Origin of the sequence: Micromonospora sp. U21 (assembly GCF_018070045.1) — a bacterium.
Lineage (GTDB): Bacteria > Actinomycetota > Actinomycetes > Mycobacteriales > Micromonosporaceae > Micromonospora.
This window is the reverse complement of the sequence record NZ_JAGPYK010000009.1, coordinates 171,474-229,144: the sequence shown is the minus strand read 5'-3', so window position 1 is coordinate 229,144 and position 57,671 is coordinate 171,474. Positions and strand designations below refer to the sequence as shown.

The following is a 57,671-nucleotide window of genomic DNA, read 5'->3' as shown; positions in this document are numbered from 1 at the left end:
GGTGATCCACTTGGCGGCGGTCTTCGGGCCGACGCCCGGAACGCCGGGCAGGTTGTCGCTGGTCTCGCCGACCAGCGCGGCCAGGTCGCGGTAGCGCTCCGGACCGACGCCGTACTTCGCCTCGATCGCCGCCGGGTCCATCCGGGCCAGGTCGGAGACGCCCTTGCGCGGGTAGAGCACCGTGACCTGGTCGCCGACCAGCTGGAAGGCGTCCCGGTCGCCGGTGCTGATCAGCACCGTCATGCCCTGGTCGCGGGCCTGGCAGGCGAGCGTGGCGATGACGTCGTCGGCCTCGTAGCCCTCCATCTCCACCACCGGGACCTGGAGCGCGGCCAGGACCTCCTTGACCAGGCTGACCTGGCCCTTGAAGTCGGTCGGGGTCTCGCTGCGGCCGGCCTTGTACTCCGCGTACTTGTCGGTGCGGAAGGAGCGGCGGGAGACGTCGAAGGCGACGACGATGTGGGTGGGCTGCTCGTCACGCAGCACGTTGATCAGCATCGAGGTGAAGCCGTAGACCGCGTTGGTGGGCTGGCCCGTCGTGGTGGAGAAGTTTTCCACCGGCAGGGCGAAGAACGCCCGGTATGCCAGGGAGTGTCCGTCGACGAGGAGCAGGCGCGGCGTCGTAGCTGTCACGGCAGCGACTCTAGTCCGTCGCACCGACATCCCCGGGTGGCGGCACCGCGCGTCCGACGGCGGAACGGGCATCGCGCCCGAAAGCCGGCGGCCGGGCACCCCCGCGTGGGGATGCCGGGCCGCCGCTCGGATGGCTCAGGCCACGCCGAGGTACGCCTCCTTGACCGACGGATCGTGCAGCAGGTCCTGACCGGACCCCTCCTTCACGATCTGACCGGTCTCCAGCACGTACCCGCGGTGCGCCCGCGAGAGCGCCTGCTGGGCGTTCTGCTCCACCAGCAGGATCGTGGTGCCCTGCTGGTTGATCTCCGTGATGATGTCGAAGATCTGCCGGATCACCAACGGCGCCAGACCCATCGACGGCTCGTCGAGCAACAGCAGCTTCGGCCGGCTCATCAGCGCCCGGCCGACCGCGAGCATCTGCTGCTCGCCACCGGAGAGCGTGCCGCCGGCCTGCTTGCGCCGCTCGGCCAGCCGCGGGAAGAGGGTCAGCACCCGGTCCAGGTCGGCGGCGATGCCGGCGGAGTCCCGCCGGGTGTACGCCCCCATGTCCAGGTTCTCCATCACCGTCATACCCGGGAAGATCTGCCGCCCCTCCGGCGACTGACACAGCCCCCGGACCACCCTCAGGTCGGCCCGGAGCTTGCTGATGTCCTCACCGTTGAACGTGATCTTTCCGCTGGCGAGCGACCGGGTCCCGGAGATGGCCCGCATGGTGGTGGTCTTACCGGCGCCGTTCGCGCCGATCAGGGCCACCACCTCACCCTCGTTCACGGTGAGGCTGATGCCGTGCAGCGCCTCGATCCGGCCGTACGCGACGGCGACATTCTCGAGCTCAAGCAGCGTCATCGGCGGGCTCCCCCAGGTACGCGGCGATCACCTTCGGATCGCGGCTGACCTCCGCGGGCGCACCCTCGGCGATCTTGCGGCCGAACTCCAGCACCACGATCCGGTCGGTGACCCCCATGACCAGCCGCATGTCGTGCTCGATGAGCAGGACGGTCAGGCCCATGTCACGGATCTTGCGAATCAGGGTGAGGAGCTCCTCCTTCTCCGCCGGGTTGAAGCCGGCGGCCGGCTCGTCCAGGCAGATCAGCTTCGGCTCGGTGGCCAGCGCCCGGGCGATCTCCAAGCGGCGCTGGTAGCCGTACGGCAGGTTGCGCGCCTCGTCGTTGGCCCGGTCGGCGATCCCGACGAAGCGCAGCAACTCGAGCGCCTTGGCCTCGGCGGCCCGCTCCTCCAGGACGTACCGGGACAGCCCGAACGCCTTGGCGCAGGACCGTCGGATCTCCTGCCACGTGCGGGCGAGCCCGGCCGGTGCCGTGACCTGCGGCAACTCGTGCGGCTTGGCCTTCAACCGGGGAATCCGGAACAGCGCACCCGGCACGCTCGTCTTGTGCCGGGAGTCCGTGCCGACCATGACGTTCTCCATCGCCGTCATCTCCGGGAAGAGACGGATGTTCTGGAACGTCCGGGAGATGCCGAGCTGGCTGATCTGGTGCGGCTTGCGACCGGTCACCTTCTGCCCGCGGAACCGGACCGCCCCGGAGGTCGGCTTGTACACCCCGGTCATCACGTTGAAGCTGGTGGTCTTACCGGCGCCGTTCGGGCCGATCAGACCGAGGATCTCGCCCTCGTAGATCTGGAAATTGATCTTGTCGAGGGCGACCACACCGCCGAAGCGGAGCGTGACGTCGTCGACCTCGAGCAGCACCGAGCGCGGGCCCGGCTGGGTCGGGATCTTCGGCGTCGCCGTGCTGGTGGTCTGGTCAGACATGAGCGGGCGCCTCCTCTGCCTCAGCCGCGCGGTCCTTCAACTCGCGGGCACGCCGCCGGCTGGGGATCAGGCCCTGCGGACGCAGGATCATCACCAGCACCATGGCCAGACCGAACACCAGCCACCGGTAGTCGGCGAAATCGCGGAACCGCTCCGGCAGGTACGCGAGCAGCACCGCGCCGAGCGAGACGCCGATCATGTTGCCGGAGCCGCCGACCACGACCATCGCCACGAAGAGGATGGAGAGGTTCGCGTTGAACTGGGTCGGGTCGATGAACGCGTTCCGGCTGCCGAACAGGAAGCCCGACAGGCCGCCGAGCGCCGCACCGATGGCGAACGCCCAGAGCTTGAACTTGAACGGGTACACACCCATCACCGCGGCGGCGTCCTCGTCCTCGCGGACCGCCAGCCACGCCCGGCCGACCCGGCTGCGCTCCAGCCTGCGGACCAGGAACACCATGATCAGCACGAAGGTGATCGCCAACCAGTACCAGGGCTTCGCGTCGATCAGGCCGAAGTACTTGTTGTCCGCTGCCGGCGCACCCTCCGGACCGGGAATGGCCGAGATGCCCACCGGGCCGTTGGTCAGCCCGGTGGCGTTGCGGGCCACGATCCGGATGATCTCGCCGAAGCCCAGCGTCACGATGGCCAGGTAGTCACCGCGCAGCCGCAGCGTCGGCCAGCCCAGCAGCACCCCGGAGATCATCGTCAGCACGATCGCGATGAACAGGCAGATCGCCCACGTCACCGCCCACGTCGGCGGCAGGTTGAACTCCTGCTGGATCCACTTCACCACCGGCGAATTCACCGAACCGAACAGCGCCACGCTGTACGCCCCGATGGCGAAGAAGCCGATGTAGCCCAGGTCGAGCAGGCCGGCGAGGCCGACCACCACGTTCAGGCCGATCGCGACCAGCACGTAGATAGCGCAGACGAAGAGCACACCCGCCCAGTTGTTACCGCCCTCGATCGAGTCGGTACGCAACCAGGTCAGGCCCGGAATGCCGAGCAGCGGAAGGTAGTAGAGGATCGCCACGAAGGCGGCCAGCCCGAGGGCCTGCTGCCACTTCGTCAGCGCCCGCCAGCGGTCGCCGACCGTGGTCAGCATGCTCACCCGGCGGCGATCAGCGGAGCGAATCTTGTCGATCATGCGCGGGCCCTCCCGAGCGACTCGCCCAACAGACCGGTCGGCCGGAACATCAGCACCACGATCAGCACCACGAAGGCGATGACGTCCTCCCAGTTGGATGCGAAGAGCGTGGCGCCGTACACCTCGACGATGCCGAGGAAGAGGCCACCCAGCAGCGCGCCGCGCAGGTTACCGATGCCGCCCAGGACCGCGGCGGTGAACGCCTTGAGGCCGAGCACGAAGCCGATGCTGTTCTGGGTGAAGCCGAACCGCATGCTCCACAACAGCGCGGCGGCGCCGGCCATGATGCCACCGAGCACGAAGATCAGCATGATCACGCGCTCCTGGTTGACGCCCATCAGCGCGGCGGTCTCCGGGTTCTGGGCCACCGCCCGCACACCCCGGCCATACCGGGTGCGGTTGATGAACCAGTCCAGCAACGCCATCATCGCCACAGCCGCGACGAAGACGATCAGCTGGATGTTCGTGATCGCCGTGTTGCCGATGGTGAACAGGGTCTCCTGCTGGATGATCGTCGGCATACCGACGATCTGCCGGGGCCGGCCGAACGCCTCCGGCAACACGCCACCGAGCAGCTTGGGCAGCACCTGACCGAAGAGCTCGACGAAGACCAGCGACAGACCGATCGCGGTGATCAGGAAGATCAGCGGCGGCGCGTTCTTACGCCGCAACGGCCGGTACGCGATTCGCTCGAGAGCCAGAGCCGTACCGCCCGAGGCGGCCGCCGCGACGAGCAGACCGAGCACCAGGAACAGGATCGCCTGGCCGACAGGCGGGTTATTTTCCACCCCGAGCTGGTTCCAGAGGATCAGCACCGCGAAGGTACCGACCATGAAAACCTCGGAGTGCGCAAAGTTGATAAGGCGAAGGACGCCGTAGACGAGGGTGTAGCCAAGGGCGATCAGGGCGTAGATGGCGCCCTTGGACAGGCCGTCGACCGTGTGCTGGCCGAGATGGCCGATCAGTTCATCGAAATGCACCGGGGGTCTCCTTGAATCGAGTACGGCCGGGGTGAAACACCCCGGCCGCACTCCATTGCGTGGGGCGTCAGCTGAGCTTGAGCTCCTGCAGCGCTTCGATAGCCGTGCCCTTGATCTGGTAGGCCCAGATGACGACCTTCGTCGGGTCGACGTCACCCTTGGCATCGAACTTGATGTACTTCGACACACCCTGCTTGTCGTACGCCTTCACGTACGCCAGGATGTCGGCCCGGCTCTTCTTGCCGTCCTTGAAGGCGTCCAGGTAGATCTTCGCGCCGTCGAAGCCCTCGGCGCCGTAGGAGCCCGGCGGGATGCCGTACTCCTTCTGGTAGTCGGCGGAGAAGGTGCCGCCCGCCTTGTCAGCCGGGAGGCAGGGGCAGGTGATGATCGCGCCCTCGGCACCGCCGGAGGCACCCGACGGGAAGGCCGTGTCGTAGAGACCGTCCGGACCGACGAACTTGGCCTGGACACCGGCGGCACGCATCTGCTTCACCAGCGGAGCGGCCTCACGAGTGTAACCGCCGTAGAAGACGAAGTCCGCCTGCGCAGACTTGATCTTGGAGATGGTGGCGTCGAACTGCGCCTGCCGCTCCTGGATCTTGTCCTTGTTGACCACCAGCGGGCCGAGCTGCTTGCCCAGCTCCTCGGTGATACCCGCGCCGTACGCGCTGGCGTCATCGACCATGAAGACCTTCTTGGCGTTCTGGGTCTTCAGGTAGCTCGCCACCGCGCCGGCCTGCGTGCCGTCGTTGCCGACCACCCGGTAGAAGGACGTGTTGCCCTTCTGGGTCAGGTCGGTGCGGGTCGCCGACGGGCTGACCATCGCCAGGCCGGCGGCCTGGTAGATCGGCATCGTGGCGTCCGACTCACCGGAGAAGTGACCACCGATGACACCGAGGAACGAGTTGTCACCCGCGATCTGGTTCGCGAACGGGGTCGCCACCGCAGGGTCACCCTGGGTGTCGAACTCCTGCATGGTGACCTTGCAGTTCGGGTTCGCCTCGTTGAACTGCTTCACGGCGAGCTTCGCGCCGTTCAGCGACGGGATCACCAGACCCGCGTTGTCACCCGTGAACGCGCCGAAGATCGCGATCTTGCCACCGCAGTCACCGGACGCGGTCCCATCATCGCCGCCACCGGAATCCTGGCAACCAGCCGCGACCACCAGGGTCGCGGCGAGCGCAACGGTACCCAGCGCCCGTACATAGCTTCGCCTCACGGCTTCCTGACCTCCTCCAGATGCGGACGCGACTGACCCGAAGCGACGGCGACAGCAGCAAACCCGCAATTCCACCCACCCCGCAGGGACTCCCCCTGCGTTACGGCTCGTGATGGCGGAGCGTACCGACACCGCACACTCTCCCGGAAGGCCTGAAGGGGGGGTCTGCGAAACCGTTACGAAGACGTGGGCAATCCTGTCGATGTCCGTAACAGGTGAATCCGTCGGTCGGTCCTTAATCGCGCGCCCGGTCGGAGCCCGCCCGTGCCGGTCCGGACGAGCACGCCCCGGATGAAAGACCACCTGACCTGCGGAAACGACTCGACACACCCCACCAGGGGCCGGAGCGGGGGGGCAACCACCGGCAGTCAGGAGGCGGGGGCGTCCGACCACCAGAGACCGGCCCGCGCGCCGTCGTCCGCCGCCAACCACCACCGGTCACCCACTGCCACCAACGCCACGTCCCGATCGGCCCCCGCCGGCACATCGAGCGGCATGGCGGCCTCCCGCCACGACCCACCCCGATCCGCCGAGACCCACACCGAGTGCCGCACGCCGTCGGCGACGGCGGCGACCAGCCGGTCCCCGGCGACGACCAGCGACGTCACCGCCGGCACGCCGGACCCGGCCCGTCGACCGAACGCCCCGCCGGCCGCCCAGCCCGTCGCCTCCTGCCGCCACGCGCCGAACGTCGACCCGCGCAGCCCGACCGCCACCGGCACCCCGCCGACCAGCGCGACGCGCTGCAGCTCCTCGTACTCCGGACCGCCCGGCAGCACGGTGCGCCGCCATGACCGCCCGTCCGGCGACGACCACACCGCCGGATCCCGGTCGATCCGGCCGGCCGGCAGCAGGCCACCCACCGCCAGCCAGCCCGGCGGCGCCGCCACCGCGTCGAACGCCCAGGTCACCCCGACCGCGTCGCTGGCCAGCTCCGGTGCGCCCTCCACCAGCGCGAACTCCGCCGCCGCCGGCGACGACACCCAGGAGGCCGCGCCCGCCGAGCGGTTGCCGACGATCAGCCAGCCCGGCGTGCCGGCCGCCAACCGGGACACGTTCACCGCCGTCGGGCCGCCGTACGTCTCGAACGACGCCTGCACCTCGACCACCGCGCCGTCCGGCAACTGCCGCCACGTGCTGATCCGTGGATAGCCGTGCGCCCCCCCGGTCTTGGCGCCGATCACCGCGGCCTTGCCGTCGCGGCAGGCCACCGACGAGAGCACGTTCTGCCGGCCGTAGAAGGAATCCGCGCGCACCGGCACGATCGTCCAGGTCGTACCGTCCACGCTGGTCCAGGCCGCCGGACGGGTGCCGCCACTGGCGTCGGCGACACCACCGACCAGGAACCAGCGGCCCGCGCAGGCCGCCGCGTCGCGGAGCAGCAGGCGGCCCGCGTCACCCGGCGGCGCCGGCAGCGTCAGCGGCTGCCACCCCGGCCGGAGCGCCGGCGCGGCCGCGGACGTCGACCCGGCGCCGGTCGAGGTGCCGCCGGTCGGCCCGGCGGGACCATCGCAGCCGGAGACCAGCAGCGCGAAGAGGCCGAACACCGCGATCACCCGTCGGACGGTCACGGCTCGATGCTATTCCCCGGAGGCGCCGCGCGGCGGCCCCCGATCCCGGGCGTGCCCGGAACCGAGGCGTCCACCGCCGCCGAGAAGCGGAGCAGATCAGACGCTCGGCTGCGTCACTTCGCCGCCGGCGGTCTCGGCGAGGATCCGCTCGGCGACCTCCTTCATGGTCATCCGGTGATCCATCGCCGTGCGCTGGATCCACTTGAACGCCTGGGGCTCGGTCATCCCGTACGTGGTCATCAGCGCGCCCTTGGCGCGCTCCACCGTCTTACGGATTTCCAGGCGGTCGGTCAGGCCGGCGACCTCCGCCTCCAGCGCGGCGACCTCCGAGTAGCGCGACAGCGCGATCTCCACCGCCGGGACCAGGTCGCTCTTCTGGAAGGGCTTCACCAGGTACGCCATCGCGCCGGCCGCCCGGGCCCGTTCCACCAGGTCACGCTGGCTGAACGCGGTCAAGATGATCACCGGAGCGATCCGGGCGCCGGCGATGCGCTCGGCGGCGGCCAGCCCATCCATGATCGGCATCTTGATGTCGAGGATGACCAGGTCGGGCTTCAACTCCTCGGCGAGGCGGACGGCGGTCTCACCGTCGCCGGCCTCACCGACCACCTCGTAGCCCTCTTCGACCAGCATCTCGGCCAGGTCCAGCCGGATCAGCGCCTCGTCCTCGGCGATCAGCACCCGCCTGCGCTCGGCATCCGTCGGCGTCTCGGCCACCAGCCCTACCCCCACCATCGTTCCTGCACGGCTACACCCATGCTCCCGCAGAAGCGTAGTCGGGTACAGTAAGCGGCACTCGCCGGGATGGTGGAACGGCATACACGGAAGTCTCAAACACTTCTGCCCGAAAGGGCTTGCGGGTTCGAATCCCGCTCCCGGCACTTTGTCATACACCTGTTCGACCATGTGGGCGTGCATCCACCGCAGATGCGGGCACGAGCCCGCGCCCTCCGCGCTCGCGGACACAACATCCGCTCGGTAGCCAGCACGCTTTCGTTGCCATACACCACCGTCTGGCACTGGTGCGTCGATCGGCCCGAGCCAGCGAGGTTCGGCACAGCCCTACGGTGCTTCCGTTGCTCGCCAGATGTCGACAATCCGACCGACTCCGCCGCCTACGCCTACCTCCTCGGCCTCTATCTCGGCGATTGACACCTGGTGACGACCGATCGGGTGCCGGTACTGCGCATCTACTGTTCCGACGCGTGGCCCAACCTCATCGACGCCTGTGCCGCGGCGATGAAGGCAGTCCTCGCCAACAAGGTCCAGCACATCCAGAAGCGGGGCTGCGTCGCGGTGCAGAGCACCGGCATGCACTGGCCGTGCCTGCTCCCCCAGCACGGTCCCGGCAAGAAACACGAGCGGCCGATCGTCCTCGCCGATTGGCCGCGGCCAATCATCGAGAGCCATCCCGCACACTTCCTCCGTGGCCTGTTCCACTCGGACGGCTGCCGGTTCGCCAATCGGGTGACCGTTCGTGGCAAGAAGTACATCTACCCGCGCTACATGTTCACCAACGAGTCGACCGACATCATGGGCCTCCTCCGACGCCTCGATGCCGCGTAAAAGACGGCCACCATCGCCGCCGCCGCTCAGCGCGCCGGCCGGGGCAGCGACCGGTGCCCTGCCGACCAACTGCTGTTGCTGGTGGTCGATTCGGCCCAGCTGACACCGGCTGCCGCACGCGGCGACGCTGACCAGCCGCCGGCGTACGGTGACCGACGCGGCGGCGCGGCTGACCCGCCCCGGACCGGCTGGATGACGAGACCGACGACAGGAGTGGGAACTGATGCGGGTGGTCATCTTCGGCGCGACCGGCATGGTGGGCCAGGGCGTGCTGCGCGAGTGCCTGCTCGCCGAGGATGTCCAGGAGGTGTTGACCGTCGGCCGGCGGCCGACCGGGCAGCGGCATCCGAAGCTGCGCGAGCTCGCCGTGGCCGACGTCGGCGAGCTGGAGGCGGTGCGCGCCGAGCTGACCGGCGTCGACGCCTGCTTCTACTGCCTGGGCGTCTCCTCGCTGGGCGTCGACGAGGCCGCGTACACCCGGATCAGCTACGACTACCCGCTGGCCGCCGCACGGCTGCTGGCCGAGGTGAGCCCGAGCGTCACGTTCATCTACGTCTCCGGCGTCGGCACCGACCCCACCGGGCGGGGCCGGGTGATGTGGGCCCGGGTCAAGGGCCGCACCGAGAACGCGGTCCTCGACCTGCTGCCCAACGGCTACGCGGCGCGGCCCGGTTTCATCCAGCCGACCCACGGGGCGGTGTCGAGGACCCGTGCCTACCGGATCGGGTACGCCGTCACCCGCCCGCTCTTTCCGGTGTTGCGCCGGCTGCTGCCCAACCAGGTCACCACCACCGACGGGCTGGGCCGGGCGATGCTGCGGGTGGCCCGGCAGGGCTCCCCCCGCCGGGTGCTGGAGAACCGCGATCTGAGCTGAGCCGGCCGGGCGTCAGCCGAGGACGGCGAGCGCCTGGGCGAGGTCGGCGCGCAGGTCCTCGGGGTCCTCCAGCCCGACCGAGAGGCGCAGCAACGCGGCGACGGGCTTCGCGTCGCCCTCGACCGGCCGGTGGGTGAGCGAGGCGGGGTGCTGGATCAGGGTGTCCACGCCACCGAGGGACACCGCGTGGGTGATCAGCCGGCAGGCGCCGGCGACGGCGGCCGCGGCGGGCGCGCCGCCGCGTACCTCGAAGGCCAGCAGGCTGCCGGGCCCGGCCATCTGCCGGCCGACCAGCGCCGCCGGGTCGTGCACCGACGGGTGGTGCACGCGGTGGACGGCCGGGTGGTCGGCGAGCCAGCCGGCGAGCTTCTCGGCGCTGGCCTGTTGGGCGCGGACGCGCAGCGGCAGGGTCTGCAGGCCGCGGTGCAGCAGGTAACCGCCGAGCGGGTGCAGGATCGCGCCGGTGACCGCGCGGACCTGGCGCAGCCGGACGGCCCAGTCGGCGTCGCAGGCGACGACGCCGGCGAGGACGTCGCCGTGCCCGCCGATGCTCTTGGTGGCGCTGTGCAGCACGAGTGCGGCGCCGTGCCGGGCCGGCTGTTGCAGCACGGGGGTGGCGACGGTGTTGTCGACCAGCAGCGGGACGTCGCCGGCGGCGGTGGCGAGGGCGGCGATGTCGACCAGGTCGAGGGTGGGGTTGGCGGGCGTCTCGACGATGACCAGCGCGGTGTCCGGGCGGATGTGGGCGGCGACCTCGTCGGGGCGGGCCCAGCTGACCGTGGTGCCGAGCAGGCCGGTGGCGAGCACGTGGTCGGTGCCGCCGTACAGCGGGCGGACGGCGACGATGTGGCTGTGGCCGTCCCGGGCGGCGGCGAGCAGGGTGGCGGTGAGCGCGGCCATGCCGCTGGCGAAGGCGACGGCCTGGGCGGTGCCTTCCAGCTCGGCGAGGGCGGTCTCGAAGCGGGCCACCGTCGGGTTCCACAGCCGTTGGTAGACGGCGCTGCCCTCGGCGGGCAGGAGGCCGCCGGTGGCGAGCTGCTCGTAGGCTTCCCCGCCGGCGTCCACCGAGGGCAGTGGGTTGGTGGTGGACAGGTCGATCGGTGGTACGTGGACGCCGAGCGCCCGCAGGTCGTCGCGGCCGGCGTGTACGGCTTTCGTGTCCACCATCGTCATGCCGGTAGCCTCGAACATCTGCTCCGCGTAGGGCAATGGTGTGGAAGATAATTCTGTCTCTGACCCTGGCTTCGCTGGTGGATTCGGGCGAGGATGACGGGATGCCCCCTGAGCCGAACGATGTGCGGCCGTACCCGGCCCTGGACGAGGTGGACCGCGCGATCCTGGCCGAGTTGGCCGCGGACGGCCGGTTGCCGAACAACGCCCTCGCCGAGCGGGTGGGGGTGGCGCCCTCGACCTGCCTGACCCGCACCCGGGCGCTGCGCGAACGCGGCGCGATCCGCGGGTTCCACGCCGAGGTTGACCCGGCCGCGCTCGGCCTGCCGTTGCAGGCGCTGGTGTCGGTGCGGCTGACGGCGCACGAGCGGGCGGCGGTGGACGCGTTCCGGGCCCGGTCGGTGCGGCTGCCCGGGGTGGTGTCGGTGTTCCACGTCGCCGGTGCGGAGGACTACGTGCTGCACGTGCGGGCCGCGTCCGGGGACGCGCTGCGCGACTTCGTGCTGGACCACCTCGCGGTCGATCCGGTGGTGCAGCACACGCAGACCAGCCTGATCTTCGAACAGGCCCGCGGAGTGGGCTGACGCAACCCACCCGTGGAACCTTCGACGCGCCAACCCCTGTTAGGAAGGGGCCCTTGTACAACCGGAGGCGTCAAGAAGGTGCCCTTCCTTCGGGTCGGAATGAACGGGCAGGCCGCGGAGTTGCCACTGCGTGTGATCACCGTACCGTTGTCTGTTCTTGATCTTGCTCCGGTCGCCAAGGGCACCACCGCCGGCGCGGCGCTGCAGGCCACCACCGAGCTGGCCCGGCGCACCGAGGAGCTGGGCTATCACCGTTTCTGGGTGGCCGAGCACCACAACATGCCGGCGATCGCCAGCTCCGCTCCGGCGGTGCTGCTCGCCCACCTGGCCGCGAACACCTCGACGATCCGGCTCGGGTCGGGCGGAGTGATGCTGCCCAACCACGCGCCGCTGGTGGTGGCCGAGCAGTTCGGCACCCTGGAGGCGTTGCACCCCGGCCGGATCGACCTGGGCATCGGCCGCGCGCCGGGCACCGACCAGGTGACCGCGCTGGCGCTGCGCCGCACCATGGAGGGGCTGTCGGCCGAGGGCTTCCCCCGTGAGCTGGCCGACCTGATGAACTACTTCAGCGGCGAGCGGCCCGGGCAGATCATCGCCACCCCGGGGCGGGGTGAGCAGCCGGCCGTGTGGCTGCTCGGCTCCAGCGGCTTCAGCGCGCAACTGGCCGGCCTGCTCGGCCTGCCGTTCTCCTTCGCGCACCACTTCAGCTCGGCGAACACCCTGCCGGCGCTGGCGCTGTACCGGCAGAACTTCCGGCCGTCGCAGTGGCTGGACAAGCCGTACGCGATGGTGGCGGTCAACGCGGTCTGCGCGGAGACCGACGAGCGGGCCGAGTGGCTGGCCGGACCGAGCGCGCTGTCGTTCCTGAAGCTGCGCTCCGGGCGGCCGGAGCCTCTCTCCACGCCCGAGGAGGCGGCGGCGTACCCGTACACCGAGATCGAGCGCGAGTTCGTGCAGCAGCGCCGCGACGGTCAGGCGATGGGTTCGCCGGAGACGGTGCGCCGGCAGTTGACCGATCTGGTGGAGCGGACCGGCGCGGACGAGCTGATGCTGACCACGCTGGTCTACGACGTGCGGGACCGGGTGCGCTCGTACGAGCTGATCGCCGAGCAGGTGGTGGGCGGCCTGCGCCGGACGGCGTGAAACACGATCTTCATGTCGGCGTCACCCTGGCGACCCGGACGGTGCCTAACGTAGGTGCCGGTGGTGGTACGGCATCCCCGGTCGGGACGGGTCGGGAATGCCGCGGTGTGGAGCACCGGGCCGGAGCTGAGCGGATTCCGCGGCTGCGGCCCGGTGCCTGCCACCCTGGCGACCCCGTTCGGGCCCGCCAGGGATCGGATCAGCGTAGGTAGATGTTCGGGGTGGGCGGACCGGCCATGCCGTCGCCGAGAAAGAATCCCGGGTGCGGCGGTTGGTTGTAGGCGGTGTTCTGCCAGGCGATCGCCACCCGGTAATGCGGGTCGTGCATCAGGGTGTGCATCCGGGTGCTGGTCGGGGTGGGCGTGCTGTAGACGCGCAGCGCCCGGCTGTCGGTGGTCCGCCAGATCACCTCCTCGCGCCAGTCGCCGAGGATGTCGCCGCAGAGCGCCGGTGTGGACTTGGTGCCGTTGTTGGCCGCCACTCCGCTGCCGGTGAGCAGCCGGGTGTCACCGCCGGTGCCGTACTTGTCGATCTTCGTGCCGTCGAGCAGCTCCCGCACCGGGTCACCGTCCCACCAGGCGAGGAAGTTCGCCGACGACGGCTTGCGGCCGATGTTGCGCCCCCGGGTGTCGGCCAGCCCGGCGACCGCCGACGACCACGACTCCGCGCCGGGGCTGCCCGCCCAGATGTCCGCGGAGACACCCCGGCCGTTGTCGCCGGAGGCCGGCGTGGACCAGAGGATCTGGCCGGTACGGGCGTCGGCGAACCAGGAGCTGGGCTTGCTGGCGTCCTCGTCGACCTTGAACACCTCCAGCCCCGAGCGGCTCGGGTCGAGGTCGCCGACGTGCAGGGCGTCGCCGTGCCCGTTGCCCGTCGAGTAGAGCAGGCGGCCGTTGTCGTCGATGGTGGCGGCGCCGTAGACGATCTCCTGGCGGCCGTCGCCGTCGACGTCGGCGACGGAGAGCTGGTGGTTGCCCTGACCGGCGGCGGCGCCGTTGCCGGAGGCGTTGGAGTCGAACGTCCAGCGCCTGCGCAGCGTGCCGTCGCGGAAGTCCCAGGCCGCGATCACCGCGCGGGTGTAGTAGCCCCGGGCCATGATCAACGAAGGGCGCTGCCCGTCCAGGTACGCGGTGCCGGCGAGGAAACGGTCCACCCGGTTGCCGTACGAGTCGCCCCAGGACGAGACGGTGCCGCGCGGCGGGTCGTAGGTGACGGTGGAGAGGACCGCGCCGGTGCGCCCGTCGAACATGGTCAGGTACTCCGGGCCGGCCAGCACGTAGCCGCCGGAGTTGCGGTGGTCCGCCGACGCGGAGCCGATCACCTGGCCGGTGCCGGAGCGGGTGCCGTCGGCGGTCTTCATGGCCACCTCGGCGCGCCCGTCGCCGTCGTAGTCGTACACCTGGAACTGCGTGTAGTGGGCCCCGGCGCGGATGTTGCGGCCCAGGTCGACGCGCCACAACCGCACGCCGGCCAGGGTGTACGCGTCGACGTACACGGTGCCGGTGTAGCCGGACTGGGAGTTGTCCTTGGCGTTCGACGGCTCCCACTTGAGCACGATCTCGTAGCTGCCGTCACCGTTGAGGTCGCCGACGGAGGCGTCGCTGGCGCTGTAGGTGTAGCTCTCCCCGGTGGGGGTGCTGCCGCCGTCCGGAACCTGCAGCGGCACGTCCAGGTAACCGTCGCCGAACTGCAGCGCCGGCGCCGAGGCGGCCTGCTCGGCGCCGGCCACCACCGCGCGAACGGTGTACGCCGAGCCGGCCGCCGCACCGCTGTCGAGGTAGGTGGTGGCGCTGGTGATCGGGCTGGTGTTGACCCTGGTAGGGCCCCGGTAGAGGTTGAACGCCACGCCGGAGGTCTCGGTGCCGAGCAACCGCCAGGAGACGAGGTTGCCACCACCGGAGCGGACGCTGATCAGCCCCCGGTCCAGGTCCTCCATCTGCGTTCCACTGCCCGTGGGCGGTGGAGTGGTCGGGGGCGGCGTGGTGGGCGGTGGGGTGGTCGGGCCACCGGAGGGCGGCGCGCCGGTGCAGGTGGCGCCGTTGAGCGCGAAGCTGGCGGGCGCCGGGTTGCCGCTGGTCCACGAGGCGTTGAAGCCGAAGGCGGCGGTGCCGTTGGTGGCGATGGCGGCGTTGTGGTCGACGTTGCGCGCGGTGACCTGGACGCCGGCCTGGGTGACGGCGGCGTTCCACGCCTGGGTGACCTGCTGGCCGGCGGTGTACGACCAGGTGAGGGTCCACCCCGTGACGGGATCGCCGAGGTTGGTGACGGTGACGTTGACGCCGAAGCCACCCTGCCACTGGTTGGTGACCTGGTAGTCGACCCGACAGCCGACGGCGGCGGCCGAGGCGACGACCGTGCCGAGGGTGCCGGCCGCGACGGCGGCGGCGGTCGTACCGGCGAGCAGGATCAGCCGATGTCTGGACGGGTGCATGAAGTGCCTCCGGGGATCCGGTGGTGACCGCCGACGGTCCATCGCCCCGGCCCGGGGGGCACTGTGGACGCTCGCCGCGACGGCGGCGGACGACGGTCTGATCGGGGGTGAACGCCCGGGAACTCACGGATCCGGCTCCAGGCGCATCGTAGGGCAAGCGCTTTCCAGACCGCAATATCGAAGCTTGTCGCTGAGCCGATGGTCCGTCGACCACACTCGACTCTTGCCCCGCCGGACGATGCCTGATCAACTCGTCCGGGTGAGCGCCCCACACATGGACCCCGACGAGTTCCGCCGCGCCGGCCACGCCGTCATCGACTGGATCGCGGACTACTGGGCCACGCTCGAGCAGCGTCCGGTGGCTCCGGCCGACCCGCCGGGCACGGTGGCGGCCGCCCTGCCGGCCTCCCCGCCCAGCGGCAGCGAGCCGGTCGAGGCGGTCCTCGCCGACCTGGACGCGATCGTCGTACCGGGGCTGACCCACTGGCAGCACCCGGGCTTCTTCGGCTACTTCCCGGCCAACACGTCCGGTCCAAGCCTGCTCGGCGACCTGGTCAGCTCCGGGCTCGGTGTGCAGGGCATGCTCTGGGCCAGCAGCCCGGCCTGCACCGAGCTGGAGACCGTGATGATGGACTGGCTGGCCCAGTTGCTGGACCTGCCGCAGCGGTTCCGCTCGACCGGCAGCGGCGGCGGGGTGATCCAGGACTCGGCCTCCTCGGCGACCCTGGTGGCCACCCTGGCAGCGCTGCACCGGGCCAGTGGGGGCCGCTGGCGCGACGCCGGCATCGACCGGCGCTACCGTGCGTACACCTCCGTGCACGGGCACTCGTCCATCGAGAAGGCCGTGCGGATCGCCGGGCTGGGCAGCGACGGGGTCCGCCCGATCGAGGCGGATCCGGAGACCCTGGCGCTACGGCCGGCCGCGCTGCGCGCCGCGATCGAGGCCGACCTGGCCGCCGGGGAGATCCCCGCCATCGTGGTCGCCACCATCGGCACCACCTCCACCACCGCCATCGACCCGCTGCCGGAGATCGGGGCGATCTGCGCCGAGCACGGGATCTGGCTGCACGTGGACGCCGCGTACGCGGGCGCGGCCGCCGTCTGCCCAGAGTTGCGCTGGTCGCACGCCGGCCTGGAGTACGCCGATTCGTACTGCTTCGACCCGCACAAGTGGCTGCTCACCGGCTTCGACTGCGACGCGTTCTGGGTGGCCGACCGCGGTGAGCTGGTCGAGGCGCTGACCGTGCTGCCGGAGTTCCTGCGCAACGCGGCCAGCGAGTCCGGCGCGGTGATCGACTACCGGGACTGGCAGGTGCCGCTGGGCCGCCGGTTCCGGGCCCTGAAGCTGTGGTTCGTGCTGCGCTGGTACGGCGCCGAGGGGCTGCGCGCGCACATCCGCTCCGGGGTGGCGCTGGCCGCGCGGTTCGCCGACCGGGTCCGCGCCGACGACCGGTTCGAGCTGGCGGCGGCGCACCCGTTCTCGCTGGTCTGCTTCCGGCTGCACGCCGACGACGACACCAACGCCGAGTTGCTGGCCCGGGTGAACGGCACCGGGCGGGTGCACCTGACGCACACCCGGGTGGCCGGCCGGTACACGCTGCGACTGGCGGTCGGCTCACCGCAGACGGTCGAACGGCACGTCGACGAGGCGTGGGAACTGCTGACCGCCACCGCCGACAACCTGCTCCGCCCGTGAAAGGAAGGGCCCCTTATTAACGCCTCGTGTAGCGGAAGGGGCCCTTCCTAACAGCGGGCTGCGGTCAGCGGGCGGCTGGCGTACCCGTACCGGCAAGCTCGGCCGGGACGGTGTCGGCGACCGACGGGGCGGCAGGAACGTCGGCGGTGGGGGCGTCGCTCGCGGCTGAGGCAGGCACGGCGGTGGCGCGGGCGGGGGCCCGGCGCAGGGCGCGCACGGCCAGCACCAGCGCGGCCAGCCAGCCGGCGGCCAGCAGGGCGTAGATCGCGGGGCGGACCGGGCCGCCCAGCTCGGCGGACCGGATCAGGGTGCGGGCGTTGGTCAGCACGATCACGCCACCGACCGCCGCGCCGAGCAGTTGGGCCGGCACGATGCGCACCAGCCAGGCGGCCAGCGGAGCGGCGATGAGCCCACCGATGAGCAGCGCGGCGACGGTGGGCAGCAGGAACCCCTCGCTGCCCAGCCCGATCAGGAAGCCGACGCTGGCCGCGCCGGCCACGACGAACTCGGCGGTGTCCACCGAGCCGATCACCTTGCGCGGCTCCAGGCGGCCGGAGACCAGCAGCGCCGGGGTGGCCACCGGGCCCCAGCCACCGCCGCCGGTGGCGTCGACGAAGCCGGCGACCAGGCCGAGCGGGCTGAGGAAGCGCCCGCGCAGCCGCCCGCCGACCCGGTCGGTACGCAGCGGCCGGGCGAAGCGGACCAGTAGGTACGCGCCGAGCGTGAAGAGGATGCCGGCCATCCACGGCGCGGCCGACTCGGTGGAGATCGAGCTGAGCAGGGTGGCGCCGGCGAACGCGCCGATCGCGCCGGGCAGCGCGATGCGGGTCACCACGCGCCAGTCGACGTTGCCGAACCGCCAGTGCGCCACCCCGGCGGCGAGCGTGGTGCCGATCTCGGCCAGGTGCACCGAGGCGGACGCGGCGGCCGGGGCGACCCCGGCGACCAACAGCAGGGTGGACGACGTCAGCCCGTACGCCATGCCGAGTGAGCCGTCGATCAGCTGCGCGGCGAGCCCGACCAGAGCGAGGACCAGCAGCTTGCGCACGAGCGCCCCCTGACTTCTCGGCATCTCCTATCGACTTGGTCGACAATGCGGCACGGGGCAGCCCGGGTCAAGTGCCCGATCGGTGGATGGGACGCCGGCGGTCAGATCCAGGCGCGCGGGTCGGCGGCCAGCTCGGTGATCCGGGCGGGCAACGCGTTCGCGGCGACGTCGCCGACGGTGACCAGCTCCAGGATCTCCCGCTCGCTGGCCCGCAGCGCGATCCAGACCTCCTGGAGCGCGCGGGCCGGGCCGTGATAGCCGAGCGTTTCCGGGCGCTGCCCGCGTACGTGCGCGAGCGGCCCGTCGATCACCCGGATCACCTCCGCGAGGGAGATCTCCCCGGCCGGACGGGCCAGCCAGTAGCCGCCCTCCGGGCCCCGCTGGGCGTGCACGATGCCGCCCCGGCGCAGCTGGAGCAGGATGCTCTCCAGAAACTTCGGCGGAATCTCCTGGGCCCGGGCGATCTGGTCGGCCGTGACCGGCCGGCCCCGCCCGGGGCCGCTGGCCGTCGCGGCGAGCTCGGCAGCCGCGCGGAGGGCGTAGTCGACCCGGGCGGAGAGACGCATGTCGGCAAGGTTAGCCCGCTGGTCAGCCGGCCGGACGGGCGACCCTCGGCCGATCGGTCACGCATCGACGGAGAGCGGCTCCGTCGCCGAGGTCTTCCGCGACGCGTGAAGTGCGTCATGATCCACCTTTCGGTGGGCCCCGAAAAGCTGTTCCGAAGCGTCCTTATGCTGAGCGGGGAGTGCGACTGTCGGACCTTTGCGCGGGCTCCATCAGCACATTGATAAACACCCGGGGTCCACTCGGGGGGAAGGCAACACGATGACCGATATCGCGACACGCACCTGGGATGGTATGACCATCCCGGTCGCCGGCACCTATCGTCTCGATCAGGCGCACAAGCGGATCGGTTTCCTGTCCCGGCACATGATGGTGAGCCCGGTGCGGGGTGAATTCGCCGAGGCGACCGCGCAGATCTTCGTGGCGGAGGACCCGCTGCTCTCCTCGGTGACCGCCACCATCGAGACCGCGAGCATCACCACCGGCAGCGTCGACCGGGACACGCACCTGAAGAGTGCCGACTTCCTCGACGTGGAGCGCTTTCCCACCCTTGAATATCGAAGCACGGGTATCAGGTGGCAGGGCAACGAGGATCCGATTTTCCACTGGGCCCGTTTGCGGAACCATCGATTCGGTGGACGAGGCAGAAGTCACAATCTCCCACCGCAGTCGGGCCCGGCGCCCGGACGATTCGTGCTCACCGGTGAGTTGACGGTGAAGGGGATCACCCGTGCGGTGGACCTTCAGGTGAATTTCGGCGGTGCTCGCCGCGATCCCTACGGACAGAACATCTTCGGATTCAGCGCCACGGCGGAAATCAACCGCGAGGACTACGGTCTGCTCTGGAATGTCGCGCTGGAAAGTGGCGGAGTTCTGGTCGGCAGGACCGTACAGATCGAGATCGCCGGCGAGGGCATCCACCAGCCCTGACCCGTCCAACGCTCATCGGGGCTGACTGCGCCCGGCCAGACAGCCGTCCCCGCCCGGACGCAACCTGTGGCTCAGGTGCTGCGAGCCTGGCGGGGATGACGGCAGCCTCAGGTGCCGACGCGGCGCAGCAGGCCCTCCTGCACGGCGCTGGCGATCTGCCGGCCGTCGGTGGTGAACATCCGGCCGGTGGCCAGCCCCCGAGCGCCGGACGCCGACGGGCTCCAGCAGTCGTAGAGGAACCACTCGTCGGCCCGGAACGGCCGGTGGAACCAGAGCGCGTGATCGAGGCTCGCGCCGACCACCCCGCCCGGCCCCCACACCTCGCCGTGCACGGAGAGCACCGAATCCAGCAGGGTGAGGTCCGAGGCGTAGGTGAGCGCGCAGGCGTGCAGCAGCGGATCGTCCGGCAGCTTGCCGTCGATGCGCATCCAGACCCGCTGGTGCGGGTCGGCGGGCCGGTCGCCGGGACGGACCCAGCCGGGCTCGCCGACGTAGCGCACGTCGATGGGGCGCGGGATCTGACCCCAGATGCCCAGCCGCTCCGGGTAGCGGGACAGCCGGTCGGTCATCGTCGGCACGTCCTGCGGGGCGGGCACGTCCGGCGGGGCCGGCGCCTGGTGGTCCAGCCCCTCCTCGGCCCGCTGGAACGACGCCGACATGAAGAAGATCGGCTTGTCGTGCTGGAGCGCGACCGCGCGGCGGACCGAGAAGGACCGGCCGTCGCGGATGTTCTCCACCTGGTACTCGATCGGCTCGACCGGATCGCCGGGGCGGACGAAGTAGCCGTGCAGGGAGTGCACGAACCGCTCCGGGTCGACCGTGCGGCCGGCGGCGACCAGCGCCTGGCCGGCGACCTGGCCGCCGTACACCCGCTGCGGGCCGACCGGGGGGCTCATCCCCCGGAAGGTCATCTCGCCGGTCGGGTCGAGGTCCAGGACCTCCAACAGCTGGTCCACCGCGGCCTGGCCGACCGCGACGTGGCCGTCGCTCACTGCAGCGCCCGCGCCGACGCCGCGTCGACGAGCGACCCGAGCTGGTGGACGCGCAGCGTGTTGGTCGAGCCGGGGGTGCCGGGCGGGCTGCCCGCCACGATCACCACGTAGTCGCCCGGGTTGGCCCGGTTGAGGCCGAGCAGCGCCTGGTCGACCTGGCGGAACATGTCGTCGGTGTGCTGCACGAACGGCATCAGGAAGGTCTCCACGCCCCAGGTCAGGGCGAGCTGGCTGCGCACCTCGGGGACCGGGGTGAAGGCCAGCAGCGGAAGGTCGCAGTGCAGCCGGGAGAGCCGCCGGACGGTGTCACCGGTCTGCGAGAACGCGACGAGCGCCTTGGCGTTGATGGCCCGGGCGATCGACGAGGCGGCCACGGTGAGCGCGCCGCCGTGCGTACGGGGATCGTGCTGCAACCGGGGCACGCCGATCGAGCCGGCCTCGGTGGTCGTCACGATCTTGGCCATGGTGCTGACGGTCAGCACCGGGTACTTGCCGACGCTGGTCTCCCCGGAGAGCATCACGGCGTCCGCGCCGTCGAGCACCGCGTTGGCCACGTCGGAGGCCTCCGCCCGGGTGGGGCGGGAATTTTCGATCATGGAGTCTAGCATCTGGGTGGCCACGATGACCGGCTTGGCGTTCTCCCGGCACAGCTGCACTGCCCGCTTCTGCACCAGCGGGACCTCATCCAGCGGCATCTCGACGCCGAGGTCGCCGCGGGCCACCATGACACCGTCGAAGGCCAGCACGATGGCCTCCAGGTGGTCCACCGCCTCCGGCTTCTCCACCTTGGCCAGCACCGGGCGGAACACGCCCTCCTCGGCCATGATGCCGTGGACGAGCTTGATGTCCTCGGCCGAGCGGACGAAGGAGAGGGCGACCAGGTCGACCCCGAGCCCCAGGGAGAAGCGCAGGTCCTCGGCGTCCTTCTCCGACATGGCGGGCACGCTGACCGCCACGTTGGGCAGCGAGACACCCTTGTTGTTGGAGACCGGCCCGCCCTCGGTGACCAGGCAGCGGATGTCGTTGCCGGTGACGTCGGTGACCTCGACGGCGACGCGGCCGTCGTCGATCAGCAGCCGGTCACCGGGCTTCACCTCCTGCGGCAGCTTGCGGTAGGTGCAGGAGACCCGGTCCTTGCTGCCGATGATGTCGTCGCCGGTGATCACGACCGAGTCGCCGGTGCGCCACTCGTGCGGGCCGTCGGCGAACTTGCCGAGCCGGATCTTGGGACCCTGGAGGTCGGCGAGGACGGCCACCGGCTTACCGGCCGCCTCGGACGCCTCCCGGACCAGTCGGTAGACCGCCTCGTGGTCGGCGTGGCTGCCGTGGCTGAAGTTGAGCCTCGCCACGTTCATGCCGGCCTCGACGAGACCTCGGATGCGCTCCGGGGACGAGGTGGCGGGACCAAGAGTGCAGACGATCTTCGCGCGGCGTGTCACGCCCATCAGGCTAGTCTCTCCTTCAGGTCGGACTCGGGGCCGACCCCTTGCAGGCAGCGGAACAATTGTCCAACGACGCGCGGTGCGCGTCGGGCCGGCGGGCGGAACCGCACCGGGAACGTTGTGGCGACGGGCAACGGCGACCGCGCGCCGGGAATCGTACGCCTCCGCTGGCACGCACCGTCCGGGTGCTCCCGGCGGCGGCTCACCCGGAGTGCTCCGACGGCGGCAGGGTGGGCACGGCGGTGAGCAGGTCACGGGGGTCGTAGCGCCGCTTCGCCCGGCGCAGCCGCGCCCAGTTCGCGCCGTAGGCCAGCCGGACACGGTCGGTCTCCTGCGGGGCGAGCAGGTTCGGGTAGCCACCGGGCAGGGCGTGCGGCGCGAGCGCCGCCGAGGTCCGCTCGGCCCAGTCCCGGTGCGGCCCGGCCACCCCGCCCGGCGCCCACACGGCGATCACCTCGGTCAACAGGTGATCGGTGCGCAGGCCGAACGCCGTGTCGGCGAGCCGCACCTGGCTGGCCGCGCCGTGGAAGTGGTGCAGGGCCAGCGCGGAGAACGGCGAGTTGACCTGCCGGGCGGCGTCGACCAGCGCGTCCACCGCGTCGCCGGTGAGCGCGGGCAGCCAGCGGGTCCGGAGCAGGTAGTGGTTGCCGTCGACCATCCCGCCGTCGAACATCCGCAGCGCGTCCGCGTACGCCAGCGGGCCCACCTGGTCGACCAGCGGGACGCCCAGCGCTCGCAGCCGGTCCACCCACGGCCGCCCGGCGTCCAGGTCCGGGCCGCTGTAGAACGGGCAGACGAAGATCACCGGCTCGCCGGCGGGGCCGGGCAGGAAACCGGCCATCACGGTCAGCTCGTCCGGGGCCTGCGCGATCAGCGCGGAGTAGCCACGCAGCACGGCCGGCGCCTCCGCCAACGCGAACATGATCATGCCGGCGAGCACGGCGGGCAGCCGGTGCGCGCGGTAGCGCAGCTCGGTGACCACGCCGAAGTTGCCGCCGCCGCCGCGCAACGCCCAGTACAGCTCGGCGTCGTGCCGGGGGTCGGCGGTGACCCGGCGGCCGTCGGCGAGGACCACCTCGGCGCCGAGCAGGTTGTCCAGGGCCAGGCCGAACCGGCCGCAGAGCGGGCCGTACCCGCCGGCGAGGGTGAGCCCGGCCATGCCCACGTCCCGCACCACGCCGGTGGGCACCACCAGGTCGTACGGGCGGGCGGCGGTGAGCACGTCAGCGGCGGTGGCGCCGCCGGCCACGGTCACCGTGGCCGTGTCCGGATCGACGTGGACCTCGCGCAGGCCGGTCAGGTCGAGCACCAGGCCGCCGTCGCGCAGCGCCCGGCCGGCCCAGTCGTGCCCGCCGGAACGGACCGACAACGGCAGGTGACACCGGGCGGCGATGCGGACCGCGCCGGCCACCTCATCGGCGTCCAGGCACCGGGCGACCAGCGCGGGCGCGCGGTCCACGGCGGCGTTCCACAGGCGGGTGGCGGCGACGAAGGCGGGATCGCCCGGCTCGTGGAGCCGGTCACCGAGCAGGGCGCGCAGCCGGGCGGTGGCCGACGCGACATCGGGGGTGGCGACGGAGCTCACGGCGACTCCTCGACCGGGGCCGGCCGCTGGCGCCGGATGCGCCCCGACGGCGGTCCTCGCTGGGCGCGACCGTAGCACCGGCGGGCGGCCGACCGCCGTCACCATCACGACAGCCGCCGATGGCCCGACCGGTCAGCTCTCGGTCTTGGCCAGCGGAAACTCCAACGACCCGGCCGGGCAGAGGAAGGTCAGCACGTCCACCCGGTAGAGCCCGGCCTGCACCGCCGGGTCGGCCTCCAGGACGCTGCGCACGTCGTCGACGCTGCCGGTGCGGGCCAGCCCGAAGCCGATCGGCGGCTCCGGGTTGCGGGCCGGCCCGTCCACCGAGCCGGCGACCAGGATGATGCCGCGCTGCTGCAACGCCTGCATGTGCTCGGTGTGCTCGGCCTGCAACCGCTGCACGGTCTCGTTGGACAGGGCCCGTCCGGCCGCGCCGGGATAGATCACGATGCACTCGTACGTGTCGAGCGCGAAGTCGACCTGCGGCACTCCCGCCATGGGTGCTCCCTCCGCCGTCGCGCCGGGTACGCACCAGCCCGGCTGCCCGAGCCGGCGTCGTCGGCACGCGCCCAGCGTCGCACGCCGACGGGGGTCGCACCGCTCGCTCCGCCCAACTGGCCCCGGTCGGGCCCGCGGCGGCACCCGCGCGCCACGGTCGGCGTGCGGGCCGCCCGGGTGCTGGTGGTCATCCGACACGCCGGCTGACCCGGGCGGCGTGACCGGCTACGGTGGACGGTCCGGGCGGGCGGCGGGAGGTCGGGATGCGCGACGACGAACCGGCGACGGGCCCGCTGCCGTACGTCGAGGTGACCGACGAGGCGTACGCGGCGCGGGCCGCGGCGGGCTTCGCGGTGCGGGAGTTCGAGTTCGCGGTGCTGCTCAGCGGGCGATGCCCGCGGTGCGACCACCCGACCACCAGCACCGTGGTCGACGAGCTGTACCGGCGGGAAGCCTCGGCAGCCGCCCCGGACCCGGGCTATCGGACGGTGCTCTGCGAGTGCGAGGCCGACCATCCTTCGCGCCCCGCCGGGCTGCGCGGCTGCGGCGCGTACTGGACGCTGCGGCTGGAGGTCGAGGCGTGATCCGGCTGCGCCCCGGGCCGCCCGCGACCGTCGCCGACCTGCACCGCGCGCAGCAGTTGGCCGGGCTGCTGCGCGGTGAGCTGGAGCGGGTCCGCGCGGCGGCGGTGGCGTGGCGCAACGGCCTCGGCGGTCTGCTGGTGGCACTGGTCGGGTTCAGCCTGATCCGGGGCCGCACCGACGTCAGCACGCTGGCCCCGCACTGGGGCGCGCTGGTCGGCGTCCTGCTGCTCGCCGCGCTGCTCGCGGGGGTGGGTGGGGCGCTGGCGCTGCTACGCGCGGCGCACGGCAGGTTGGCGGTGACCCCGGTGGCGGCGCTCCCACCGGCCCCGCTCGGCGACCACCTGGAGGCCATGGCGGCGGTCCGGTCGCTGCGGACCGGGGTGCAGCTGGTGCTGCTCTGCACCGCGCTGCTGGTCGCCGCGGTCGGGGTGATCTGGTACGCGCCGGCCCAGATGTAAGGAAGGGCACCTTCTTAACGCCTGGTGTTGTACAAGGGGCCCTTCCTAACAGTGAGCTTCAGGGGCCGAGGTGGGCGTAGCCGGCCCAGGTGTCGGGGCGGCCGGGCAGGGCGGCGCGGAGCCGGCGGACCGACCGGTGCAGGGCGACCGCCGCCCGCTCCGGTGCGATCCCTCCGGGCACCGCGAGGCCGGCGTACAGGTCGGCGCAGAGCCGTACGGTCAGCGCGTCCGAGATGGACCAGAGCGCGCCGATGACGTGCCGGAACCCGGCGAGCTGGAACGCGGTGCCGAGGGTGAGCGCCTCGTCGGGCAGGGCCGCCCCGCCGCGCACCGTCTCGCAGGCGGACAGGACGGCCAGCGCGCCCGGCCGGCCGGCGGGGCGCCACAGGTCCCGGACGTGCAGCGGGCCACCGGCCAGCGTGAGGCGCCCCCAGGCCGGGGCGCGCAGGTCCTGCGTGCCGTGGCAGGACAGGTGGACGACCGGCTGGTCGGGCAGCGCGGCGAGCACGGCCGCCGGGGTGGCCGCCGGGCCGAGGAGCGCGCGGACCCGTGGCAGGTGGCGGCGGACGATCTCCTCCTCCTGTGCGACACCGGGCAGGTCGGCCAGGCCGGGGGTCTGCGACATGCCGACGACCAGCGCCGAGTCGACCGGCTCGGACCGGGCCGGCACGCCGCGCCGGGCGTGCGCCAGCGCCCGCAGCGACGCGGTGTACGACGGCACCACCCGGTCCAGCACCCCGTCGCCGCCGTCGAGCGGGCCGGCCGCGTGCACCGGCAGCAGGGTGAGCAGCCCGGTCGGGCACCACCACAGCCGTGGCCAGTCGGCCCCGGCGGGTTCGGCGCCGGACGGGGCGGTCGGCGCCGGGGCGGGCGCGGCGGCGTCGAGCACGGGTGCGGCGACGACCCGCCACAGCCAGTCCAGCGTCTGGCCGACCTCGGTCCGGGCCGCCAGCCGGCGGCGCTGCGCTGCCGGCTCCGGGCCGTCCGGGGCCGCCGCCCCGGTGAGCACCGCGATCGCGGTCAGGAAGCCCGCCGTCCGGGTGACCAGCTCGGCCATGGTCAGCCCGGGCAGCGGAACCACGGTGACCTGGCCGTCGGCGACCACCAGCGCGTCGCAGCGTCGCACGGCCACGTTGACCAGCACCACCGGGCCACCGACCGCGGCCCCGGCCAGGGCGGCGAACGGTGGCGGGCGGAGGAAGTCGGCGAACCCGGGCCGGGCGCGGATCTCCGCGAGCAGCTCGCGGCGGCGCACCGCGAGGTCGTACCGCTGCTCGGCACGGCCGCTCGGACCGTCCGAGCCGGTGGGCGGGAGCGCGGTGAATCCGTCGAGGGCGGCCTGGAGGTCGGCGAGCCGGTCCGCCAGCCGGGGCGACTGCGCGCGCAGCGCGGCCAGGTCGGCGCCCGCGTCGTGGGCCCGGGCCAGCAGGACCCCACGGCCGTACTCGAGCAGCTCGACGGCGCGTTCCGGGCGGTCGACGGCGATGGCGACCGCCGCCGCGTCGCTGGCCAACCCGGGGAACAGCCCGAGCAGACGGGCCTGGTCGTCGGGGTCCATACCGTGCCAGGCCACCAGGTCGATCAGCTCGATCGCGGTGGCGTACCCGTCGAGCGCGGCCGGCAGGTCGCGGGCCGTGGCGGCGTGGTCCGCGTACCGGCTCGCCGCTCCCGCCCGAAGCAGCGACGGCGCGGACTCCACCGCGGCGGCGGCGCGCAGCGCGGCGGTCGCCTCGGCCAGCGCCGCAGGGGTGGCGACCGCCTCCAGGGCGGTGGCCAGGTTGCTCAGGCACATGGTGCGCGCGGGATGCTCGGCGGGCAGCGCGTCGACCGCCGCCCGGTTGGCCGCCAGCATGGCGGTGGCGTCCGCTTCGTCGCGGAAGGCCCGGTAGCGCAGCAGCAGTGCGTTACCGAGGTTGGTGTGGATCCGGTGCCGCTCCGCGCCGACCAACGGGTGCCGCTCGCTCAGCCGCTGGAGGAGCCGGACCGCCTCGTTCAGCCCCGCCGCGTCGTCGTGCAGACGGTGCCGCAGCAGGTGGGCCAGGGCGAGGGTGGCGTACGTCTGCACGTACTCGGTCGGCTCGGCTTCCCGTTCGGCCAGTTCGGCCGCCTCGCGCAGCGCGGTCACCGCGGCGTCGGCGTCCCGGGCGGCCCCGGCCCTGATGTGGTCGGCGGGCTGGCCGCCGGCGGGCAGCGCGCCGTCCAGAGCGAGCTCCACCCGACGGTTCAACGCGGAGCCGTAGTTGATGAGCGCCAGCAGCCGGTCCGGGTGCCCGGGCGGCGCGGTCTCGGTCACCCGCCCCAGCACCTGAATCGCCTCGGTCAGGGTGGCCAGGTCCTGCGTCGAGGTGAACAGTGCCTGCAACACCAGGCCCAGGTTCGAGCGGTACGCGGGCAGTGCGGCGGTATCCGGTGGGGCGGCGGCAACCGCGGCCCGCAGTGCCACGGCGGCCGGCTCCAGCAGCGCCGGCTCCCCCGCCTGGTCGGACAGTTCGCGCAGGGTGTTGCCCAGATTGTTGAACACCTGATGGCGCAGGGGGTCGGCGCGGGGAAGCAGCGACTCCGCCTCGGTCAGCGCGTCCCGGGCGGCCCGCAGTGCGCTCACCCCGCCCAGGTCGGCGTGCCCCCGGCCCAGCGCGTACCCGAGTTCCGCGAGCCAGCGGGCCCGGTGGACCGGTTCCCCGGCAGCGTCGGCGCCCTCGCGCAGCAGCCGCACCGCCTCGGTGATGTCGTCGATCCGCCGCCGCCGCTCGTACCGGGTCACCAGCAGGCGGCCGACCGCGTGCCGAATCTCGTCCGGGTCCAGCCCACCGTGCGCCGACCGGGATCCGGACGCCGCCCGGTACGCCTCGATCGCCGCGTCGAGGTCGGCCGGGACGCCGTCGCTCTCGTGCCGCTCGGCGAGCAGGGTCGCCAGGCTGGTCCGTGCCACGCCGGTCAGTTCCGGTTCGAGACCGCCGAACCCGGTCAACGCCGACCGGTACGCCTCGATCGCGGCATCCCGGTCGGCCATCGCCCGGTCGCGCAGGAACCGTTCGGCGAGCGCCGTGCCGTGCAGCGCGGCGACGCGCGGGTCGCCGCCGGCTCGGGCGGCGGCGAACGAGTCGACCGCGTCGTCGAGGTCGGCCGGCCGACCCCGCAGGTGCCACCGGTCGCGTAGCCGCTGACCGATGTTGGCCAGCGCCATTGCGCGCACCGAGGCGCTGCCGCCGGTGGCTCGGGCCGCGTCACGCAGCAGCATGATCGCTTCGTCCAGGTCCGCCGGGGCGCCGTCGACCTCGTACCGGTCGCCGAGCACGTTGCCGAGGTTGAACAGCCGGACCGCACGTTCCGGATCGCCGGCCGAGGTGGACTCCAGGCTCTCCTGGTGCGCCTCGATCGCGCAGGTCAGGGCACTCCGCCTGCCGAGGTGCTGGAACTGCTCGCGGTGCACCCTGCCGAGGGCGGACAGGTAGTGCAACCGCTCCGGCTCGCCAACGGGCGTGCCGTCCACCGCCCGTCGCAGCAGCGCCGCCGCCCGGTCGACGCCCCGGTAGTCACGGTTGTTCTCCGCGGCAGCCATCAGCATCACGGCCTCGAGGAACAACGCGTCGGCCTCGCCGTCGGCCAGACCCGCCGTACCCCTACGAGCGACACCGGGGCCCCGGTCGGAACCGGCGGGCGCGGACACCGGGCCACCGGGACCCCGTGGACCGGGGACTCGTCCGGACTCCGGCGGCGGTCGGTGCGCGTGCAGCATGGCCAGCAGCGACGGCGGCACCCGTTCCGGGGCGAAGCGCACCAGGAACTCGGTGAGCCTGACCGCCTGACCGAGGTCGTCGGCGTCCTCGCCGGGCGGCAGCAGCTGGTAGCGGTACCAGTGCAGGCAGGCGAGGAGGAAGAAGCCCTCCGCGACCGGCTCCGGCAGCGGCCCGTCCGTGGGCGTGGCGGTCACGAACTCGATGACCGCCTCGGCGTCCCGGATCGCGCCGGAGTCGAGCACCGCGCGATGGTCCGTCGTGGCGCCGAAGCGGTCCAGCCGCTCCCGCAGCCGACCCACCGGGTCAGACCTGAACCGTCGCCACATCGTGCCTCCCGACCGCCGCACCGGTTGGGATCAGGCGTAGCAGACCGGACACGGCGCGCGCCAGCGCCAGGAGGGCCGTAAACCGGATCTGCCGGCAGCCACCGTGTCCGCGCCCACAGTCGGCGTGCCGGCGCGCCGGGGATAGGGCGTCGCGATTCGGGGGATCATCAGTCGGGTGGCGGGCCGCTCTCATCCCCGCCACGACGAAACGATTGGGGAACCGCGTATGGCGACCGACGTCAGCAAGCAACCCGCGAAGGCTTCCGGCAGCTACCGGATCGGCGGCGACCTCACCGTCGACCGTCTCGGCTACGGGGCGATGCAGCTCACCGGGCCGGGCGTCTGGGGTGACCCGAAGGACCCCGCCGAGGCGGTCCGGGTGCTGCGCCGGGCGGTCGAGCTGGGCGTGACGTTCATCGACACCGCCGACTCGTACGGCCCGTTCGTCTCCGAGCTGCTGATCCGTGACGCCCTGCACCCGTACGCCGACGACCTGGTCGTCGCGACGAAGGGTGGGTTCACCCGGGCCGGGCCGGGCGACTGGCGCGTGGTGGGCCGCCCGGAGTACCTGCGCCAGCAGTGTGAGCTGAGCCTGCGTCACCTCGGCCTGGACACGATTCCGCTCTACCAGCTGCACCGGATCGACCCGCAGGTGCCGCTCGCCGACCAGCTCGGCGAGCTGGCGCTGCTGCAGCAGGAGGGCAAGATCCGGCACATCGGGCTGTCCGAGGTGACCGTCCCGCAGATCGAGGAGTCCCGCGCGATCACCTCGATCGTCTCGGTGCAGAACCTGTACAACCTCGCCAACCGCAGCGCCGAGGACGTGCTGGAGTACTGCGAGCGCAACGACCTCGCGTTCATCCCGTGGTTCCCGATCGCCACCGGTGAGCTGGCGCGCCCGGGCGGGCCGCTGGACACGATCGCCGCCGCGCACAGCGCGTCGCCCGCGCAGCTCGCGCTGGCCTGGCTGCTGCGCCGGTCGCCGGTGATGCTGCCGATCCCCGGCACGTCCTCGGTAGCGCACCTGGAGGAGAACGTGGCCGCCGCGGAGGTGCAGCTCACCGACGACGAGTTCGAGGCCCTGGCCAAGGCGACCTGACCTCCGTCGATCGCGCGGAGCGCGGGTGGTCCGGGCCCGGACCACCCGCGCGGCCGGTCAGAGGGCGATGCAGTTGGGTCGCACCGGGCCGTCGGCGAGGGCGCCGCGCACGATGGTGTACGCGGTGCCGTCGAGCACCAGTCCGAGGTGCCCGACCACCCGCAGGGGGCAGTACGCCTGGATCAGCACGTTCGTCGCGCCGTCGTTGACGGCGGCGTTTCCGGTCGGCCGGACCAGCTCGTCCTGCAGGGTGCGGATGGTGGTGTAGCGCACCGCGCCCGGGGTGTCGTCGCCGGCGTTGAGGTCGGCGAGGAACGCGGAGCCGATGGTCATCTGCTGGCAGGCCACGATGCCGGCGCAGCTGCCGAGGCCGAGGAACGCCAGGATGTTCGCCACGTAGGTGCCGTACTGCGGCGAGCCCAGGCTGACGTACCGGCCGACGGTGGCGGTGCCGCCGAGCCGCTTGAGGTAGTAGCGGGCGACGAGGCCTCCCTCGGAGTGGGCGACCACGTCCACCGTCGCCGCGCCGGTGCTGGCGCGCACCTGGTTGACGTAGCCGGCGAACGCGCGGGCGGAGGCGGGGATGTCCCCGAGGCCCAGCCCGGGCAGTTGGTAGATGAAGGTCCGGTAGCCGTCGCCACGGAGCCGGGCGGCGATCGGCTCGTACGCGACGGCGACGCCACTGAGCCCGCCGACCACGATGACCGGGCTGGCCGCCGCGGCGACGGTCACCGGGGCGGCCACGGGTGCGGCGGGGGCGGCGGGGGCGGCGGTCGCCGTGGCGGTGGACGCGAGCAGGGCGGCGGTGGCGAGGGACAGGACGAGGACGGTCTTTCGGAGCAGCATGGCTGCACCTCCGGGGGGAGGCACCCGGCGAACCGGGCAGGTGGGTGGGGGTGTCCGGTCGACCGTGCGACGATGATGCGCGCAACAATTTGGAAACGTCAATGACTTGTTACGCGCCGGTAACCCGTTGTTCCGATGGAGGCGCAAACCGGCATATCGGCCTCCCTCCACATCGGACGCCAGGCTCGCCGCGCGTACCCCGGCGCGGGACGGCGGACGTCGTGCTGGACCTGACCGGCGCCGCGCTCGTCGACTTCGACGCCACCGGCTGCACGCTGGTCGACGCGGACTTCACGCGTGCGGTCCTCACCGGCACGACCAGCTTCGCGGGCGCGATCGCGCGGGGGCCGCTGCTGTTCGGGGCGGCGGTCTTCGGTGACGTGGTCCTCGACGACCTCAGCGCCGACGGGGAGGTCGTGCTGGACGGCGCCCGGTTCGGCGCGTCGGCCAGCTTCGAGGGTGCCGCGTTCGACAGCCTGTCCTGCCGGCGGTCCGCAGGTCGAGCAGGCGCGGGCGGTGATCGACCTTGGTCACCGCTGGCCGGCGGGCACGGTCGTCAAGCGGCTCGACGACGAGTGACTGCTGCTCGTCGACGATTCAGCGGTCAGCGGTCAGCGGGCGGCGGTCAGCGGGCGGCGGTCAGCGGTCAGCGGGCGGCGGCCGCCGGGCGCAGCCCGTCCAGGGCGACGCCGAGCACCCGGTCGCGCTGCTCGGGTGACGGAAACTGGGCCATCGTCAGCCCGCTGATCAGCCGCACCACGTCGTCGAAGCCGACGTCGTCGCGGACCACGCCGGCCGCCTGGGCGCGGCTCACCAGCGGCTCGCCGGCGGCGTAGATCTCCGTCCGGCAGGTCCGGAAGATCTCGGAGTCGTGCAGCAACTCCTCGGCGAGCGCCCGCTTCGTGGCGACGTACCCGACGAAACGGTGCAGCCAGGCGACGAGGGCGTCCCACGGGGGCAGCTCGGCCAGGTCCTCGGCGGTCCGGCTCAGCGCGCGGACCTCCTCGACGTAGACGGCCTCGAAGAGGTGCCGCCGGCTCGGGAAGTTGCGGTAGAGCGTGCCGATGCCCACCCCGGCCCGCCGGGCCACGTCCTCCAGGGAGGCGGCGGCGCCGTGCTCGGCGAACGCGTCGCGGGCGGCGGCGATGAGGGCGTCGTAGTTGCGCCGTGCGTCGGCCCGCTTCGGCCGCCGGGCGAAGGCCTCGGGCGCCTGCCCCGCGCTGGTCATGACGTGCGTCACCTCGTCCTGGTTGCATCCGGAGGAAACCCTCCACTAGCTTAGTGGAGGCACCCCTCCGGAATCCCGGAGGCCTGCCTCCGGTTAGCTTACCTCGGGACCGCCCGATCCGCCTGGCCACCCGATCGCCCGGGCCCGACAGCCCGCCCGCCTCCGCACGGCGGGTGACAAACCTCCTTCCGTACCACAATCAGGGAGTTTTCTCTCGTGGCAGTAACATCCCGACGCAGCTCGCGTCGGCTCACCTTCACCGTGCTCGCGGCCGGCGCCGGGTTCTTCGCGATGCTCCAGTCGCTGATCACCCCGGTGCTGCCGACCATCCAGCAGGACTTGCACACCTCGCAGAACACCGTGACCTGGGTACTGACCGCCTACCTGCTCTCCGCGTCGATCTTCACGCCGATCCTCGGCCGGGTCGGCGACATGGTCGGCAAGGAGCGGATGCTGGTCGTCTCGCTAGCCGCACTCGCCCTCGGCTGCCTGCTGGCCGCCATCGCGCCGAACATCGGCGTCCTCATCATCGCCCGGGTCGTGCAGGGCATCGGCGGCGCGGTCTTCCCGCTGTCGTTCGGCATCATCCGCGACGAGTTCCCCGCCGCGCGGGTCGGCGGCGCCGTCGCCGCCATCTCGGCGATCGTCGCCGCCGGCGGTGGCCTCGGCGTCGTGCTGGCCGGCCCGATCGTCAGCACGCTCGACTACCGGTGGCTGTTCTGGATCCCGATGGTCGTGGTCGGGCTGACCGCCCTCGCCGCGTACCTCTTCGTGCCCGAGTCGCCGGTACGTACCCCCGGACGCATCGACTGGCGGGCCACCCTGCTGCTCTCCGGCTGGCTGGTCGCGCTGCTGCTGCCGATCAGTCAGGGCGCGGCCTGGGGCTGGACCTCTCCCCGGGTGCTCGGCCTGCTGGCGCTCGCCGTGGTGCTGCTGGTCGGCTGGCTGGTCGCCGAGGTGCGCTCCAGCAACCCACTAATCGACATGCGGATGATGCGCCTGCCCGGCGTCTGGACCACCAACCTGGTCGCCCTGCTCTACGGCGCGTCGATGTTCTCCGTGTACGCGTTCCTCCCGCAGTTCGTGCAGACGCCGACCGCCGCCGGTTACGGCTTCGGCGCCAGCATCAGCCAGGCGGGCCTGCTCATGCTCCCGATGCTGGTTGCGATGTTCGTCGCGGGCCTGGTCGCCGGCCGGCTCCAGTCGGTCTTCAGCGCCAAGGCGCAGCTCGCCACCGGCGCCACGTTCAACGTGGCCGCCTCCGCGATGCTGGCCGCCGCGCACGACACCCGCTGGGAGGTCGCGCTCGCCGGCGGCCTGGTCGGCCTCGGCATCGGCCTGGCCTTCGCCTCGATGGCCAACCTGATCGTGGGCAGCGTGCCCGCCAGCCAGACCGGCGTGGCCACCGGCATGAACGCCAACATCCGCACCATCGGCGGCGCGATCGGCGCCGCCGTGGTCAGCGGCGTGATCACCGCCCACCCGCAGGCCAACGGACTGCCCCGGGAGGCCGGCTTCACGACCGGATTTCTCGTCCTCACCGCGATCGCCCTGGCGGCCGCGCTCGCGGCCCTGGCCGTCCCGTCCGCCCGGCGGGCGTCGTCCGGTCGCCGGCCGTCCACCGCGACGATCGTCGAGTCGGAGCTAGCCGGCGAGTTCGCCACCATGCCGGCGACCCGCTGAGGGTCCGTGTCGCAGCCCGGGCGGTTCGCCGCCCGGGCCGCGGCATGTTCGGGAGTACGCTGGCCGCTTTCCCGTCCACCGTCCGTCGTCTTCAGGATGCGCCCATGCCCACGTCCGAGTTGCTGACCGCCGACCGCATCGACGAGATCGGTGCCCTGGGACCCACGAGCCCCGACCCGGCCGCGCTCGTCGCCGAGCTGGTCGGCGCCGTCGACGCGGGCCGGGTCGCCGACCCCGACGACACCGGGTACGCGCTGCTGGTCGCCGCCGACATCCTGGTGCAGGCGGGCGACCTGGCCGACGCGCTCGCGCTGACCACCCGCGCCATCGCCGAACAGCCGGAGGACGACGCGTACGCCCGATCGATGCGCGGCGGCCTGCTGCTGCGCCTCGGCCGTGAGGACGAGGGCCTGGCCGAGCTGACCGCCCTGCGCCCGCTGCTGGAGACCGACCCCGACGCCACGTACCTGATCGACGACCTGGCGGAGGCCGGCCACGCCGAGACGGCGCTGGAGTGGCTCACCGGCGCGCTGGACACGATCCTGGAACGGACCCGGACCCAGCAGCACGAGTCCGAGGACGCGCAGGACGAGGCCGCCGCCATGATCTACGGGCTGACCCAGCGGCGGCACGACCTCCGCGAGGAGATGGGCCTGCCACACGACGACTACGACAACCTCGCCGACCGGCTGCGCGCCGCGAGCAACCACGCGCTCGACGCGCTGAACGACGGCCCGGCGACGCTGCTGTTCTGGCCGCGGGCGGAGTTCGACGCCCTGCTGGTGCGCTGGCCCGCGCTGATCGACAGCTACCCCGCCACCTGGGACGAGCACCGCGCCCAGATCGAACGCGCGCTGGCCAACGCGGCCGAGCTGGGCGTCACCGACCTGGGCGTGGTCGCCGGCTCGGTCGCGGGGCTGGCCTCCTTCGCCGAGCAGGCGGGCAGCGACCCCACCGACGAGGAAACCCTCGACGAGTACGCGGACAGCCTCGACGAGGTGGGTCCGGTGGCCTGGCCGCCCGGCCGCAACGACACCTGCTGGTGCGGGTCGGGTGCCAAGTACAAAAAGTGCTGCCTGCCGCGCTCGCGTGACTGACGCTCCGCCCCTCGGTCGCCACCTCTCCGCGACGACCCCGAGGACCGCTGTCCCTTGTGAGCGTTATACCTGTGAGTCATATCTATGACCCACAGGTATAACGCTCCGAGCGGGATGGTCGGCACCGTCTGCGTCACCGGCTGAGCGTCCTTTCACCTTGAAAGAGCGCTCAGAGCGTGCTCGCGGGACGTCCCCGGCGTGCACATCCGCCTCGTCAGCTATCCGTGGGTTGGCTGGCACGCGTAGAAAGGGCATCCGCGATAGCGGCGAACTCGCGCAGCGCCGCTTCCAGGTCCTCGACGATCTCTTCCGGCGGCAGCAGTGCGTCCGCGTCCTCCAGGGAGGCGTCCTTGAGCCAGGTGATGTCGAGGTTCACCTTGTCGCGGGCGATCCTGACGGGGCGAGGCCGGCGGCGCGCCTTGGTTCCGATTTGTGCTACCGCCACCCGTGGTCAGTTTCCCAGCGCTCGAACCTTGGCGATCGTCTCCTGGACGTGCTGCTTCGCTGGCTCGCCACCCTGCGACGCCTGAGCGAGGGCCTGACGGTACGCGTCGATCATGCCGACCAGAGGGCCGGCTGCCACGCCCTCCAGCGCCCCGGCGACGAGCGCCCGCGCCTCGGCTGCGTCCTGTGCTGCCGCTGCCGTCTTGGCCTTCGCCTCGTCCAGCTTCTGCGACGCCGCCGCCAACCTCGCGATGATCTGTGCTGCGCTCACGCGCATCCTCCCCGTGGTCGACCATCGCCTCCACCACGACACCTGCGGAGACCACATGGGAGCGTACGAGATCCCCGCACCCAGCGCGACCGTCCGCTCGCTCACTCGTGAGGGCGCGCGCAGTGAATCTTGGAAGACTTCAGCCCCTCAGGGGGCCATGACCTTCCAAGATTTAGGGCGGCACGGGGATCGAGCGGTGCGAGCCTCAGCGCTCGGTGACGAACACGCCCAGCCCGTGAACGCCTTCGACGAGGCCCTGGGTTTGCAGGACGAGAATCGCCTGCCGCACCACACCGGCCGAAACACCATGCTCAGCGCGAAGCTGGGAGGTGGACGGAAGCTTGTCCCCTGGGGCGAGTTCGCCGGACGCAATCTGCTCTCGGATATGGTCCGCGAGCTGCGCCCACTTGGGCTTGGCGGGCATCTTGTCTCCCTGGTCTGCACCGCCATTTGATCACACCCCACTAGTCAGTACAAGAACGGACTACTCTGTCGTTGACTAGTACAGACTAGTGTGGCAAAGTTCGAATCAGCCGGCTCCCTGGTCTGCAAACCGGAGCAGGTTCTTCCCACCGCGCAGAAAGCGCCCGGTCGGTCGGTCCCTCCGTCCGGCCGGGCGTGCCGGGGCGAGCCCGCGCGCCGCCTCGACGCAAACCGTGCACAACGCCATGAGCAGCAAGGAGACCGACCCGACGGGAGCCCTCCGATGGCCGATCGCCCCGACGAACACCCGAACAATCCACCCGCCTCCGACGGGTCAAGCCACCGCCTCAGTCCAACCAGGACGTCGAGGACGCCGACGACATCCTCTTCGCTCACCCGCCCCGCGTGGTGCGCCGCTGGCTTTGCGAGTGCGGCGTGGACTACCCCTGCACCGACGTCCGTTTCGCCCTCCTGGTCGAGTCCACGGCGGAGGCGGGCGAATGAGCGTCGACGCCGTGGACGATCTGGCACGACGGCGGCCCGCCGCCGGACAGGGTCGGGCGCCGGTCACGATCGACACGACATCGCCGATGTCGGGGCATCCCGCCGGCCCGGACACCCCGATGTCAGCGATATCGAGTGGATCATGCCCGAGACGCGCCGCCGGCCGGGCCGGACTCAGCGCAGGCCGCGGACCAGCAGCAGGTAGCCGCAGTAGGCCATCGGCACCAGCAGGAAGCAGATCAGGAACCCGAGCGGCAGGTAGCGCGGCGGGGTGCCGGCGACCATCGCGGGCCGCCCCCACCTGCCCAGCACCAGGTACCCGCCGAAGAACGCCAGCGCCGGCAGCCCGGCGCAGATCCACGCGCCGAGGGTGAACCCGTCGACCAGACCGATCCCGGAGGCGAGCACCAGGGCCAGCATGAGCACCCCGGCGGCGGCCCCGCACCCGGCGTAAACGGCGACCGCGCGGGCCAGCGGTGACCAGGTGGGCAGCAGCACCGGTCGCTGGGCCAGCAGCTCCGCCTGCTGCCCGTGCCGGTCGGCCTCGTCGGCCATCCGCCGGGCCAGCTCCAACTCCACCGCCGGGTCGACCGCCGCCGCGCGCTGCGCCGGCACCCCGGCGCCCGCCGGGCTCACCGCCGTCGGCAGCGCCAGCCGCGCCTCCCCCGCTGGCAGCTCGGGGTACGCCCCGACATCCGCCCGCCCCGGCGCGCCGGCTGCGCCGGCGGGCCTCCCGTCCCTCGGTCCGGGTGTGGGGTCCGGGTGCCCCGGCGCGGGTGCCGGGACAGCCGTCGGCTGGTCGACGCCGATGGCGCGGCCGAGCTGGTCGAGGCGGTGCCCCTGCGCGGTCAGCCGCTGGTGCAGGTAGTCGACGGCGGCGTGCAGGTCGCGGCGGCGCTCGGACTCGACCGCGGCGTCCCGCTCGCCGGCGCGGCGCTGCTCGGCCAGCTGGCGGGCGAGCGTGGCGTACTCCTCGAAGGACACCGTCACTGCTCCCCGTCCGGCTCGTGCCCGTCGCGGGCGAACGGCACGATCAGCCTCGTGCGGTGGTCGTGCCGGTCGACCAGCAGCGCCCGGTCGGCGCGGGGCGTGTAGGCGAGGTCGTGCACCCCGAGGTGCAGGGCCAGCTCGGCCCCGGGCACATTGAGCGAGACCAGGCAGGCGACGTCGTCGCGGTTCTGCGTGCCGCCGAGGTCGTCGGCGAGCCGGCGCAGGCCGCGCCACCAGCCGAGCAGGTGCACCCCCTGAGCGGGGCCCTGCCGCAGCAGGGTGCGCAGGTCGTCCAGGCCGGAGCGGAAGGTGGCCGGGTCGGCCGCACCGAGCACCGGTGCGGCGGCGTCCATCCCGAACACCACCAGGTATTCGCGCCCGGTGGGCTCGGCCGCCAGGGCGGCGACCCGGTCGCGCAGCCCGGCCGCGTCGACGCGGTGCACCGGGTGGCCGGCGGCTCGCAGCGCCGTTTCGGTCTCGTCAGCGACCGGATCGGCGGCGGTGATCAGCGAGGCCAGCAGGAACCGGGCATCGCCGGCGGCGTGCTGGCGAGCCAGGCTCAGTGTCGCGGCGCGCAGCACGTCCGCGCCGGCCGGCGCGGTGCCCACCACGGCGAGGTGCCGGCCGGGAGTGGCGTCCATCAGGAACAGCGCGGTGGTGCCGTGCACGTCGACCGTCCGGCCGACCAGGGCCATCGGGCGCCGGCCACCGGGGTGTAACCCGACGAAGGTGGGGTCGTCCTCGATCCGCGCCGACTCGTACCCCTTGAAGACCGCCGGCGCCCGTGCGCCCGGCGGGCGGGCCTGCCACAGCTCGTGGCGCAGCGCGGCGAGGTCGGCGGCGGCGGCGTGCGCGTCGGGGAAACGCAGCACCGTGTCGGCGCCGACCGCGCCGGCGGCGGTGTTGACCACGGCGGAGCCGATCGGCAGGGCCGCGGCGGAATCGTTGAGCGGGTCGAGCACCCCGCCACCACCGGGCAGCGCCACCCGCAGCGCGAACTGCCCGAAGATCGCCTCGGCCCGCCCGTAGAGCGCCTCGATGCCGGTCATGCTCTGGCTGGCCAGCACCAGGTGTACGCCGTAGGAGCGCCCCTTGCGCGCCAACTCCTCCAGCAGGTCGACGGACTCCCGGGCCAGCGCGTCGTTGCCGGCCAGCAGCACGTGGAACTCGTCGACGACCGCAACGATGCGCGGCAGTGGATTGTCCCGGGGCAGGTCGGCGAGCTTGGTGACGCCGTGCCGCTTGAGCGCGGTGGCCCGGCGCTGTGCCTCGCGGCGCAGCTCGCGCAGCACGGCGAGCCCGTACTCCCGGTCGGATTCGATGCCGACGGCGCGGGCGTGCGGCAGCCAGGACGGGTCACGCCCGGTGGGCACGAACTCGGTGAAGCTCACGCCCTCCTTGAAGTCGAGCAGGTAGAGCTGAAGCTCGGCCGGGGAGTAGCGGGCGGCCAGCCCGTAGAGGACGTCGAGCAGGAAGACGGTCTTGCCGGCGCCGGTGCGCCCGCCGACCAGCCAGTGGGGGGTGGCGTCATCGAAGGCGACGGTCAGCGGGGCGCGGCCGGCCCGACCGATCACCGTCCGCAGTCCGTTGCCGGCGGACTCGGACCAGCGCCTTTCGGGCAGCAGCTCGGCGAAGTGCAGCGCGTCGGTGCGGCGGGCGGCGGCGCCCAGATGCTCGGCGAGCGCCCGAACCGAGGCCGGCGGGGGGTCGCCGTCGAGCAGCACCGGCGCGGCGAGACCGCCGCCGTCGGCGCTGAACGGGGCGCTGGGCGGGTCGCCGACCTGCGCGTGCCGCTCGCTGAGCCGGACCGCGGTGGTGCCCCCCAGCGGCGGCGAGGTCTCGCCCGGCAGCCGGGACGGGTGGCCGGCGAGCAGCACGCAGACGGCGGCGGCCGGGCCGGCGTGGGTGAGCGCGGCGAGCCGGGCCAGCTCGCGCGGCGGCGGGGCGGCGGTGGCGACCACCACCAGCAGGTGCCGGGCGTCGGGGTCGGCGTGCTGCGCGGCGCGGGCGTGCTGTTCGGCGGCGTCCAGCAGCGCCGCCGCCTCGGCCTCCCCGGTGGCCGGCGGGTCGAGCACCCCGGCGTCGAGCAGCGGGCGCAGCGGGCCGAAGGTGGCGCCCAGCGCGGCGGTGTCGATGCCGGCGACCCGGACCTGACCGGCCGGGGAGGTGGCGACCAGCCGCAGCACCAGAGCCCGCAGCAACCCGGCGACCCGAGGGTCCCGGGCGTCGGTGTCCAGCGCCAGGTGGTGACCGCCGCCGAGCGGCAGCAGCACCGGGAAACCGCCGTCGGGAGTGGACGCCTCGCCGATCCGGACCGCGGCCGGCGCGTCGGTGAGCGGGGTGGCGCCGGGCGTGGGCGTGGCCAGCGCGCCGCCGACGCGGGCCAGTCGGGCCACCAGCTCAGCCGCACCGACCAATGCGGTGGGGACCGGTGCCGTGCCCAGCGCGCCCCGGGCGGCGTCCAGGTGCGCCCGGGCCGCCCGGTGGGAGCTGACCGCCTGCCCGTACGCCGACGCGAGCCTGCCCAACCTCTGCCCCCAACGCCAACGGCCGCCTGGTCCCAGGAACCCTAACGGACACCGGTGGCACCCGGACAGTCCTGCGAGGACGTGTCACGCCGGGCCGCAGGCCACCGGGCCGGGCGCGTCGGCCACCCCGCAGCGGAACACCTCCGCCGGCGCCGTCGCCACGTCGGGCACCTGCTCCACCCGCATCAGGGCCAACCGCTTGTCGACCGGCTCACCCGAGTCGGGGGTGAACCGGATCAGCCCGGCCACCCCCGGGTAGCCCTGGCCGGCGTTCTGCCGGAGCACCTCCACGTGCACGCCGACCGGGTTGACCGAGGTCGGCTCCCAGCGTTGGCGCGGATCGGCGTGGTGCAGTCGGGCGGCGAGACTCTCCACCGCCCGGACCATCATCATCGCCGCGTCGTAGGCGAGGCTGACCCGCTCGCCGACCTGATGCCCGGTGTCCGGCCGGCAGCGCGGCGGGTCGAGCAGGTCGTCGGCCTGGATCCAGGACAGGAAGCTGGCCCGGGCGTCGTCGCGCCGGTCCTGGGCGGCCCGCAGCGCTTCGCAGGTGGCCAGGGCGGCCTTGGAGACGTACGTGACCGGCAGGTTGCCAGGCGCGGCGGCGCGCAAGCCGGGGTTGGCCATGTAGCGGTTGACCGAGTCGTCGGCGACGAGGTGCCGGGGCGGATCGCCGCCGCACTCGCGCAGCGCCCGCAGGAAGCCGTCGAACTCCGTCCACCGACCCGCGTAGAAGAGCAGACCGGGGTAGCCGCACTCGTCGATCAGCCGCTGCCCGGTACGCCACTCGTCGAGGCGGGTGATCCGGGCACCGAACCGCCGCCGCAGCCCGTCGACGAGGGTGCCCACGTAGAGGTCCTCGGTCAGCGAGCTGCCCTCCAACGTCGTGTAGTAGACGTGCGCCTCGTCGACCTTCAGCACCTGCTGGGCGTACGCGTCGAGCATCTCCACCTGATCGGCGTTCGGCGCGGAGATCTGCAGGTACAGCCGGGAGTTGACGTCCATTCGGTCGGCGGAGAGCGTGGGCGCCAGCACCGGCAGCCCGACCTGGTTCAGCTCGCGCAACGCTCGGGCGGTGCTGGTCCGGCTCTCCACCAGGCCGACCACCCCGAGCACCGTTGGGTCGTCCCGGGCCAGCTCGGCCAGCATCGCCACGGCCCGGTCGGCGTAGAGCATCTGCCGGCCGCCGTTGGCCACCACGATCCGCAGCAGCGCGGCGCCGTCGGCGCCAGCCGACTCCTTCAACAACGCGTACTGGGCGGTGGCCATCCCCTCCAGCTCCTCCCGCTCGGAGACGTACGACTCCTCGTCGGCGCGGGTCCGGTTGCCGGTCAGGGTGCCCAGGTAGACCAGGGTGAGGAAGGGTCGACGCCGGTCGCTGCGCTGCCAGACCTCCTCGGCGGCACGGTTCTGCGCGAAGATGCGCTGCTGGATGGTCCGCAGCCCGTCCTGACCGGCGTCGTTGTTGAACACCTGCGCCGCGCTGTCGCTGTAGCCGACGCACTCGCCACTGGCGACCACCTCGACCGACACCCGGCCGCCCGTGAGCGAGGGATGGCAGCCCGGTCCCCAGCGGCTGCCCACCCACGCGCCACCTGCGGCCAGCAGCACCAGGCAGAGCGCCGTCGGCAGGAAGCGCCGCGACCACCAGGGCGGGTCGGGCGCGGAGAACGGCCGCATGCCTCCGCGTGATGGCGGGCCGGTGTCGGTGTCGTCGGGACGCAGCGCCACGAGCCAGGCGGCCGAGCGGCGCAACCGCCGCATCTCCGGCAGCGCCTCGGCCCACTCGTCGTACGCCTCGTCGGCCTCGGTCAACGGGTGCGGTTCGGGCAAATCGGGCGGGGGTTGCCCGCCCGACGCGACGATGAGCAGCGGGTCGTTGCGGCCGGTCTCGGTGCGGACGTCGCCGATCAGGCGGACCAGTTCCCCGCCGACGTTGCCGGGGGCGACGTGATCGAGCAGCAGCGCCGGGTACGCGGTGCGCCGCCAGTCCGAGAGGCGCCACGGCCGACGTCGGTACGCCTGCCGCAGGTCCTCCAGGAACGCGTGCAGCAGCAGCTTGTTGACCTGGTCGGGTTGCTCGCCGTCGCGCCACCCGGCGGTGAGGCGCTCGGCGAAACCGAGGAAGGTGACCGACTGCCGGGGCGCGAGGTACTGCTGGCGCATGAACCAGTTGTAGTGCCGCCCGAGCATCGGCACCCGGCCGGAGACGGCGGCCCGGAACACCGCCCCGGGCACGGCGCGGCGGACCAGCCAGAGCAGCACCTGCGAGACGATGCTGACCGCGTCACCGCCAGAGGGCAGCCCCTCGGGCGTACGCGGGCCCCGGCGGTCTCGCAGTCGGCGGACCAGGGCTGCCCGGCTGTCCTCGGCGTCGATGCCGAAGGTGAGGCTCTGGTGCATCAGCCAGTCGGCGAGCGGGTAGTGCCGGAAGCGCAGCCGGGCGGCGCCGAAGGCCTCCAGGGAGAGCTGCCGGTGCAGTTCGCGCAGCAGCGCCGGCACGTCCCCCGCGCCCGGCGGAGCGTCGGCGTCCAGCACGGCATGCGGCACCCGCCGCCGGGGGCCCTGGCCGAGGAAACGGCGCAGCGGCACCATCAGGTCCGGAGTGTCGGAGCGGACCAGCCAGAGCAGCGGCAGCCTGCGATCACCGCGGCGGGGTCGCCGCAGCAGCCGTGCGAGCAGCGCGAAGAACTCCAGCCCGCCGGCCGGCAGTCGGTCCCGATGTACGGTCGACTGCTTCTGGCCGGCCAACTCCCGCATGGACACCCCCGACCGTCGCACCGCGTCAGCTTCGATTCCACCCAGTGTGGCCATCGGGCGCAAGAGCACCGTACCGACCGGCGGCCGTCGCCCACAGGGGACGCTCGACCGCCGGCCGGGCGGTACGGGTTTCAGCTGTCAGCCGGTGACCGCGTTCAGCGCCGGCAGGTAGCCGTAGCGGTAGCCGTCGGAATCCGGGTGGTACGCCTCGATGACGCCGCTGACGTCGTGGATCCACGGGTCGCCCGCGCAGACGCCGTGCCCGGCGAAGTAGGGCCGGGTGTCGGCGAAGGTGGCGCCGGCGGCGTTGGCCCGGGCGGAGATGACCGAGGCGAGCACGTCGGCGGCCTCGTTGAGGATGGTGCGCTTGTAGGTGCTCATCGCCAGCCACCCGCAGGGGGTGGTCTCGAACAGCCTCGGGTAGCCCAGCACGATCAGCCGCGCGTTCGGCGCCCGGTCGCGGATGGCGGAGTAGGTGGCGTCGAGCCGGCCGGGCAGCGTCGAGGTGGCGAAGGCCTTGGCGCTGTTGACCGCGTTGGTGCAGGACGACGTGCTGCCGAACCGGCAACTGGTGATCACGTCGGCGAACCCGGCGTCGTTGCCGCCGATGGTGATGGTGACCAGAGTGGTGGCGCCGCTGAGGGCGTTGACCTGGTCGTTGAGCACGTCGGCGGTGACCGCGCCACCACAGGCCGGGAAGCTGAAGCTGGTGACTCCGTGGGCGGCGGCCCAGAGCGGTGCGTACGACTTCTGGCTGCGCAGGCAGGTGGACCAGTCGTACGGGCCGGCGCCGACGCCGGAGGAGTACGAGTCGCCGAGCGCGACGTAGTTGACGGCGGTGGCATGCGCGGTGCCGGGGACGAGCACGGCGCCGAGGGCGGCGGTGAACGCGGCGACCAGCGCGGCCAGGGCGCGGGCCAGCGGGCGGTGGGGCATGACGGACCTCCACAGGACAGGGGTGGTGGGATCCTGCGACCGCGCGCGTGGCCAGGGATGGAACGGTTGTTACCCGGCGGTAATGATATCGAAATACTTAGATCGATGGAATAGGCAGCCGACCCGCGCGCCGGGCCGGCGGCGTTCACACTTGTCGATTAGGTTGGCGGGGCGAACACCCCGATGGAGGGAGTCCACCTCGTGCGACGAGTCCTCACGGCGGCCACCGCCGCCCTGACCCTCACCACCGCCGGCACCATGCTCACCGGCGGCCCCGGCCAGGCCGCCCCGACGGGCTGGGGCCGGCCAACCGTCACGCTCGCGCCGCAACCCGGCGCGCCCGGGCTGGGCGACAGCTACTTCCCCGACTACGGCAACGGCGGCTACGACGTCTCGCACTACGACGTCCGGCTGCGCTACGACCCGGCCACCGACCGGCTCACCGGTACCACCACGATCCTCGCCACCGCGACCGAGGATCTCTCCCGGTTCAACCTGGACTTCCTGCTCGACGTCGAGTCGGTGCGGGTCAACGGCTGGGCGGCGAGCAGCAGCACCGCGGGCGCGCACGAGCTGGTGGTCACCCCGGCCCGCACGGTGACCCGGGGCCAGCAGCTCACCATCGTGGTGCGCTACGCCGGCATCCCGTCGGAGACGCTGGTCGGCGGCTACACCGGCTGGACGCGCACCGACGACGGGGCCCTCGCCGTCAACGAGCCGGAGTCCGCGTGGTGGTGGTTCCCGAGCAACGACCACCCGCTGGACAAGGCGACCTTCGACGTCTCCGTGTCGGTGCCCACCGGCGTCGAGGTGATCAGCAACGGCGTTCAGCCACGGCCGCCGCTGGCCGAGCCCGGCGACCGCACCCGGTGGGCCTGGCGGACCACCTCCCCCACCGCCACCTACCTGGCCTTCATGGCCATCGGCCAGTACGACATCGTCACCGACACCACGCCGGGCGGCCAGCCGGTGGTGAACGCGTACAGCACCTCGCTGGGCGCGCTCGGGCCGGCCGCGCGCGCCAGCATCGAGCGGACCGCCGAGATCGTCGACTGGGCGAGCGGGATCTTCGGCCCGTACCCGTTCGAGGCGCAGGGCGGCGTGGCCGGGCCGGTGGACGGCATCGGCTTCGCGCTGGAGACGCAGACCCGACCGGTGTACGGCCCGGGCTTCTGGCGGCGCGGCGCCAACACGTACGTGGTGACACACGAGAACGCCCACCAGTGGTTCGGCGACTCGGTGTCGGTGGCCGACTGGCGCCACATCTGGCTCAACGAGGGCTTCGCCTCGTACGCCGAGTGGCTCTGGTCGGAGGAGCAGCGTGAGGGCACCGCGCAGGAGGTCTTCGACTTCACCTACGCCAGCTACCCGGCCGACTCCGAGTTCTGGCAGGTGCTGCCCGGTGACCCGGGCGCCGACCGGGTCTTCGACGGCGCCGTCTACGACCGGGGCGCGATGACGCTGCACCAGCTGCGGCTGGCCGTCGGCGACGACGCGTTCTTCGAGATCCTGCCGGCCTGGACGGCCGAACACCGGTACGGCAACGGCACCGTCGCGCAGTTCCAGGCCCTGGCCGAACGGATCTCCGGGCTCGACCTGGACGAGCTCTTCACCACCTGGCTGTTCACCGCCGGCCGGCCCGACGTGGCCACCGCCGCGCGCAAGGCCGCCGCCCCGCCGGTCGAGCCGAAGTCCTGGGCCAAGATCCAGGAGGCCCACCGGCTGCTGGCGCACTGAGCCCGGCGTCGGCCGGGCGGCCCGCCGCCCGGGCGGCGAGCCTCCCGGCCGGCCGGGCACCCTGGCGCAACAGCCTCGACCAGCCCGCACGGCGCCTGTCGAGCTGCCTGAGAAACGGGGCAGCGGCTCCGCAGCGGCTCAGGACGCCTGGGCCGACGACCCGTCCACCGGCACCGGCCGCACGCCCACCGTTTCGGCGGTGCTCACCTCGACGGCGCGGATGTGCCGGTAGGCGAACCAGAGCGGCGGGAACGCGCCGACCGCGAAGGAGAGGTCGACCAGCGTCCAGAACCAGGGGATGTCCCGGATCGGACCGCAGATCAGCGCCAGCGGGACGATCCCCGCGCAGGCGATCATGCCGACCTGCACCACCCAGACGTTGCGCACCGGGTCACGCAGCGGGCCCCAGAACGCCACCGCCAGCACCAGGTGGGCGAAGGCCAGCCAGTCGGTGCCGTAGAGCAGGAACGGGTAGTCCTCACCGGCCGTCACGAGCCCGGTGTGGACCCGCTCGATCCACTCGACCAGCGCCGGCAGTTGGCCGGCGAGCGGGTCCAGTGCACGCAGCAGCCAGCGCACCTCGATCTCCAGCGGGAACGCGGTCACCCCGCTCAGGAAGAGCCCGATCAGTACGACCCACAGCCACCGGCGGGTCCGCCGTAGCCGCTCCTCGATGTCCATCCTCGGAGCGTAGCGATGATCTTCAAACGGTCCGGCCCCGCAGGCTGGTTCCCCGGGGTGACGGCTGTCTCAGCGGCAGGTGGGCGCGAGGGCCGGACCGGTCAGATCGGCCGGGGCCAGCCCGGTGGCCTGTGGGCTGTCGCGCGCCGGCATCAGCACCGGCCGCAGCGTCAACTGGCCGCCGTCGAGCGCCCCTGCGGGCGGGGCGATGGCGGCCGCCGTCCGTGGCACCCGCCGTACCGGCCACCTCAGCGGCGGGCCGACCAGCGTTGGGATGAGCCCTCGGCGCAGCCCGCGACCGCGCTGCTGGTCCAGGGCGACGGCCGCCGCGACGGTGGCGATCGCCGCGACGGATCCGGCCAGGACGAGCGTCTGCCGGGGCCCGGCGTGCTCGGAGAGCCAGCCGAGCAGCGGCGCGCCGACCATCGCGGAGACCGAGCCGGTGACCGCCAGCGCGGCGAGTACCCGACCCCGCATCGCGCCGTCGGTGTCGAGTTGGGCGCGGGTACCGACGGTGGTGTCGATGACCACCGCGGCGGCGGCGATCGGCAGGATCACCGCCGCGAAACTCCAGGTGCCCGGCGCGAGACCGGCGACGATCTGCAGCATGCTGGCCAGCAGGCCCGCGGTGACCAGGGTCCGGTAGCCCAGGTCACGCCGGCGGGCGGCGACGAGCGCACCCAGCACCGTCCCGACCGCGAACACGGTCGACAGCAGGCCGTAGCCGGACGCCCCGGCGTTGAGGGGCCCCTCGCTCATCGCCGCCATCGTCACCTGGTAGTTGCGTCCCAGGCTGCCCAGCACGAACGCCAGGGCGAGGGCGAGCAACAGCACCGGCTGCCCGCGCAGGTAGGCGAACCCGGCGCGAACACCGCCGCGGCTCCGGCCGCCGTCCGGCGGCGCCGCCTGGTGGCCGTGCAGGGCCCCCTGGCGTACGCCGAAGAGCGCCACCACCACGGCGAGGAAGCTCGCCGCGTTGATGCCGAAGAGCAGCGCGGGGCCGACGGCGGCCACCACGACGGCACCGAGGCTCATTCCGAGGATGCGACCGGCGGAGTTGGTGAGCGAGCCGAGCGCCAGCGCGTTGCCGAGCGTCTCCCGGTCCACCAGGGTGGAGGACCAACGACCCATCACCGGGCCCTCGATCGCCGAGACGGCGCCGGTGAGCAGGGAGATCGTGAAGATCAGCGGCAGGCCGCCGACACCGGTCAGGGCGACCGCCGCAAGCCCCGCGGCGAGTGCCGCGTGGGCCACCTGTGCGGCGATCAGCAGAGGGCGGGCGGGGAGCCGGTCGGCCAGCACACCGCCCCAGAGGCTGAGCAGCAGCGTGGGCGCGGCCTGGAGCAGCACGGCGAAACCCATGGATGTCGCCGAGCCGGTCTCCTTCAGCACGTACCAGTTGACTCCGAGAACCTGCATCCAGGTCCCGATGACGGAGACGAACCCGGCGAGCGCCCAGATCCGGTAGTTCCGATGGCGCAGCGCAGCGAAGGTGGCACCTTTGGCCACGACGAACCCTCCCGTGCAATCGAGCATGAAGATCACGCCCGATCGCGGCGCGGCCCGGCAGCGGACAAGTCTTGCGGCAATTAAACCGATCTGCCCATACTCGTGACCGGCCTCACCGGCCCAGCCCGACCGGCCGACGCGGTAAACCCCCGCGCCGGCCAGATATTCCGGTCCGTCGGTTACGCCCTGGTCAGCGCGCGGCGAGCGGCTGTGCGGCCGGGGCGACCGGGGCCGGCAGCGCGCCGGGACCGCCGAGGTAGCCGTGGATGGCGGCGGCGGCCGCACGCCCCTCGGCGATGGCCCAGACGATCAGCGAGGCGCCCCGGTGCATGTCGCCGGCGACGAACACCCCGTCGGCGCCGGTCTGCCAGTCGTCCCGCGCGTCGACGGCGCCCCGGGGGTTACGGGTGACCCCGAACTGGGCCAGCAGCGGCTGCTGCTCGGTGCCCTCGAAGCCGATCGCCAGCAGCACCAGGTCCGCCGGCAGCTCCCGCTCCGAGCCGGGCACCGCGGTGACCACTCGTCGGCCGTCGCGCTTCTCCACGGTCACCTCGGCGATCCGCACCGCCCGCACCTGACCGGTGCCGTCGTCCACGAACTCCTGCACCGCCACCGCGAAGACCCGCTCGCCGCCCTCCTCGTGCGCCGGGTAGCTGCGCAGGACCCACGGCCAGGTCGGCCACGGGTCCCGCGCCTCGTCGCGCTCCTGCGGCGGCTGCGGGTACAGGTCGAGCTGGTGCACGCCGGCCGCGCCCTGCCGGTGCGCGACGCCGAGACAGTCGGCCGCGGTGTCACCACCGCCGATGATCACGACGTGCCTGCCGGCCGCGTCGATCGGGGTGCCGTCCGGAAGCACCGCGACGGACGGCCGGGCCTCGCCGGCGGCGACCACGCGGTTCGCGGCCACCAGATGTGCCATCGCCTGGTGTACGCCACGCAACGCCCGGCCCGGGGTCTCCGGGGTGTCCCGGCCCTGCAACGCGCCGCAGGCCAGCAACACCGCATCGTGCTCGGCGCGCAACTGCTCGGCGGTGACGTCGGCCCCGACGTTCACCCCGGTGCGGAAGCGCACCCCCTCGGCGGCGAGCTGGGCCAGCCGGGCGTCGATGTGCCGCTTCTCCAGCTTGAAGTCGGGGATGCCGTACCGGAGCAGGCCGCCGATCGCGTCGTCGCGCTCGTACACCGTCACCGCGTGACCGGCGCGGACCAACTGCTGGGCGGCGGCCAGGCCGGCCGGTCCGGAACCGACCACGGCGACCGACCGGCCGGACGGCGCCGGCACCGGGCGAGGCGCGAACCCGCGCGCCGCCGCGGCGTCGGCGATCTCCACCTCGACCTGCTTGATGGTCACCGGCTGACCGCCGGCGATGCTCAGTACGCAGGCCGCCTCACAGGGCGCCGGGCAGAGCCGGCCGGTGAACTCCGGGAAGTTGTTGGTGGCGTGCAGCGACTCCACGGCCGCGTCCCAGCTGCCCGTGCGGACCAGGTCGTTCCAGTCCGGGATCCGGTTGCCCAGCGGGCAGCCGTCGTGACAGAACGGGATGCCGCAGTCCATGCAGCGGGTGGCCTGCTCGCGGACCAGCGCCTCGCCGGCCGGCGGGTACACCTCACGCCAGTCGCTGATCCGCACCGGCACCGGGCGGCGGGCCGGCAGTCGCCGGTCGTAACGCAGGAAACCGTTCGGGTCAGGCACGAGCCACCTCCTGGGCTGCCACCCGCGGGGCGGGCGGCACCGGCGCGGCCGGCGCGCTGAGCGCGCTCATCACCGCGTCGTCGACGTCGCGGCCGGCGGCTTCGGCGGCCCTCATGATCTCCAGCACCCGTCGGTAGTCGCGGGGCACCACCGCGGTGAACTCCGCCACCGCCTCCGGCCAGCGCTTGAGCAGCTCCTCGGCGACCGCCGACCCGGTCTCGGCCACGTGCCGCTGGACCAGCTCGTGCAACAGCGCCTGCTCCTGCTCGCCCAGCGGCGCCAGGTCGACCAGCTCCGCGTTGACCCGGGCCCGGTCCAGGTGGTGCACGAACGCCGTGCCGCCGGACATCCCGGCGGCGAAGTTGCGGCCGGTCACGCCGAGCACCACCACCGTCCCACCGGTCATGTACTCGCAGCCGTGGTCGCCGACGCCCTCGACCACGGCGACCGCGCCGGAGTTGCGCACCGCGAAGCGCTCCCCCACCCGGCCGCGCAGGAACACCTCACCCGCGGTCGCCCCGTACAGGATGGTGTTGCCCGCGATGATCTGGTCCTCGGCGCGCGCGCCCGGTTCGGCGTCGGCGTCGAGGAACGGCGCGGCGGCGTCCGGACGGACGATGATCCGCCCGCCGGAGAGACCCTTGCCCACGTAGTCGTTGGCGTCGCCGTGCAGCCGCAGGGTCACCCCGCGCGGCAGGAACGCGCCGAACGACTGCCCGGCGGTGCCGTGCAGCACGAACTCGACGGTGTCGTCGGGCAGGCCGGCGCCGCCGAAGCGGCGGGTCACCTCGCCGCCGAGCATGGCGCCGATACTGCGGTGCTCGTTGCGCACCGCCACCTCGACCCGCACCGGCGCGCCGTCGGTCAGCGCCGGGCGCGCGAGCGCGATCAGCTCGTTGTCCAGCGCGTGCTCCAGGCCGTGGTCCTGGGCGCGTACCCCACGTCGGGCAGCGCCAGCCGGCAGTTCCGGCAGGTGCAGGACGGGAGCCAGGTCGAGCCCGTGCGCCTTCCAGTGCGTCACCGCCGGGGCCACGTCGAGCAGCTCGGACTGGCCGATCGCCTCTTCGATCGAGCGGAAGCCCAGCTCGGCCAGGTAGCCGCGGACCTCCTCGGCGAGGAACAGGAAGAAGTTCTCCACGAACTCCGGGGTGCCGGTGAACCGTTCCCGCAGCACCGGGTTCTGGGTGGCGATGCCGACCGGGCAGGTGTCCAGGTGGCAGACCCGCATCATCACGCAGCCGGCGACGATCAGCGGCGCGGTGGCGAAGCCGAACTCCTCCGCGCCGAGCAGCGCCGCGACCAGCACGTCCCGGCCGGTCTTGAGCTGGCCGTCGACCTGCACGGTGACCCGGTCGCGCAGCTTGTTGAGCAGCAGCGTCTGCTGCGCCTCGGCCAAACCCAGCTCCCAGGGGGTGCCGGCGTGCTTGAGCGAGTTCATCGGGGATGCCCCGGTGCCTCCGTCGTGGCCGGAGATCAGGATGACGTCCGCCTTGAGCTTGGCCACCCCCGCGGCGACGGTGCCGACGCCGACCTCGCTGACCAGCTTGACGTGCACCCGGGCGGCCGGGTTGACGCACTTCAGGTCGTGCACCAGCTGGGCGAGGTCCTCGATGGAGTAGATGTCGTGATGCGGCGGTGGGGAGATCAGACCGACACCCGGGGTGGCGTGCCGCGTCCGGGCGATCCACGGCCAGACCTTGTTGCCGGGCAACTGCCCGCCCTCGCCGGGCTTGGCGCCCTGGGCCATCTTGATCTGGAGGTCGTCGGCGTTGACCAGGTATTCACTCGTGACGCCGAACCGGCCGCTCGCGATCTGCTTCACCGCGGAGCGGCGGGCCGGGTCGTGCAGCCGCTCGACGTCCTCGCCGCCCTCGCCGGTGTTGGACTTGCCGCCCAGCCGGTTCATCGCGATGGCGAGCGTCTCGTGCGCCTCGGCGGAGATCGACCCGTACGACATGGCGCCCGTGGCGAACCGCTTGACGATCTCGGTGGCCGGCTCGACCTCCTCGATCGGCACCGCCGGACGGACGCCGGTGCGCAGGGTGAACAGCCCGCGCAGCGAACCGGCCCGCGCGGCGAGTTCGTCGACCTTGGCGGTGTACTGCCGGAAGATGTCGTACTGCCGGCTGCGGGTGGCGTGCTGGAGCAGGAAGACCGTCTCCGGGTTGAACAGGTGCAGCTCACCCTCGCGCCGCCACTGGTACTCGCCGCCGACCTCCAGCCGGTCCGAGGCCGGGGTACCCGCCGGCGGCCAGGCCAGCGCGTGCCGGGCGGCCACCTCGGCGTGGACGCCGGCCAGCCCCACCCCGCCGATCCGGCTGGGGGTGCCCCGGAAGTAGCGCTGGACCAGCCGGGTGTCCAGGCCGACCGCCTCGAAGACCTGCGCACCGCAGTACGAGGAGACCGTCGAGATGCCCATCTTCGACATGATCTTCAGAACGCCCTTGCCGAGCGCCTTGGCGTAGTTGCGCACCGCGGCGGCCGGTTCCACGCCGGCCAGCGCGCCGGTGGAGATCAGGTCCTCCACCGACTCGAAGGCCAGGTACGGGTTGACCGCCGCAGCGCCGTACCCGATCAGCACCGCCGCGTGGTGCACCTCCCGGCAGTCGCCGGACTCCACGATCAGCGCCGCCTGGGTGCGGGTCTGCTCGCGCACCAGATGCTGGTGCACGGCGGCGGTGAGCAGCAGCGACGGGATCGGCGCCAGGTCGGCGTTGGAGTCCCGGTCGGAGAGCACCAGGATGCGCACGCCGTCCTCGATCGCCTCGGAGACGTGCCGGCAGATCTCGGTCAGCCGCGCCTTGATCCCGGCGGCGCCCTCCCGGACGCGGTACAGCCCGGAGACCCGGACCGCCTTGAAGCCGGGCAGGTCGCCGTCCTCGTCAATGGAGAGGATCTTCGCCAGCTCGTCGTTGTCGATCACCGGGTGCGGCAGCACGATCTGCCGGCAGCTCGCCGCGCCCGGGTCGAGCAGGTTGCCCTCCGGCCCGATCGTCGACGCCAGGCTGGTCACCAACTCCTCCCGGATGGCGTCCAGCGGAGGGTTGGTGACCTGGGCGAAGAGCTGGTGGAAGTAGTCGTAGAGCAGCCGCGGCCGGGTGGACAGCGGTGAGATCGGGGTGTCCGTGCCCATCGAGCCGAGCGGCTCGGCGCCGGTGCGGGCCATCGGCGCGAGCAGGATCTTCAGCTCCTCCTGCGTGTACCCGAAGGTCTGCTGGCGGCGGCGGACCGAGTCGTGCGTGTACACCGTGTGCTCGCGCGCGGGCAGGTCGTCCAGCTCGATCAGCCCGGCGTGCAGCCACTCGCCGTACGGCTGCGCGGCGGCCAGCTCAGACTTGATCTCCTCGTCGTGCACGATCCGGCCGGCGACGGTGTCGACCAGGAACATCTTCCCGGGCTGGAGCCGCCCCTTGGCGACCACCCGGGCCGGGTCGAGGTCGAGCACGCCCGCCTCGGAGCCGAGCACCACCAGCCCGTCGTCCGTACGCCACCAGCGCCCCGGGCGCAGCCCGTTGCGGTCCAGCACCGCGCCGACGATCTCGCCGTCGGTGAAGGCCACCGACGCCGGCCCGTCCCACGGCTCCATGAGGCTGGCGTGGAAGCGGTAGAAGGCGCGCTTGTCCGGCTGCATGCCGGGGTCGTTCTCCCACGCCTCGGGGATCATCATGAGCACCGCGTGCGGCAGGCTCCGCCCGGCCAGGTGCAGCAGCTCCAGGACCTCGTCGAAGTTCGCCGAGTCGGAGGCGCCGGGGGTGCAGACCGGGAAGACCCGCCGGATGTTGCCCGGCAGGTTCGGCGAACGCAGCAGCGCCTCACGGGCCTGCATCCAGTTGCGGTTGCCACGGATCGTGTTGATCTCGCCGTTGTGCGCGATGAACCGGTACGGGTGCGCCAGCGGCCAGGACGGGAACGTGTTGGTGGAGAACCGGGAGTGCACCAGCGCGATCGCGCTGTCCACCCGCTCGTCGCGCAGGTCCGGGTAGAACGCCGGCAACTGGTCGGGGGTGAACATCCCCTTGTAGACCATGGTCCGGCTGGACAGCGACGGGAAATACGCCGGCACGCCCCGCTCGGCGGTCTCCCGCTCGGCCTGCTTGCGCAGGCAGAACGCCACCCGGTCCAGTTCGATGCCGCGCAGCGCGGAACCGGCCGGCCCGGCGGGCGAGTCGGTGAGCCGGCGCGCGGCCAGGAAGAGCTGCCGGACCCGGGGCATCGCCGCCAGCGCGGTCTCGCCCAGCCCGGTCGGGTCGATCGGCACGTCCCGCCAGCCGAGCAGGTCGGCCCCCTCGACGAGCGCGTACTTCTCGACCACCCGGCGGGCGCGAGCCTCTGCGGCGTCGTTGTCGGGGAGGAAGACCAGGCCGGTGGCGTACTCGCCGGACGGTGGCAGCGCGACGTCGGCCACCGCGCGCAGGAACGCGTCCGGGACCTGGATCATGATGCCCGCGCCGTCGCCGGTGTTCGGCTCCGCGCCCCGGGCACCCCGATGGTCCAGCCGACAGAGCGCGCCGAGCCCGTTGGCGACCACCGCGTGCGAACGCCGGCCGTGCAGGTCCGCCACGAAGGCCACTCCGCAGGCGTCGTGCTCCAGCGCCGGGTCGTACAGGCCCTGGGCGGACGGGCGGGGGCCAGGCGTCGGGGACGCCTGCGGGCTGTGCGGGTACGGAAAGGCCACCGGGCCTCCTGTCGTCACTCAGGTTGGAGCATGGTGGGGACGACGTCGGCCCGTGGGTCTATTGAGTCTACGTTAGGGCGGGGCGCGCAAGGCCACTCAAGATTGATCACACCGTCCAGACTCTGGGACGTGTAGTCTCGCGCGGTGGATCCGCTGCACAAGGACATCTTCGACCGGTTGGAACGCTTCTACGACGCGGTGCCCCGCGACGTTGCCGGTGCGGAGGAGCATGGCGGGCTGGTGTTGTTCGTCCGCGATGGTGCCGGCTGGCCGTTCTACGCCCGGCCCCGGCTCGACGCGACCGAGCCGCCGTCGCTGGCCGACATCACCTCGGCCCGCGAACGGCAGCGGGCGCTGGGCCTGCCGGAGGCCTTCGAGTGGGTGCACGAGACGACCCCGGAGCTGCTGGCGGTGGCCCGCTCGGCGGGGCTGAACGTGCTGGAGGCGCCGCTGATGGTGCTCGACCCGGCCGCCCTGCCCGACCCGGCGACGCTGTCCGACGTACCGGTGCGGGTGCTGGCGGCGGACTCGCCGGGCTTCGCCGCCGACGTGGCCGCCCGGCGGGCGGTGGCGGCGGTGTCGTTCGCCGCCGCCGGCACCGCGCGCGGCGACGCTGGCCCGGCCGAGCGGGACGCCGTGGTCACCGAGCTGGAGTTGGCCGCGCTGGACGAGGAACGGACCAGGGTCGCCGACGGCCGGCGGATCTCCGCGCTGGCCGGTACGCCGGCCGAGGGCGCGCTGGCCAGCGGCATGGCGATGCGGGTGGACGACGTCGCCGAGATCGCCGGGGTGGCCACGCTGCCGGCCGCCCGGCGGCGCGGGCTGGGCGCCGCGCTGACCGCCACCATCGCCAAGGAGCTGCTCGCCGCGGGCACCGACCTGGTCTTCCTCTCCGCGGGCAGCGACGAGATCGCCCGGGTCTACCTGCGGGTCGGCTTCCGTCGCATCGGCACCGCCTGCATCGCCGAGCCCGCCGCGCTCATCCCCTGACGGCTCCCCCGGCCACCGCCCGAGGTCGACCCGCCCCTGCGGATCAGGCGGGTGGACGCCACTGGGCGGCGGAGGCGGCGGCGCTGGAGAGCAGCCGCGAGTTGATCGTGCCGAGTGCGGCGTCCCGGGCGCGCAGCGCCAGCCGGCCCCGGGTCTGGAGCACCGCCGACATCCGCCGGGTCTGCCGCACCACGGTCGCCGCCCGGGGACGGCGCACCCGGTCGTACGCCTGCACGGCGTCGGGCAGTCGTGCCTCGCGCAGCAGGGAGGCGAGCGTGGCGGCGTCCTCGAAGGCGAGGCAGGCGCCCTGGCCGAGATGCGGCGGCATGGCGTGCGCCGCGTCGCCGAGCAGCACCACCCCGCCCGGCCCGACCGGGAATCCGTACGCACGGGGCAGCGGGCGCAGCTCGCGGACCTCCTGCTGGACCAGGTCCGTCGGGTCGGTGGCGTCGAGCAGCGCGCCGATCGGCTCAGGCCAGCCGGCGTACCAGCGGCGCAGCAGGGCGAGCTGGGTCTCCGGCGGCTCCGGGCGGGGCGCGCCGGCGGCGGTCGCCACCCAGTAGATGCCGCCCCGGGTGGAGCCGCCCGAGGAGCCGCGCTCGCCCAGCGAGGCGGCCACGAACCGGTAGCCCGCGCCGAGAACCTCACCGGCGAGCGGCTGGCCGGTGGGCAGCCGGGGCGCCCGGTACCAGGGAATGACCGCCCGCCAGGCGGCGCAGCCGGAGCTGACCACCCCGGATTCGGGGGCGAGTTGGCGGCGGATGCCGCTGTCCGTGCCGTCGGCGGCGATCACCAGGTCGGCCTCGATGATGGTCCGTCCGTCGCCGACCGCCGGGCGCGCGCCCGCCTCGACCCGGACGTGGCGCACGGTCACCCCGGTGCGGAGCTCGACCCGGTCGCCGAGCCCGGCGATCAAGGCGTCGTGCAGGTCTTCGCGGTGCACCACCACCGGCATCCGGTCAGCCGGGATGGGCCGGGGCTGCACGAGCCAGTGCCCGTCCGGGCGGCGGACCCCGCCGTCGGGCAACGGCGTGGCGATCGCGGCCAGGCCGGCGCCGAGGCCGAGGGCCTGCAACGCGCGGACACCGTTGGGCCAGAGCACCACGGCGGTCGGCTCGGGGCGGACCCGCTCGGCGCGTTCCAGCAGGGTGACCTGCCAGCCGGAGCGGGCCAGCGCGCCGGAGACCGCGAGGCCACCGACCCCGGCGCCGACCACCACCGCGCTTCGCATCGGTGCCGCCCCCGCTCAGCTGTCCCGGTCGGCGGGGCGCGCGCCTGCGGCGTCGGCCCGGTCGTCGCGGGGTTCCGGCGTACCGTCCCCCGCCTGGTCGTCGGCCGACGACTCATCACCGGGCACCGCCCCGTCGAGGGGTTCAGCGCCGACGGGCCGATCGTCGTCCTCGGTGGCTGGCTCGGGCGGCACCACACCGCTGTCCTGCCAGGCCTGGTACTGCTCCTCGCTGACCACCCGGTAACCCTCCGGCGCCGAGGCGCGCGCAGGGGTCTCCCGCTCGGAGAGGTCGACCTGGGACAGGTCGGACGTGGTGGGCGGGGTCGGCGTCGCCGCCGCGCCGAGCGGGATCAGGTACTCCCGGGGACCGCGGACCCGCACGAAGTAGATCAACGCGCCGAGGAAGACCAGGGCGGCGGTCCACACGTTGAGCCGGACACCGAGGATCTGGTTCGCCTCGTCGGTGCGCATCAGCTCGATCCAGAACCGGCCCGCGGTGTAACCCATCACGTACAGCGCGAACGCCCGGCCCCGGCCCAGCTTCAGCCGCCGGTCGAGGACGAGCACCAGAGCGACCACGCCGAGGTTCCACAGCGCCTCGTAGAGGAAGGTCGGCTGGTACAGGCCCGGTTCGAGGATCGGTTGGCCGGCGTCGTCGCGCAGCGCGTGCCCCGGGTTGTCCGGGTCCATCCGGTGGATCTCCAGGCCCCACGGCAGGGTGGTCTGCGCGCCGAACAGCTCGTTGTTGAACCAGTTGCCCACACGGCCGACCGCCTGGGCGAGTGGCAGCCCGGGGGCCAGCGCGTCGGCCACCACGCTGAATGGGATGCCGAGTTGCCGGGCCGCGATCCAGGCACCGATGGCGCCACCGGCGACCGCCCCCCAGATGCCGAGACCGCCCTCCCAGATGGCGAACGCCTTCATCGGGTCACCGCCGGCGCCGAAGTACTTCTCGGGGGAGGTGATCACGTGGTAGATCCGGGCGCCGATGATGCCGGTGGGCACCGCCCAGACGGCGATGTCGAGCACCGCGCCGGGCGCAACGCCGCCCTGGCGCAGGCGACGCTCGGTCACCCAGCAGGCCAGCACGATGCCGAGGATGATGCACAGTGCGTACGCCCGGATCGGCACCGGCCCGAGCTGCCAGACCGCGGTGCTGGGACTGGGCAGGGCCGCCTGGGGGGACAGCGAGGCGAGGGTCACGGGTGCACACGCTACCGCTGTGCACCCCCGAAGCGGCACCCCGGGCCGCTGCGCGCGCTTCCCGGTGACTTCTGGTTTGCACCGCCGTACGCTCTTTGTCCATGAGCGCGCTCACCTGGGCGGTCGCCGCGGTCGTCACTGACGACGCGGGCCGGGTGCTGCTCTGCCGGCAGGGCCGGGGCGAA

46 protein-coding genes and 1 tRNA gene (2 of these 47 cut by a window edge) are annotated in these 57,671 nt (G+C 72.9%); 15 read left to right on the top strand and 32 right to left on the bottom strand.

Features of this window, described 5'->3' with window-relative positions; genetic code table 11:
* The 8 genes from polA to KBX63_RS15270 form a co-directional block, all read right to left on the bottom strand.
* On the bottom strand, window positions 1-633 hold the 5' end (the start) of the coding sequence (polA, locus tag KBX63_RS15305) for a DNA polymerase I (protein ID WP_210911798.1). The gene continues 2,067 nt to the left of window position 1, outside the view; only the first 633 of its 2,700 coding nucleotides appear in the window; the start codon lies at window positions 631-633; the stop codon falls past the left edge of the window.
* A gap of 135 nt (window positions 634-768) precedes the next feature.
* Window positions 769-1,482, bottom strand: coding sequence for an ABC transporter ATP-binding protein (locus KBX63_RS15300; protein WP_210911796.1), 714 nt, complete (start codon window positions 1,480-1,482; stop codon window positions 769-771).
* Window positions 1,469-2,410, bottom strand: coding sequence for an ABC transporter ATP-binding protein (locus tag KBX63_RS15295; RefSeq protein ID WP_247662375.1), 942 nt, complete (start codon window positions 2,408-2,410; stop codon window positions 1,469-1,471). Before KBX63_RS15295 ends, KBX63_RS15300 begins: the two co-directional genes overlap by 14 nt.
* Entirely contained in the window at window positions 2,403-3,560 is a 1,158-nt protein-coding gene (locus tag KBX63_RS15290) for a branched-chain amino acid ABC transporter permease (protein WP_210911793.1), read from the bottom strand. Before KBX63_RS15290 ends, KBX63_RS15295 begins: the two co-directional genes overlap by 8 nt.
* Entirely contained in the window at window positions 3,557-4,540 is a 984-nt protein-coding gene (locus KBX63_RS15285) for a branched-chain amino acid ABC transporter permease (protein WP_121655951.1), read from the bottom strand. The genes KBX63_RS15290 and KBX63_RS15285 overlap by 4 nt, the downstream gene beginning before the upstream one ends.
* Window positions 4,541-4,607: 67 nt before the next feature.
* The gene (locus KBX63_RS15280) at window positions 4,608-5,759 is read right to left on the bottom strand and encodes a branched-chain amino acid ABC transporter substrate-binding protein (protein ID WP_210911791.1); all 1,152 of its coding nucleotides are present in this window, start codon (window positions 5,757-5,759) and stop codon (window positions 4,608-4,610) included.
* Between the two features lie 368 nt (window positions 5,760-6,127).
* The gene (locus KBX63_RS15275; RefSeq protein ID WP_210911789.1) at window positions 6,128-7,330 is read right to left on the bottom strand and encodes a hypothetical protein; all 1,203 of its coding nucleotides are present in this window, start codon (window positions 7,328-7,330) and stop codon (window positions 6,128-6,130) included.
* Between the two features lie 96 nt (window positions 7,331-7,426).
* On the bottom strand, window positions 7,427-8,047 hold the full coding sequence (locus KBX63_RS15270) for an ANTAR domain-containing response regulator (RefSeq protein WP_210911913.1): 621 nt from the start codon (window positions 8,045-8,047) through the stop codon (window positions 7,427-7,429).
* 81 nt (window positions 8,048-8,128) lie between these two features.
* On the opposite strand from KBX63_RS15270, the gene KBX63_RS15265 reads away from it, so the two are divergent.
* The 3 genes from KBX63_RS15265 to KBX63_RS15255 all read left to right on the top strand — a co-directional run bounded on the left by KBX63_RS15265 (window position 8,129) and on the right by KBX63_RS15255 (window position 9,770).
* Window positions 8,129-8,211: transfer RNA gene (locus KBX63_RS15265), tRNA-Leu, on the top strand.
* Window positions 8,212-8,503: 292 nt separating this feature from the next.
* A complete protein-coding gene (locus tag KBX63_RS35215) occupies window positions 8,504-8,896 on the top strand; it encodes a hypothetical protein (protein WP_247662374.1) in 393 nt (130 codons plus the stop codon).
* Between the two features lie 223 nt (window positions 8,897-9,119).
* On the top strand, window positions 9,120-9,770 hold the full coding sequence (locus KBX63_RS15255) for an NAD-dependent epimerase/dehydratase family protein (protein ID WP_210911787.1): 651 nt from the start codon (window positions 9,120-9,122) through the stop codon (window positions 9,768-9,770).
* A 12-nt stretch (window positions 9,771-9,782) separates the two neighbouring features.
* On the opposite strand, the gene KBX63_RS15250 is transcribed toward KBX63_RS15255, so the two are convergent.
* Window positions 9,783-10,961, bottom strand: a complete 1,179-nt coding sequence (locus tag KBX63_RS15250; RefSeq protein WP_210911785.1) for a PLP-dependent aspartate aminotransferase family protein — start codon at window positions 10,959-10,961, stop codon at window positions 9,783-9,785.
* An 83-nt stretch (window positions 10,962-11,044) separates the two neighbouring features.
* Here KBX63_RS15250 and KBX63_RS15245 point away from each other — a divergent pair, with 83 nt between their 5' ends.
* Window positions 11,045-11,524 (top strand): Lrp/AsnC family transcriptional regulator, encoded by a 480-nt coding sequence (locus tag KBX63_RS15245; protein WP_210911777.1) that lies wholly within the window; start codon window positions 11,045-11,047, stop codon window positions 11,522-11,524.
* 99 nt (window positions 11,525-11,623) lie between these two features.
* A complete protein-coding gene (locus KBX63_RS15240; RefSeq protein ID WP_210911911.1) occupies window positions 11,624-12,667 on the top strand; it encodes an LLM class flavin-dependent oxidoreductase in 1,044 nt (347 codons plus the stop codon).
* Between the two features lie 199 nt (window positions 12,668-12,866).
* Here KBX63_RS15240 and KBX63_RS15235 read toward each other — a convergent pair whose 3' ends face one another.
* A complete protein-coding gene (locus KBX63_RS15235) occupies window positions 12,867-15,098 on the bottom strand; it encodes a cellulose binding domain-containing protein (protein ID WP_210911775.1) in 2,232 nt (743 codons plus the stop codon).
* Window positions 15,099-15,357: 259 nt separating this feature from the next.
* Here KBX63_RS15235 and KBX63_RS15230 point away from each other — a divergent pair, with 259 nt between their 5' ends.
* Window positions 15,358-16,794, top strand: a complete 1,437-nt coding sequence (locus KBX63_RS15230) for a pyridoxal-dependent decarboxylase (RefSeq protein WP_307871724.1) — start codon at window positions 15,358-15,360, stop codon at window positions 16,792-16,794.
* 64 nt (window positions 16,795-16,858) lie between these two features.
* Here KBX63_RS15230 and KBX63_RS15225 read toward each other — a convergent pair whose 3' ends face one another.
* Both KBX63_RS15225 and KBX63_RS15220 read right to left on the bottom strand, forming a co-directional pair.
* A complete protein-coding gene (locus KBX63_RS15225; protein WP_210911766.1) occupies window positions 16,859-17,842 on the bottom strand; it encodes a sulfite exporter TauE/SafE family protein in 984 nt (327 codons plus the stop codon).
* A 101-nt stretch (window positions 17,843-17,943) separates the two neighbouring features.
* The gene (locus KBX63_RS15220) at window positions 17,944-18,408 is read right to left on the bottom strand and encodes an Rrf2 family transcriptional regulator (protein WP_210911765.1); all 465 of its coding nucleotides are present in this window, start codon (window positions 18,406-18,408) and stop codon (window positions 17,944-17,946) included.
* 259 nt (window positions 18,409-18,667) lie between these two features.
* On the opposite strand from KBX63_RS15220, the gene KBX63_RS15215 reads away from it, so the two are divergent.
* On the top strand, window positions 18,668-19,336 hold the full coding sequence (locus tag KBX63_RS15215) for a YceI family protein (protein ID WP_210911764.1): 669 nt from the start codon (window positions 18,668-18,670) through the stop codon (window positions 19,334-19,336).
* 107 nt (window positions 19,337-19,443) lie between these two features.
* Here KBX63_RS15215 and KBX63_RS15210 read toward each other — a convergent pair whose 3' ends face one another.
* From KBX63_RS15210 to KBX63_RS15195, 4 genes are all read right to left on the bottom strand, one after another.
* Window positions 19,444-20,328 (bottom strand): acyl-CoA thioesterase II, encoded by an 885-nt coding sequence (locus KBX63_RS15210; RefSeq protein WP_210911762.1) that lies wholly within the window; start codon window positions 20,326-20,328, stop codon window positions 19,444-19,446.
* The gene (pyk, locus tag KBX63_RS15205) at window positions 20,325-21,773 is read right to left on the bottom strand and encodes a pyruvate kinase (protein ID WP_210911760.1); all 1,449 of its coding nucleotides are present in this window, start codon (window positions 21,771-21,773) and stop codon (window positions 20,325-20,327) included. Before pyk ends, KBX63_RS15210 begins: the two co-directional genes overlap by 4 nt.
* A gap of 199 nt (window positions 21,774-21,972) precedes the next feature.
* The gene (locus tag KBX63_RS15200) at window positions 21,973-23,355 is read right to left on the bottom strand and encodes an FAD-binding oxidoreductase (RefSeq protein WP_210911746.1); all 1,383 of its coding nucleotides are present in this window, start codon (window positions 23,353-23,355) and stop codon (window positions 21,973-21,975) included.
* A gap of 132 nt (window positions 23,356-23,487) precedes the next feature.
* Window positions 23,488-23,853, bottom strand: coding sequence for a YciI family protein (locus KBX63_RS15195; protein ID WP_210911744.1), 366 nt, complete (start codon window positions 23,851-23,853; stop codon window positions 23,488-23,490).
* Between the two features lie 263 nt (window positions 23,854-24,116).
* On the opposite strand from KBX63_RS15195, the gene KBX63_RS15190 reads away from it, so the two are divergent.
* Together KBX63_RS15190 and KBX63_RS15185 are read left to right on the top strand one after the other, a co-directional pair.
* Entirely contained in the window at window positions 24,117-24,437 is a 321-nt protein-coding gene (locus tag KBX63_RS15190) for a hypothetical protein (protein ID WP_210911743.1), read from the top strand.
* Window positions 24,434-24,895: a hypothetical protein gene (locus KBX63_RS15185; protein ID WP_210911741.1), complete on the top strand. Its 462-nt coding sequence runs from the start codon at window positions 24,434-24,436 to the stop codon at window positions 24,893-24,895. The genes KBX63_RS15190 and KBX63_RS15185 overlap by 4 nt, the downstream gene beginning before the upstream one ends.
* A 58-nt stretch (window positions 24,896-24,953) precedes the next feature.
* On the opposite strand, the gene KBX63_RS15180 is transcribed toward KBX63_RS15185, so the two are convergent.
* Window positions 24,954-28,958: a CHAT domain-containing protein gene (locus tag KBX63_RS15180; RefSeq protein WP_210911739.1), complete on the bottom strand. Its 4,005-nt coding sequence runs from the start codon at window positions 28,956-28,958 to the stop codon at window positions 24,954-24,956.
* 226 nt (window positions 28,959-29,184) lie between these two features.
* On the opposite strand from KBX63_RS15180, the gene KBX63_RS15175 reads away from it, so the two are divergent.
* Window positions 29,185-30,057, top strand: coding sequence for an aldo/keto reductase (locus KBX63_RS15175; RefSeq protein WP_210911737.1), 873 nt, complete (start codon window positions 29,185-29,187; stop codon window positions 30,055-30,057).
* 57 nt (window positions 30,058-30,114) lie between these two features.
* Here KBX63_RS15175 and KBX63_RS15170 read toward each other — a convergent pair whose 3' ends face one another.
* Together KBX63_RS15170 and KBX63_RS15165 are read right to left on the bottom strand one after the other, a co-directional pair.
* On the bottom strand, window positions 30,115-30,903 hold the full coding sequence (locus tag KBX63_RS15170) for a triacylglycerol lipase (RefSeq protein WP_210911735.1): 789 nt from the start codon (window positions 30,901-30,903) through the stop codon (window positions 30,115-30,117).
* Window positions 30,904-31,549: 646 nt separating this feature from the next.
* Window positions 31,550-32,131 (bottom strand): TetR/AcrR family transcriptional regulator, encoded by a 582-nt coding sequence (locus tag KBX63_RS15165; protein WP_210911733.1) that lies wholly within the window; start codon window positions 32,129-32,131, stop codon window positions 31,550-31,552.
* Window positions 32,132-32,347: 216 nt separating this feature from the next.
* Here KBX63_RS15165 and KBX63_RS15160 point away from each other — a divergent pair, with 216 nt between their 5' ends.
* Together KBX63_RS15160 and KBX63_RS15155 are read left to right on the top strand one after the other, a co-directional pair.
* Window positions 32,348-33,814: an MFS transporter gene (locus KBX63_RS15160; RefSeq protein WP_210911731.1), complete on the top strand. Its 1,467-nt coding sequence runs from the start codon at window positions 32,348-32,350 to the stop codon at window positions 33,812-33,814.
* Between the two features lie 104 nt (window positions 33,815-33,918).
* On the top strand, window positions 33,919-34,911 hold the full coding sequence (locus KBX63_RS15155; RefSeq protein WP_247662372.1) for an SEC-C metal-binding domain-containing protein: 993 nt from the start codon (window positions 33,919-33,921) through the stop codon (window positions 34,909-34,911).
* 214 nt (window positions 34,912-35,125) lie between these two features.
* Here KBX63_RS15155 and KBX63_RS15150 read toward each other — a convergent pair whose 3' ends face one another.
* From KBX63_RS15150 to KBX63_RS15120, 7 genes are all read right to left on the bottom strand, one after another.
* On the bottom strand, window positions 35,126-35,287 hold the full coding sequence (locus tag KBX63_RS15150; protein WP_210911726.1) for a hypothetical protein: 162 nt from the start codon (window positions 35,285-35,287) through the stop codon (window positions 35,126-35,128).
* Window positions 35,288-35,362: 75 nt separating this feature from the next.
* Window positions 35,363-35,632, bottom strand: a complete 270-nt coding sequence (locus KBX63_RS15145; RefSeq protein WP_247662371.1) for a DUF6244 family protein — start codon at window positions 35,630-35,632, stop codon at window positions 35,363-35,365.
* Between the two features lie 199 nt (window positions 35,633-35,831).
* Entirely contained in the window at window positions 35,832-36,050 is a 219-nt protein-coding gene (locus KBX63_RS15140; protein WP_210911723.1) for a winged helix-turn-helix domain-containing protein, read from the bottom strand.
* A gap of 677 nt (window positions 36,051-36,727) precedes the next feature.
* Window positions 36,728-37,537 carry a hypothetical protein gene (locus KBX63_RS35210; protein WP_307871723.1) on the bottom strand — a complete coding sequence of 270 codons (810 nt, stop codon included), beginning with the start codon at window positions 37,535-37,537 and terminating at the stop codon, window positions 36,728-36,730.
* 2 nt (window positions 37,538-37,539) lie between these two features.
* Complete coding sequence (locus KBX63_RS15130; RefSeq protein ID WP_210911721.1) at window positions 37,540-40,071, bottom strand: FtsK/SpoIIIE domain-containing protein; 2,532 nt, start codon at window positions 40,069-40,071, stop codon at window positions 37,540-37,542.
* 84 nt (window positions 40,072-40,155) lie between these two features.
* Complete coding sequence (locus KBX63_RS15125; RefSeq protein ID WP_307871722.1) at window positions 40,156-42,852, bottom strand: hypothetical protein; 2,697 nt, start codon at window positions 42,850-42,852, stop codon at window positions 40,156-40,158.
* 117 nt (window positions 42,853-42,969) lie between these two features.
* Window positions 42,970-43,767: an SGNH/GDSL hydrolase family protein gene (locus KBX63_RS15120; protein ID WP_210911713.1), complete on the bottom strand. Its 798-nt coding sequence runs from the start codon at window positions 43,765-43,767 to the stop codon at window positions 42,970-42,972.
* Between the two features lie 201 nt (window positions 43,768-43,968).
* Between KBX63_RS15120 and KBX63_RS15115 the strand changes: the two genes are divergently transcribed.
* A complete protein-coding gene (locus KBX63_RS15115; RefSeq protein ID WP_210911711.1) occupies window positions 43,969-45,504 on the top strand; it encodes a M1 family metallopeptidase in 1,536 nt (511 codons plus the stop codon).
* A 138-nt stretch (window positions 45,505-45,642) separates the two neighbouring features.
* Here KBX63_RS15115 and KBX63_RS15110 read toward each other — a convergent pair whose 3' ends face one another.
* The 4 genes from KBX63_RS15110 to gltB form a co-directional block, all read right to left on the bottom strand.
* A complete protein-coding gene (locus tag KBX63_RS15110) occupies window positions 45,643-46,185 on the bottom strand; it encodes a hypothetical protein (RefSeq protein WP_247662369.1) in 543 nt (180 codons plus the stop codon).
* Window positions 46,186-46,254: 69 nt separating this feature from the next.
* Window positions 46,255-47,694, bottom strand: a complete 1,440-nt coding sequence (locus KBX63_RS15105; RefSeq protein ID WP_210911709.1) for an MFS transporter — start codon at window positions 47,692-47,694, stop codon at window positions 46,255-46,257.
* 190 nt (window positions 47,695-47,884) lie between these two features.
* Window positions 47,885-49,387, bottom strand: a complete 1,503-nt coding sequence (locus KBX63_RS15100; protein WP_210911707.1) for a glutamate synthase subunit beta — start codon at window positions 49,385-49,387, stop codon at window positions 47,885-47,887.
* Window positions 49,380-54,062, bottom strand: a complete 4,683-nt coding sequence (gltB, locus tag KBX63_RS15095; RefSeq protein WP_210911705.1) for a glutamate synthase large subunit — start codon at window positions 54,060-54,062, stop codon at window positions 49,380-49,382. Before gltB ends, KBX63_RS15100 begins: the two co-directional genes overlap by 8 nt.
* Window positions 54,063-54,215: 153 nt before the next feature.
* On the opposite strand from gltB, the gene KBX63_RS15090 reads away from it, so the two are divergent.
* Window positions 54,216-55,052, top strand: a complete 837-nt coding sequence (locus tag KBX63_RS15090) for a GNAT family N-acetyltransferase (protein ID WP_210911905.1) — start codon at window positions 54,216-54,218, stop codon at window positions 55,050-55,052.
* Between the two features lie 43 nt (window positions 55,053-55,095).
* Here the strand turns inward: KBX63_RS15090 and KBX63_RS15085 are convergent, their stop codons facing one another.
* Window positions 55,096-56,283: an NAD(P)/FAD-dependent oxidoreductase gene (locus KBX63_RS15085; protein ID WP_210911703.1), complete on the bottom strand. Its 1,188-nt coding sequence runs from the start codon at window positions 56,281-56,283 to the stop codon at window positions 55,096-55,098.
* 15 nt (window positions 56,284-56,298) lie between these two features.
* Complete coding sequence (gene lgt, locus KBX63_RS15080; protein ID WP_210911701.1) at window positions 56,299-57,486, bottom strand: prolipoprotein diacylglyceryl transferase; 1,188 nt, start codon at window positions 57,484-57,486, stop codon at window positions 56,299-56,301.
* A gap of 101 nt (window positions 57,487-57,587) precedes the next feature.
* On the opposite strand from lgt, the gene KBX63_RS15075 reads away from it, so the two are divergent.
* A protein-coding gene (locus KBX63_RS15075; RefSeq protein ID WP_210911700.1) for an NUDIX hydrolase crosses the window boundary here: on the top strand, window positions 57,588-57,671 show its 5' portion. It continues 564 nt past the right edge of the window; the window shows 84 of its 648 coding nt (coding positions 1-84); the start codon lies at window positions 57,588-57,590; its stop codon lies off the right edge, out of view.

What these genes read in the sequence shown, in the direction of transcription:
- KBX63_RS15290 (WP_210911793.1), bottom strand. Translation starts at nt 3,560, where the DNA reads ATGATCGACAAGATTCGCTCCGCTGATCGCCGCCGGGTGAGCATGCTG.
- KBX63_RS15110 (WP_247662369.1), bottom strand. Translation starts at nt 46,185, where the DNA reads ATGGACATCGAGGAGCGGCTACGGCGGACCCGCCGGTGGCTGTGGGTC.
- KBX63_RS15255 (WP_210911787.1), top strand. Translation starts at nt 9,120, where the DNA reads ATGCGGGTGGTCATCTTCGGCGCGACCGGCATGGTGGGCCAGGGCGTG.
- KBX63_RS15215 (WP_210911764.1), top strand. Translation starts at nt 18,668, where the DNA reads ATGACCGATATCGCGACACGCACCTGGGATGGTATGACCATCCCGGTC.
- KBX63_RS15235 (WP_210911775.1), bottom strand. Translation starts at nt 15,098, where the DNA reads ATGCACCCGTCCAGACATCGGCTGATCCTGCTCGCCGGTACGACCGCC.
- KBX63_RS15120 (WP_210911713.1), bottom strand. Translation starts at nt 43,767, where the DNA reads ATGCCCCACCGCCCGCTGGCCCGCGCCCTGGCCGCGCTGGTCGCCGCG.
- KBX63_RS15250 (WP_210911785.1), bottom strand. Translation starts at nt 10,961, where the DNA reads ATGTTCGAGGCTACCGGCATGACGATGGTGGACACGAAAGCCGTACAC.
- pyk (WP_210911760.1), bottom strand. Translation starts at nt 21,773, where the DNA reads ATGGGCGTGACACGCCGCGCGAAGATCGTCTGCACTCTTGGTCCCGCC.
- KBX63_RS15195 (WP_210911744.1), bottom strand. Translation starts at nt 23,853, where the DNA reads ATGGCGGGAGTGCCGCAGGTCGACTTCGCGCTCGACACGTACGAGTGC.
- KBX63_RS15240 (WP_210911911.1), top strand. Translation starts at nt 11,624, where the DNA reads ATGAACGGGCAGGCCGCGGAGTTGCCACTGCGTGTGATCACCGTACCG.
- KBX63_RS15220 (WP_210911765.1), bottom strand. Translation starts at nt 18,408, where the DNA reads ATGCGTCTCTCCGCCCGGGTCGACTACGCCCTCCGCGCGGCTGCCGAG.
- KBX63_RS15085 (WP_210911703.1), bottom strand. Translation starts at nt 56,283, where the DNA reads ATGCGAAGCGCGGTGGTGGTCGGCGCCGGGGTCGGTGGCCTCGCGGTC.
- KBX63_RS15165 (WP_210911733.1), bottom strand. Translation starts at nt 32,131, where the DNA reads ATGACCAGCGCGGGGCAGGCGCCCGAGGCCTTCGCCCGGCGGCCGAAG.
- KBX63_RS15245 (WP_210911777.1), top strand. Translation starts at nt 11,045, where the DNA reads ATGCCCCCTGAGCCGAACGATGTGCGGCCGTACCCGGCCCTGGACGAG.
- KBX63_RS15295 (WP_247662375.1), bottom strand. Translation starts at nt 2,410, where the DNA reads ATGTCTGACCAGACCACCAGCACGGCGACGCCGAAGATCCCGACCCAG.
- KBX63_RS15300 (WP_210911796.1), bottom strand. Translation starts at nt 1,482, where the DNA reads ATGACGCTGCTTGAGCTCGAGAATGTCGCCGTCGCGTACGGCCGGATC.
- KBX63_RS15155 (WP_247662372.1), top strand. Translation starts at nt 33,919, where the DNA reads ATGCCCACGTCCGAGTTGCTGACCGCCGACCGCATCGACGAGATCGGT.
- KBX63_RS15190 (WP_210911743.1), top strand. Translation starts at nt 24,117, where the DNA reads ATGCGCGACGACGAACCGGCGACGGGCCCGCTGCCGTACGTCGAGGTG.
- KBX63_RS15140 (WP_210911723.1), bottom strand. Translation starts at nt 36,050, where the DNA reads ATGCCCGCCAAGCCCAAGTGGGCGCAGCTCGCGGACCATATCCGAGAG.
- KBX63_RS15175 (WP_210911737.1), top strand. Translation starts at nt 29,185, where the DNA reads ATGGCGACCGACGTCAGCAAGCAACCCGCGAAGGCTTCCGGCAGCTAC.
- KBX63_RS15145 (WP_247662371.1), bottom strand. Translation starts at nt 35,632, where the DNA reads ATGCGCGTGAGCGCAGCACAGATCATCGCGAGGTTGGCGGCGGCGTCG.
- KBX63_RS15170 (WP_210911735.1), bottom strand. Translation starts at nt 30,903, where the DNA reads ATGCTGCTCCGAAAGACCGTCCTCGTCCTGTCCCTCGCCACCGCCGCC.
- KBX63_RS15180 (WP_210911739.1), bottom strand. Translation starts at nt 28,958, where the DNA reads ATGTGGCGACGGTTCAGGTCTGACCCGGTGGGTCGGCTGCGGGAGCGG.